This is a genomic window from Pseudophaeobacter sp. C1-32P7 (genome assembly GCF_041008775.1).
Classification (GTDB): Bacteria; Pseudomonadota; Alphaproteobacteria; order Rhodobacterales; family Rhodobacteraceae; genus Phycobacter; species Phycobacter gallaeciensis_A.
Genome location: NZ_JAXGFR010000010.1, coordinates 57,178 through 112,952, shown reverse-complemented (window position 1 = coordinate 112,952; position 55,775 = coordinate 57,178). Strand labels below are relative to the sequence as shown.

The following is a 55,775-nucleotide window of genomic DNA, read 5'->3' as shown; positions in this document are numbered from 1 at the left end:
ACCTCGGCCTCGTCCAGCGCCTTCCGGCTTGCATTCGCCAGCCCAGCCGGTCCATCGTCGCCGAGGCCGACAATGGTCAGCCATTGTTTTACAAGAGGATCAGACATGACGCGCATCCTGCTTCTGGGAGGCACCACCGAAGCCTCGCGCCTTGCCGAGGCACTGGCCGAGGCCGGGATGGATGCGGTGTTCTCCTATGCGGGCCGCACGGCGCGTCCCGTCACCCAGCCGCTGCCACTGCGCGTCGGGGGCTTTGGCGGGGGCGAGGGCTTGGCGGCTTATCTTCAGGCCGAAGGGATCACCCATGTGATCGATGGAACGCACCCCTTTGCCGCGCAGATGAGTGCCAATGCGCTCTATGCCTGTGAACGGGCGAATGTGGCGCTTTGTGCATTGGAGCGCCCCGCATGGCAGGCGCAGTTGAGCGACGACTGGCGCCATGTGGAGAACTTGGCCGAGGCGGTTGAGGCGTTGCCGGAAGTGGGGGCGCGAGTCTTCCTGGCGATCGGCAAACAGAACCTCGCTGCCTTTGCTGGCAAACCCGGAAACCACTATCTGTTGAGGCTGGTGGACCCGCCCGAAGGCCCGATTCCCCTGCCGGACAAGACCGTTGAAATTGCGCGTGGCCCGTTTGATGTGGCGGGGGATCAAGCACTGATGCAGGCCCATGGTATTACCCATATTGTTTCCAAGAACGCTGGTGGTTCTGGTGCCGAAGCCAAGCTGCAGGCGGCGCGCGATTTGGGGCTGCCGGTGATCATGATAGCCCGCCCGAAGGTGCCGCAGCGCCTGACCTTTGGAACCGTGCCTGCGGTCATGGCGTGGTTGTCTGGCCGCCCGGATCACGGTGCCGAACCTTCTGCGTAGCGGGGCGTGTAGACGTGCCGCCCGATGGCCCGCGTGTCGCGGTTGCCAACGATCACCATGGTGCGCATGTCCGCCATTTCCGGCCGTGCGTCCTTCAGCGCGACGGTGGTGATCTCCTGCGTCGGCTTGGTGACGTCCCGGGCAAAGCTGATCAGCGTCTCACCGCCGCAAGCCTCGCGCAGGATTTCCAGTGCGCGGGCGAACTGATGCGGGCGCGACTTGGAACGGGGATTGTAGAACGCCATGGCAAAGCCTGCTTCCCCCGCCGCCCGCAGGCGGGATTCGATCAGCGACCAGGGTTTCAGATTGTCGGAAAGGTTGATCGCCGCGAAATCGTGCCCGAGCGGCGCACCGATCTGGGCGGCGGCAGCTAGCATGGCGGTAATGCCGGGCAAGACACGGATATCAAGCTCCAGCCAGTCATTCGGCCCAGCCTCAAGCGACTCGAACACGGCGGAGGCCATGGCAAAGACACCGGGATCGCCAGAGGACACAACGACAACGCGGCGTCCCGCAGCGGCCATCTCAAGCGCATGGGTGGCGCGATCGACCTCGACCCGGTTATCCGAGGCATGCAGCACCAGCCCGTCGCGCGGCGCGATGCGTTTCACGTAAGGGATATAGCCGACTAAATCTGTTGCAGCGTCGATGGCATCGCGCACCTCTTGGGTCACCAGCGCCTCTTCGCCGGGACCTAGGCCCGCGACGACCAGCCATCCGCTTTCTGTCACTTGCGTCATGGTCGACGTCCCTGTCCATGCACCAGCACGATCGAGAAATAAGGCACCTCGCCAACTACTTCGGTCAGCTTTTGCACGCTCTGTGTCGGCATGGTGCCGCGTTCCACCAGCCAAGCATCGTCGAGCTTGCCCGCCGCCTGCAGCGCGCGGCGCAGTTTGGGCAGGTTGCGGCCGATCTTCATCACCACCAGCGCGTCGGTTCCGCGTGCGCGCTCGGTCAGCTCATCCTCGCTGAGCGTGGCCATGGCGACGGTCAACACGTCATCGCCCCAGGTGATCGGCTGATCGGTGGCAGTCCAGCAGCCGGACATGCCGGTGATGCCGGGGATGATGTCCACCTCGGCGCGGGCCTGAAGGCGGCTGTGCAGATGCATGAAGGAGCCGTAAAGGAAGGGATCGCCTTCGCAGAGGACAACGACGTCGTCGGTCCGGGCGATCTCTTCCAGACGGTCGGCCCATTGATCGTAGAAGTCCGACAGCAGGCGATTGTATTCGGGATCGGAGAAATGGATCTCCGTTGTTACCGGATATTCCATCGCATGTTCCTGCACCGTGTCTGGCAGCAGATGTTCGACGATGGTGCGGGCCTGACCCCTGCGGCCTGCTTTGCGGAAATAGGCGATGTGGCGCGCGCCGGTGATGGCGCGGTGCGACTTAACACTCATCAGGTCCGGATCGCCGGGGCCGAGGCCTGCACAGATAACTTTGCCCATGGTTATTCTTTCCAGCTGGCCAGCGCGTTGACGGCTGCCACGGTGATGGCCGATCCGCCAAGGCGGCCCTTCACGATCATCGAGGGCACGGGAAGGTCCTGCATCAGCGCCTCCTTGGATTCCATGGCGCCCACAAAACCCACCGGGCAGCCGATTATGGCAGCCGGGCGCGGGCAGGCGGGATCCTTCAGCATGTTGAGAAGATGAAACAGCGCGGTCGGGGCATTGCCGATGGCGACCACGGCACCGTCGAGTTTTGGGCGCCACAGCTCCAGCGCGGCAGCAGAGCGGGTGTTGCCCATCTGCTTGGCCATATCGGGCACCTTCGGATCGCGCAGGGTGCAGATCACTTCGTTGTTCGCGGGAAGGCGCGGGCGGGTGATGCCTTCGCTGACCATATATGCATCACAAAGGATCGGCGCCCCCGCCGCCAGCGCCGCGCGGGCGGTTTCGGCCATGCCGGGGGAAAAGCGGATATGCTCCTCGAGCCCCACCATTCCGGCGGCATGGATCATGCGTACGGCGACGCTTTCCTCATCGCGGGTGAAGCGGCCCAGATCGGCCTCGGCCCGGATGGTGGCAAAGCTTTCGGCGTAGATCCTGGCGCCATCGGTTTCATAGGTGTGGAGCATGTCAGCTGCCCTCTGTCAGAAGTTCGGGAGCGGCGCGCAGGGCGCGGGCGCTCAGGCTGTGTTTAATGGGGTGATCGGCGGCAGAGCCGTTGCGGATCAGGGTGAAGGTGTCATTGGCAGTGGCGGTCAGGGTCAGCGGCGCAGTGCCGGGATGGGCGCAGCCCTTGGCGCAGCCGGAGACATGCAGATGGGCGTCTTCCGGCACATGCGGCGCCAGATCGCGGGCCAGATCGCGGGTCGCTGAAAGCGCCTGCAGGCAGCCGGGGCCCCCGGTGCAGGCGCTCACCCGCAGGCGTGGATCCGCTGCGTCCAGGATCAGGCCGGGCAGGGGAGCGATATTGCTGGCACCTTCGATCAACAGCATCCGCCAGGGCGTGAGGCGCAGGGCGCCGTGATCGGCAAGTGATGTGAGCGTGTCCGCTAACATCTGGCCAAATTCCAGCGCAACCAACTGGCCTGCGCCCGTTTGGCCCGGCCTGGCAGCCGAAGAAGCCACGTTGGCGACCAAGCTATAGCCTGATGGAAGTGGTGTGCCTTTGGCTAGGTGCTGCCTCATCCGCCCGCGCCCATCGGGTGCACCACCTGTGTCAAGGAACCATCGGGCGAGGTTCAGGGCCTCGGGGACGGCGGTTTCCCGTGTCACGGACAGGCCAAGCTCGGCGCCATCGGGGCGCAGGATCAGGCCCGATGCATCGCGCTCGATACGGATGTCAGCAGCAGCGTCCCGCAGAACGGGCGCTGTGCCACAGTCCACGGCAAATCCGAATTTCCCCGGCAATGTCAGATCCGTGGCCGCCGTCAGAGCGGAGGCCAAACGCCGTGCAATCACCGCGCGGTCGTCGCCTTCTGTCCAGAAGGGTGTCAGCAACACATTGTGCCGTGCTTCGGCAGCCTCATCTGTATCGAGAAGCCCAAGATCCCTTAGGTCAGAGAGCAGCGCAGCGTGGCTGTCGTCCTTGACACCGCGCATCTGCAGGTTGGCTCGGGCTGACAGGTCAAGAAGGCCATTGCCATGTCGCCGGGACAGTTCAGCAACGCCGCGGGCCTGTTCGGGGCTGAGCCGTCCCATGGGCGCACGGATGCGCACCACCAGCCCGTCGCCCGACATCATAGGGCGCAGGGCACCGGGGCACCATCCGTAGACTTTTGGGGCCGCGCTCATGGTGCGCCCTCCAGTTCAGCGATGATCGAATTGCGCCGGGTGACCCAGAGTTCGGCCTCAGCCAAGGCGCGGAAGCGGTCGCGCAGGGCGGCAAGCGCGTCGGGGTTTTCCCGCTCCAGGAACTCCACCAGATCGTCCCGGCCAAGGGTGGCTTCGAAATAGAGGTCAAACAGGTGTGGCGGCACTGCCTGCGCCAGATGGGCGAAGGCCGCCATGTGATCGAGCGTTGCAGCAATCTCGGCGCCGCCGCGAAAGCCATGGCGCATCATCGAAGTCGCCCAATCCGGGTTGGCGGCGCGGGCGCGGGTGACGCGGGCGATTTCCTCGCTTAGGGAGCGTGCCTGCGGTGTATCAGGGCGGGTGGCGTCCATATGGTATAGTGCGGGCGCTTTTTGCCCGATACGGGCCATGGCGGCGGCAAAGCCTGCCTCATGCGCAGCGTAATCCGATGCGACCAGAAGATCGGTTTCCGGCAGGTCCTGAAGATGCACAAAACTGTCGGCGCCCTTCAGGCGGTCTTCCAGCGCGGTGCGGGCCTCGGCAATCTCGCCCTTGGCGTCGATGGCATGGGAGGAGGCATTGAGCCAGGCTTCCCCCGCCTCCCTGCGGGCCTCGTCCGAGTAATCGTCCAGATGTGCGCCCATGGAGAGGCCGTATTGACCGGGTTTGGGGCCAAAGACCCGCGGGGCTTTTGTCTGGTAAGGGTTGTCATCGGCTGCTTCTTCGCGGCCCGCAAGGGCGGCGGCAGCGGTCTCGAACATCTGGGCAAGGCCGGGAAAGACATCGCGGAACAGGCCCGAGACGCGCAGGGTTACGTCGATGCGGGGACGGTTCAGCATGGAAAGCGGCAGCACCTCGAAGCCCGAGACCCGTTCGGAGCCTTCGTCCCATTTTGGCGCAAGCCCCGCCAGATGTAGCGCCATGGCGAATTCCTCGCCCGCGGTGCGCATGGTGGCCGATCCCCAGAGATCGATCACCAGCCCCCGTGGCCAGTCGCCGTGGTCCTGAAGATGGCGGCGCAGCAGCTCTTCCGCCAGCTTGACCCCCTGCGCATGCGCCGCCCGCGAGGGCACCGCCCGTGGATCGGTGGTAAAGAGGTTGCGCCCGGTGGGGATCACGTCCGTGCGCCCGCGAAAGGGAGAGCCAGAAGGGCCGGGGGCCACCAACCGCCCGGAAAGCGCATCCATCACCCCGGTGATTTCCTGCGGTCCGCACTGGCCGGTGCCAAAGATGTGCAGGCCCTCGCCGTACTGGCTTTCCTTGATGTCGCAGACAAAGGCATCGATGCGGGTGATCGCCTCGGCAGCGGAGCAGTCGGGGGTAAGGCCCAGATCCGCCTCGACACCGGTGCCTTGGGCCTCGGCGCGGATATCTTCGATCAGACGGTCGCGGCGGGCAGGGTCCAGACCATCGGCGGTGGAATATTCGTCCAGAAGGCTTTCCAGCCGCGCCATGCCATCGGGCAGGCTGGTCTGCGCCAGTGGCGGCGGCAGGTGGCCCACGGTCACACCGGCGATGCGGCGCTTGGCCTGTGCGGCCTCGCCCGGATCGTTGACGATGAAGGGATAAATCACCGGCAAGTGGCTGGTCAGGGCCTCGGGCCAGCAGGTGTCAGACAGGGCGACCGCCTTACCGGGTAGCCATTCCAGCGTGCCATGGGCGCCAATGTGAAGGACTGCATCAACCTGTTGCTGGAGCCAGAGGTAGAAGGCCACATAGGCATGGCGCGGGGTGCGGTCGAGATCGTGATAGTCATCGACGCGGGTCGTAACCTCGCCGCGTTCGGGTTGCAGGGCGATGATCGCCTTGCCTGCGATGAGGGCCTTCAATTGAAAGGCACCATCCTGCAGATCCGGGTCATCTTCGGGGGTACCCCAGGCCGCCTTGAGGTCGGTTTGCAAGGGGTCGGGAAGCGTTTTCAGAGCCGCCTTGTAGTCCGCCAGCGGCAAGGCGATGCGCTCCTCTACGAGGCGGGCACCAAGATCGCCTGTCCCCGTGACGCTGTAGCCCTGATCGGCCAGAGCGCCCAGTAGCTGTTCGCAGGAAGCCAGCGCATCAAGGCCCACCGCATGGGCGATGTTGTAGTCGCGCCCCGGGTAGGTGGAAAGCACCAGCGCGAGACGCTTGTCGCGGTTTTCCAGTTGCGCCAGCCGCAGCCAGCCTTCGATCCGGTCCACGGCGGCGCGCACGCGGCCCGGATCGGCGCGGTGGGCAAAGCGCGAATACTGGAGGTCGGGGTCTTTCTTGGAAGGCGCCTTGAAGCTGACCACGCCCGCCATGATACGGCCATCCACCTCGGGCAGGACCACATGCATGGCAAGGTCAGCGGGCGACAGTCCGCGGGTGGCGTCGGCCCAGTCCTTGCGCCGCGCGGTGGAGAGCGCCACCTGAAACACCGGACAGCCAGTCACGCTGAGCGGCGAGGGGCGCCCGTCTGACCCTTGTGCCGAAAAGGCGGTGGCGTTGATGATGCCGGCGGGAGCCAGTCGGAGGAGTTCCTCGGCGAGCCAATCGGCGGCGGCCGGGGCCTTCAGGCTGGCAGCAAAGATGCCATAGGCGGCGTAGCCACGGGCGCGCAGATCCGCGATCAGCGCATCCACCGGGGCGGTATCGGCCGAGGTCAGGTAGGAGCGATAGAAACTGACCAGAACCAGCGGTTTGCCCTCTTGGGGGGGATCCGTGATGACGCCCTGATCCGGGTCATAAAAGCCGTGGTCCGGCATGGTTTTAAGGCCCGGCACGGGACCTGCGTATAGCCCCGCCGCGAGGGCCATCTGCGCAAGGGCCGCCTGCGCTGCAACCGCGCCGCCTGCATCGCAAAGAGCCTGCAAGCGCCGCAGAGTTGAGACGGGCAGGGTGGAAAGTTCATCAAGCCGTGGATCTTCGCGCCCATCGGCGGGCAGGATTGCTAGCGCAATCCCCTTGCGCCGGGCCAGGTCCTGCAGGGTGGCAAGCCCATAGGACCAGTAGCTTTCGCCGCCAATGAGGCGCACCAGAACACCCTTGGCGCCTTCCAGCGTCTGTTCGGCGTAGGTGTCCACCGAGAGGGGATGTTTCAGCGCCACCAGATTGGCGAGGCGGCAGGAGGGCAGCTTGCCCCCGGCGCGGTGCCAGCCCGCAGCAAAGGCGCCTAGATCGCTGTCGGAAAAGGACAGAACGATCAGCTCCGCCGGATCCTGCCCAACATCAAACGGCGTATCGGTTTCTTCAAGCCCGTGGCTTTCGCGGAAGACGACATGCATGGGTCAGCTCCGGACTGCTGAGCTGAGGGACGCGGCCGACCTCGGGGGGCCGTTGTGCGCCCTCCCGGGGGGGAGGTCGGGCGCGTCCCGGCTTGTCAGCCGGGACAGGTCCCAGTGGAGAGCGCAGCATTCCCGCATGAGTGTCAGGCTCCCAGGTCCGCGTGGATGCCCGCGACGTCGATATCGTCATGTTCGGCAATCACCACCAGCTGGGTCTTGCGCGGCTGGGTGCCCCAGGGTTGGTCGTATTGGGCGCGCAGCCGTTCGCCGACGGCCTGAACCAGCATGCGCATCGGTTTCCCTTCCACCGCGACATAGCCTTTGACGCGCAGAATTTTGCGGTTGCGGGCCATGTTGACGATGCGGTCCTGCAGGTCCTGCGGGTCGGAGACTTCGCCCATTTCAACGACGATGCTTTCAAAATCATCATGCTCGTGATCGTGGTGGCCATCGTGATGGCTGGGGCGGGCCTCCAGATCGTTTTCGGCCGCCGCGCCGATCCCCAGCACCACACGCGGATCGATCACGCCTTCGCTCATCGGCAGGATCGGCAGTTGGCGCGGGGCTTCGGCTTCGATCACGGCGCGGGCCTTGGCAAGGCCTTCTTCCCCGGCAAGGTCCGCTTTGGACAGAAGCACGATATCTGCACAAGAGATCTGGTCCTCGAAGACCTCGGACAGCGGGGTTTCATGATCCAGACTGTCGTCCGCCTCGCGCTGGGCCTGCACGGCGTCAAGATCCGGGGCGAATTGCCCTGCGGCGACGGCCTCGGCGTCGGCAAGGGCAATGACCCCGTCTACGGTGATGCGCGAGCGGATCGCGGGCCAGTCAAAGGCTTTCAGCAGCGGTTTCGGCAGCGCCAGCCCGGAGGTTTCAATCAGGATATGTTCGGGCGTTTCCGGCAGCGCCATCAGGGCCTCGATCGTGGGGATGAAATCGTCCGCCACGGTGCAGCAGATGCAGCCGTTCGCCAGCTCCACGATGTTGTTTTCCGGGCAGTTTTCATCGGCGCAGGATTTCAGGATGTCGCCGTCCACGCCCGCGGTGCCGAATTCATTGACCAGCACGGCCAGACGTTTGCCCTGCGGGTTTTGCATCAGATGGCGGATGAGTGTGGTCTTGCCCGCGCCGAGAAAGCCGGTCACCACGGTGACGGGAATTTTGTTGAGATCGCTCATAGGTTACTCCTCGGATGGGCTGTCACCTGGCTGGGGCGCCGGGGGAATGCGGGCGATGGATTGTTTGCGAAAGACCTGCGGACGCGCGCGCCAGGGCACCAGACCGTCGTCGGTCGCGGCATAGGCAGCCGCACCTTGCAGGATCTCCTCTACGTGTTGATCGGGATCCAGATCGCCGTAGATGTAGCTCCAGCGCTCGGTGCCGCCGCTCAGCACCATGGAACAACCGCGCTTGCAGGCGGACAGGCATTCGACGCCGCGCACCGAGACCCCGTCGGGCAGGTCGGCGGCGCGCAGAGCCTGCAGCAACAGGGTGCCGGGCCGGGTGGCTTCGGGATCAACGCCTTCGCGCTTGCAGGTGGTGCAGATGGTCAGGGTGACCTCTGGGCTGCCTTTGGGGGGCTGTTCAGCCGTATCCTTCGCCATTGGCGGGCGTCTCCTTGCGTCCTGTCAGACAGACGGGGAGAGGCCAGAGGGGAGCCGTATGGATGAATCGGCTCTCATCCGGTCGCGGCACACCCCGTCCGCCCGTAGATTAAGTCTGTTGGCAGGTCTCCCGGCTTGCGGATCTCAAGGCCACCGCATTGCTGCGGGGTCTTTGCGGTTCTCCGGCCTTCCCGGTGTTACCCAGTGGCGTGGAGACCTCTCCGGTCACGGTCGCGGGGGCGGCTGTGCTTGGGCCAGATGGCCGTGTCACATTCCCTCTTCGCCTGCATTCGCAGGAACCAACAAAATCCCCTTGCGCTATTGCGGGCTTCCTTGTCAAGACATGGTGCCAAACTGCAGGAGGGCACTTGGTGACCGAAAAGTCTGATAACGGCATTTCCGAGGAAGAAGCGGCACGGCACGCGTCCAAGATGGCAAAAAAGAAAGCGGCGCGTGACCGCATGATGGCCAATAAGGACGGTGAAAAGGGGCTGATCATCGTCCACACCGGCCCCGGCAAGGGCAAGTCCAGCTCGGGATTCGGCATGATCATGCGCTGCATCGCCCACGGCATGCCATCCGCCGTGGTGCAGTTCATCAAGGGCGCCTGGCAGACCGGCGAACGCACCCTGATCGAGGAGCATTTCGGCGATCTGTGCCAGTTCTACGCGATGGGCGAAGGATTCACCTGGGAGACTCAGGACAAGGCCCGCGATATCGCGGCGGCCCGCGCAGGCTGGGAAAAGGCCAAGGAAATGATACTGGATGAGCGCAACACAATGGTTTTGCTCGATGAAATCAATATCGCGCTGCGCTATGAATATCTGGATCTGGATGAGGTTCTGGAGTTCCTGGTCGAGCAGAAACCGCCGATGACTCATGTGGTTCTGACCGGACGCAACGCCAAGGAAGAGCTGATCGAAATCGCGGATCTGGTGACCGAGATGGGCCAGATAAAGCATCCTTTCCGCGCCGGGATCAAGGCGCAGAAAGGGGTGGAGTTCTAAGACGGCCAGACCATCTGCAGAGGTGTCACCGGGCAGGGAATACCGTGCCCGGTGCGTTTGGATTGCCCCGCCGTTACGCGGCAACCTTGTCCTTGATATAGGTATCGACCGCGGCGCGCTCTTCCTCGGTCAGGCGCAGGCCCAGTTTGGTGCGGCGCCACAGGAAATCATCGCCGCTGCGCACCCATTCGTTGGCAATCGCCCAGTCCAACTCCCGCTCGGTGATGGTGGCGCCAAAAGTGTGCCCCAGCGCCTCGGCGGATTTTGCTTCACCCAGGATCAGCCGCGCTTCGGTGCCATAAGCGCGGATCAGGCGTCGCGCCCAATAAGGCGTCAGGAAGGAATAATCCGCTGCAAGATCCGCCTGCAGCTTGGTCACATCTTTGACCGCGAAATTGCCGCCGGGCAGGGGCACACCTGCTGTCCAGTTGCCGCCGACGCCGGGCAGGGCCTCGGAGATCTTGGCAAGCGCGGCCTCGGCCAGTTTGCGGTAGGTGGTGATCTTGCCGCCAAAGATGTTCAGCAGCGGTGCATTGCCCGTGTCCAGTGACAGCACATATTCCCGCGTCGCCGCCGTCGCCGAGCTGGCGCCATCGTCATACAGCGGGCGCACACCGGAGTAGGTCCACAGAATGTCGTCGCGGTGCAGCGGCTTTTTGAAATACTGCGAGGCAAAATCGATCAGGTAGTCCTGTTCCTCGGGGGTGCAGGTGGGGGCCGTCTCCGGGTCGGGATGGTCGGCGTCGGTGGTGCCGATCAGAGTGAAATCCTCCTCATAGGGGATGGCAAAGATGATCCGCCCGTCGGTGCCCTGAAAGAAATAGCAGCGCCCGTGGTCGAAGAGTTTCGGAACCACGATATGGCTGCCGCGTACCAGACGCACGCCTTCGCGGCTGTTCTGGCCCAGTTTCTGGTTCAATACCTCCGCAACCCAGGGACCCGCCGCATTGACCAGCATCCGCGACCGGCGCGTGAACACTTGCCCCGTCAGACTGTCCTTCAGGTGGATGAGCCAGTGATCCTCGGCGCGTTCAGCCGCCAGAACTTTGGTGCGAGTCATGATTTCGGCGCCGCGCGCCTGCGCGTCGCGGGCGTTGAGCACGACAAGCCGGGCATCCTCGATCCAGCAGTCCGAATATTCAAAGGCGGTCTGGAACTTGTCCTTCAGCGGCGCCCCCGCTTCGTCGCGGCTGAGGTCCAGCTTGCGGGTGCCGGGCAGGATGCCGCGCTTGCCCAGCGTGTCATAGAGAAACAGCCCAAGGCGGATCAGCCAGGCCGGGCGGCGCCCTTTCATCCAGGGCATGATCCGCGTCAGCAGGCGGGAGGTCGGCGTTTCACTGTCGAACCGCATCTCCTTGTGAAAAGGCAGCACAAAGCGCATCGGCCAGGAAATATGGGGCATTGCCTTCAGCAAGACCTCGCGCTCGATCAGCGCTTCGCGCACCAGACGGAATTCGAAATATTCCAGATAGCGCAGACCGCCATGAAACAGTTTGGTCGAGGCAGAGGAGGTGGCCGAGGCCAGATCGTTCATTTCTGCAAGGCTGACCGACAAGCCACGGCCTGCCGCATCGCGGGCAATGCCGCAGCCGTTGATGCCGCCGCCGATGATGAACAGGTCGGTGATCTTTTGATCAGTCATTTTCGTTTCTTTCGTTTTGGCTGGCGGTGTCTCCCGCCACGATGATGCGTGTTCCCGCGGCGCGCGCGGCCTCGGCAAAGGCATCGGGCACCGGCGCATCGGTGATCACTACGTCGAGATCCGCCACATCACAGATCCGCACTGGGGCGGAGCGGTCGAATTTGCTGTGATCGCAGACCAGAACGCGGGTACGTGCGTTTTTCAGAATGGCGCGGGCGACGGAGACCTCGCGACCGTCGTGGTCCATGATGGCGCCATCCGCATCGAGGGCGGAGGCGCCGATAATGGCGAAATCGACCTTGTAGCGGGAAATGAATTCCACCGCGTCTTCGCCGACGATGGCGCCGTCGCTTTGCCGGACCGCGCCGCCAACCAGGATCAGCTCACGCGCTTCACCACCCATCATCATATTGATAATGTTTATGTTGTTGGAAATGACTGTCAGGCCGCGATGGCCGGATAGGGCACGGGCCACTTGCTCGGTCGAAGTGCCGATATTGAGCGTGATCGAGCAGTCTTCGGGGATGAGTTCTGCGGCCTCGGCTGCCATCGCCAGTTTCCCCGCCGCGTTCAGCTTGCGCCGGTCCGCGTAGGCGCGGGTGGCGGCTGAGCTGACGCGTACGGCGCCGCCATGCACGCGCGACAGCGCGCCACGCTGCGACAGATCCCGAAGGTCGGTGCGCACGGTCTGCAGCGACACGCCGAACCGCTGCGCCAGATCCTCGACCTCGACGCGATCCTGAGTGTTCAGCAGCTCTATGATTTCGTCCTGACGAGTCGTGGCATCCATGGGCTTTCCTTTCCAAAACCCATCTAGCGATTCATTTTCGCTTTGTCATCGTTTGCTTTCGGAAAAGTTCGTTTTGCGCGGAGAGCAAAAATCCACTTGTCGCGCAGGCTTCATCTCGCCCGCCCCAGCGATATGCGGGACGGGGGGAGTTGTTTCAGACTTCAGAGGAGTGTCAGATGACAGGGATCAGGTGGTTGTCCCAGCGCAGCTCGACCCGGTTCAGGACCGACAGGCGACCCTTGGCGATCTCGACGATCTCACCGCTGCCCGAACTTGCGATGAACCCATCTGTCGATTGGGACAGGCCGCAGACATCGGGCAGATGATGTTCCGTGGTGAGGGCGCCGCTTGTGGTGTCCATGACCTGCACCACGCCGCCGCGGGGCGAGGTGACAGCCACTTGTCGGCCATCAGTGGAAAAGGCAATGGAGCCGCCGTATCCATTGAGGTTGCGCAGGCGCGGGTCATCGGCGGCCATCAGCCGTGGCGCACCGCCGGGCTTGTGCAGCCCGACGATCGGCGCATCTGCACCCAGATCGCCCTGCCACTGCATGGCAAAGGCAACGGTGCCATCCGTCTGCATCGCGAGATGGCGGATCGAGTTCTTGTGCAGCTGGGCGTCCAGCTCGACCTGTTCGGTCACCTGGCCGTCGAAATCCAGATAGCTGAGGTTGGGTCGCATGGTGGGGATGTTCAGCTTGGCGCGGCCACTGTCAGGATGGGTGTCGATGCCGCCATTTGCGACGACCAGCCCCGTACCATCTGCGCGCAGCATCATATCATGCGGGCCGACCCCGCCAGACGCAAAGCTGCCGATGCGGCGGTAGGGGGCGGTGCCATCCCAGACACCAATGATGCCGCGCCCGGCCTCGAAGTGGTTTTCGGTGGTCAGCAGCAGGCTGCCATCGGGTGTGAAGACGCCGTGTCCGTAAAAGTGATGACCTGCCGGAGGCTCCAGCCGGGCCAGTTGCGCGCCGGTGCGGCAGTCGATCACATCGGCAAAGCGGCCGGGGCGGCGGGCAAAGGCCACCGCAATGGGCCGCGTGGGGTGGGCGGTGGCAGCATGGCCGCGGCCGGGCAGGGGGTGGCTGAACAGGAGGGTGCCAAGGTCCGAAAGACCCGCCAGGAAAAAGCTGCCGTCGGCGGCCTTGCCTGCGGACAGATAGGCGGGCGAGCCCAGATCGGCCCAGCTGGCCGCCGGGGCCATCCCCACCGCCAGAAGCCCGGCCAGAAATCCACGTCTTGAGGGCATGTCTTTGGGTCCTTTCTGTTAATCGCCATCCAGGGCGTTGAAACCGGCCTCGACGCCAAGCGCGGGACCAAGATCCTCACCGATGGTTTCGCGCAGTTTCCGGATGTCCTGCTGCACTGCCTCGATCCGCAGCCGCGTGCCCGGCTCTGCAACGCCTGCAAAGGTCGGATCGTCGAGGCGGCTGGCGTGCTCGACCGCAATGTCAAAGGCTGCATCCAGTTCCGCAGCAAGGTCGGCATCTCCGTCGCTGAGGATACGGGCCAGCGGTGCCAGCGCTTCCAGCGCCAGGATCACGTGGTGCTGGGAGCGCCCCGAACGATAGGCTTCGGCGCGTTTCGGGCGCGGCCTGTCGTAGGTGCCCAGCGGCCGTCCCAGCCGCATATCGATCAGGATCTGCAGGCCGGTATCCAGCGCCTTGAACAGTTCCTGTTTGACCTCGGCCTCGGTGCGGTAGCGATCACCGGGGTGGCGCATCTTGTCGGCATAGCTGTCGCGCCAGTCCGTCCAGATCGCATCGGCTGTGGTGGCGATATCCTCTGCAATGGCGCGGGTCAGCTGGCAGCGGTAGTCGGCGCTGCCCAGCTGCTGCATGTCCTTGTCATAAAGCAGGAATTCCAGCGCATAAAAGCCGCGCGCCGCAATCGATACGCTGGTATAGGCCGCCGCATCCTTGGCAATCGGATCCTCGGCAGTGATCAGCGCCCGCAGCGCCTTTGGCGTTTTGCCCCGGCTGTCCGGCCAGAAGGCGAGCGCAAAGGCGCGGTTATCCCTTTCGGTCGGCCCGAACCGCAGGTGGCTGACCGCGACCCAGGCATCAAAGGCTTCGCCGTAGGCCTGCTGCAACTGGACCGATCCGGGGTCGCAGACCTCAGCGGCTGTCGCGCTCAGTTGCTGCGTCTCCTGCGCCAGTGTTTCGAAGCCCGGCAGAATGTGCTGTTCCAGAGCCTCCTCGACCACACCGGCTTGTGCGGTGGCGGGTGTCAGGGTGAGCGGCAGGGCAAGGCTGAGGGCAAGGGCGGGTGCCAGCAGGCGGGACAGTGAGGGGCGTGTCATAGGCTCTCCAGAAAACGGATAAGATTGGCGCGGTCCTCGGGTGACAGGTAGACCACGGTGTTGCGGGCATCTTGCGCCTCGCCGCCATGCCACAGGATCGCCTCTAGCAGGCTGCGGGCGCGACCATCATGCAGGTAGGTGGCGCGCGGCGATACCTGCTGCGTCAGGCCAATCCCCCAGAGCGGCGCGGTGCGCCATTCCCGCCCGGTGGCGCGGGCTTCGGGGCGGTGATCGGCAAGACCTTCGCCCATGTCGTGCAGCAGCAGGTCGCTGTAAGGCCAGATCAGCTGGAAACTGTGCTCGGGGCGACTTTTCAGGCGATGGGTCACGAATTTGGGCCGGTGGCAGGCGGCGCAGCCGCTGTCGTAGAACAGTTCCTTGCCGCGCAGCACTTGCGCATCGTCCAGGTCGCGGCGGGCGGGTACGGCCAGGTTGCGGGCGTAGAAGGTGACCAGATCCATGTTCGGTTGATCGATCTCGGTGCCGCGGGCGTCATCATTTCCGTGCGGGGCTGCGCGGCATTTTGTTTGGCTCGTGGTGCATTCCCCCCAAGGGGCGGGAAACAGCGGCGTGGAAATGCCGATATCGCCGGAAAAGGCGGCAGCGGATTGTTCGTGCACCGTCGGCATGCCCGCCTTGAGGCCAAAGCGGCCCAGCATGATCTGCTGAAACTCTTCGGACCAGACCAGATTGGCCCGACCGGAAATGCCATCTCCGTCGGCGTCGTCCGGATCGGCAGCAGCAAGGATATCGGCGGTGGGGATCGCCTCAAGCAGGCCAAGGCCAATCATCGGCGGCGCCACGCGGGGGGACAGCATGGCGTTGGTGTGCAGCGGGCCGTAGCCCAGATCCTCGGCGCTGTAGATCGGTCTGCGCAGCGAGGCGGTTTCGCCACCGTTCAGATCGACGGTCTCTTCTTCATATCGGATGCCAAGCCGGTATTCCGGGGAAATGCCTGGGGCCGAGAAATCCTGAAGCTGCTGCCCATAGGTGGGGTCGGGGGCCGTGCCGATATAATCCTTGATTGCCTGAACCTGCTCGGGCACCGGACCGGGAACTGAGACGCGCAGAAACATCGCGGCAGAGCGGTAATCCGGCCCCGCAGGCACATGGCCGCGCCCATCCTTCAGATGGCAGCGCTGGCAGGAGCGGGCGTTGTAAAGGGGGCCAAGCCCGTCAGAGGCGCGGGTGGAGGAGGGCGAGAACACCCAGATTTTCTTGAACAGCCCATTGCCCAGTTTGAATTCCAGCTCCTGCTCGAAAGACAGGTTGGCGGAGTGTTGGGAAAAGGCCTCATCGTCGCTGCGGGCGCGTGTTGTCGTCGCGCCAGCAGGATGGGTTTCATAGGCTTCGGGAGCCGAAAAATCCGTGGCAGGGGCCGTCACGGCGCGGATGCGCTGGCTGTCCTCGGTGGTGCGGGGGGTCACATCCAGATGCGGATCGCCAAGGGGCAGGCTGGTTAGATCCAGCGCCTGTCCCGTGCTGGCTGCGACAAGCGCCGCAGCCAATAGAAGGTTACTCTTCAGCCTCTTCCATCTTGGTGGCGTTGAGTTGTGCATAGTTTTCGGCACCGATCCGCTCGTGCAGGTCCAGCTGTGTCTCAAGAAAGTCGATATGGCCCTCTTCATCGGCCATCAAGGCTTCGAACAGCTTCATGGTTACGTAATCGCCTGCGGTGTCGCAGGCTTCGCGGGCTTCCTTGTAGAGCGCGCGGGCGCTGATTTCGGCCGCAAGATCGCATTCCAGCGTTTCCTTGGGGTTCTGGCCAATGCGAAGGGGGTCCAGTTTCTGCAGGTTGGGATGGCCGCCAAGGAACAGGATCCGTTCGATCAACTTGTCCGCGTGCTGCATCTCTTCGATGCTTTCCTCGCGGCTTTTCTTGGCCATGCTGCCCAGCCCCCAGTCTTCCTGCATGCGGAAGTGAAGCCAGTACTGGCTGACAGCGGTCAGTTCATGGCGCAAGGCCTTGTTGAGGTAGTCGATGACGATTGGGTCGCCCTTCATGGCTGTTCTCCTGTCCGAGTGGCTTGCGTAGGTTCTGCAACTGCGCAGGTACACTTACCTTAGCATTGCCGCGCATCGTGTCGAGGAAGAGCGGCATGCATCCGCCACAATCAGCGGCTTTGCCGAGCGCATGGTAGATTTTGCCGGGGGTGATGATCGTCCGGGGATCTGCGGCGCGCATCCAGTCGATGGCGGCGTGAATGTCGTGATCGGTGATCTGTGTGCAGTGGCAGACGATCATGGCCTGGCTCCCTTAGAGGTGGCAAAGGGGATCTCGATTCCTGACATCAGGTATCTGACAAAAATAGTCAGACGGCAAGGGGTAATGCTGACTATTTTTATCGGAGATTATCCATGGCACAGTGTCGCTGGTCCAATGGGGGCAGGTCACGGGCGGCGTATCTGGCTGCGGTTGTCGGCTGGGCCGCCCGGTGATTTTTTGAGTTATTGGAAGACGGCGCCGGGGTTGTCGAGCGAGTCGGAGCCTTCGAATTCGACGTCGGTCAGTTGCAGCGTCGCAACCGCGCGTTCGATCGAACGGGTCTGGTCGATCAGACCGTTCACACCGCCCATCACCAGCGCTTCGCCTGCGGCATTGCCCTGTTCCAGCATCTGGTCATAGGAGAAACCGGCCTCGGCTGCGGTCTTGATCCGGCCAAGCGCCTGCATGGTGTCGGCCAGCTTGCCGCGCAGTTCCGCGTCCAGATCGGCATCGGCTGAGGCAACAAGATCAGACAGTGAGGCGCCGGAGACGAGCTCACCGTTCACCCGCACGTATTCGCCCAGATAGACGTTCTGAATGCCAAGCCCATCGTAATAGTGGCTGTTGTGGGTGTTGTCGGAAAAGCAGTCGTGCTCTTCCTCGGGGTCGTTCAGCATCAGGCCAAGGCGCATCCGCTCACCGGCCTGTTCACCGTAGGAGAGCGATCCCATGCCGGTCAGCATTGCGACGATGCCTGCGCCTTCATCGGCCATCAATTCGGCGCGGGCGGCGCCACCCTCGGCCCATTGTGCGGCCATCCAGTCCAGATCGGAGATCAACAGTTCAGTTGCGGCCTGCAGGTAGGCGCCGCGCCGGTCACAGTTGCCGCCGGTGCAGGTCTCGCCCTTGGCGTAATCGGTCCATGGGCGGTTGCCCGCGCCATGATCGGTGCCATTCAGATCCTGCCCCCAAAGCAGGAATTCGATGGCGTGATAGCCGGTTGCCACGTTGGCCTCGACGCCGTCTGCCTCGTGCAGGGTGTCTTCCAGTAGTGCCGGGGTGATGTCGCTGGTGTCGATGGTCTGGCCTGACAGCTCAAATGCGGGATTCGCGATCACGTTCAGCGCGGCCAGTGCGTTCTCATCTGACGGGCCGCCATAGGAGGCATCCACGTAGTCGATCAGCCCTTCATCTAGCGGCCAGGCGTTCACCTTGCCTTCCCAGTCGTCGACGATGGCATTGCCGAACCGGAAGGCTTCGGATTGCTGGTAAGGCACGCGTGCGGCCAGCCAGGCGGTGCGGGCGGCTTGTAGAGCTTCGGCCGAGGGCTCTGCCACCAGCGCATCAACAGCCGCCTTCAGGCGCTGGGCGGTGGTCAGGCTGTCCTGATAGGTCGCCTGGGCGATATTGGCATAGGTGGTCAGAACGGCGCCTTTTTCGGGGGCCGGTGGTGCGGCCATTGCGGCAGAGCCGCCCATGGCGAGGGCTGTGAGAGCGGTTCCGGTGAGAAACAGCGATTTCATCGAGGGTATCCTTGCTTGGTTGGATCGGAAGATGGAGGGGCGCAGGTCGTGCATAGGCTGTGGCGAGCCTCTGAGGTTATTTTGTGAGGATCAGCTTCCCGGCGCGGGTGATGCGCAGGCTGTAGATCTGGCCGTTCAGCAGAATGCGTGCCTGAATTCCGCCGCGCGTCAGGTCTTCGGCGTGATATGTGGGGAATGCTTCAGTCGTGGCGGTGGTGGCCACGGGTTCAGATGTAATCTGGTTCATGATGAGTGCCCATTTCTGAAATCCGCCCTGTCAAATTCGGCCCGGTCCAGCAGCCATTCCAGGCAGAACCCCGAAAGGCTGCCGGAGCGCGCAAATACTTCGAGCCAGATCTGGGACAGGCTGTCCTGGTCGTCAGGTTCGGATGCGGTGGGCGCGGGGCCAGGAGCGATGTTCGACATGATGACGCAATGTGGTTGTCTCGGTTCGTTCGGGCTGGCCTGACAGATCAGGTTGGCTGGATTGCGTTATACCTGATTTATTTACTCACCTTTGTCAATCCGACTTTTTTACTCGGAAATTTGTGCCGGGCGGCTCGCCTTGGTGTGGATTGTTTCCAAAATCTAGGGGAAACTGCGGTTTTTTTGCGTTCTGTTTCTGCAAAACGTCCGCCAAGGCTGGAACATGGCGCCGCGCGAGCAGAGGCCTGATGCAAGGGGGGGGGCGAGTCGCTGAGGCGAGAGCGGATGCAAAAAAGGCCGCCCAATGGGCGGCCTCTGATGAAATTTGATAGATTGGACGCTGCTTAGTCGCGGGTGCCCGAGAACCGTTCCTGCCAGTCCTCGCGTTGCTCGTCTGCAATCTTCGCAAACAGAACATCCGGCACGGTGAAGCCATGCCCGGCGGGCAGGGCCGAAAGGGCGGCTGCCACATCGCTGGGCCAGCTGTCGTCGCTGGTGTTCAGCGCTTCCATCAGCTTGGCGCTGGCCTGCGGGATGAAGGGTGCGCTGAGCACGGCATAGAAGCGGATCAGGTTGAGGCCCAGACGTACCTGCGCCGCGGCGCGCTCAGGGTCTTCCTTGAACACGGACCAGGGCGCGGCCGATTGCAGGTATTCATTGCCTGCAACCCAGATCGCGCGCAAATCCTGCGATGCGCGGCGTATGAACATTCCGTCCATTGCCGTCTGATAACTTGCAAGGCCTTCTTGGAGTGTTTCGAATAACTCCAGTTCTTGTTCGCCGTATGTGCCGCCTGTGGGGACTTCTTGGCCGAATTTGGAGCGGCAGAACTTGGTGATGCGGCTGACGAAATTGCCCAGAACGTCGGCGAGGTCCTTGTTCACCGATTGCTGGAAGTTCTCCCAGGTGAATTCGGAATCGCTGCTTTCCGGTGCGTGGCTCAGCAGCCACCAGCGCCAGTAGTCGGCGGGCAGGATCTCAAGCGCCTGGTCCATGAAGACGCCGCGCCCCTGGCTGGTAGAGAACTGACCGCCGTCATAGTTGAGGTAGTTGAAAGACTTAATGTAATCGACGGTTTTCCATTGCTCGGAATTTTCAGTCTTTTTGTTGTGCGAGTTGGTGCCAAGTATTGTTGCGGGGAAAGACAGGGTATGGAAGGGCACGTTGTCCTTGCCCATGAACTGGACGTATTTCACATCCTCGGCGCCCTTGTCGGTACGCCACCAGCGCTCCCATTCGGCATCCGCTTTGCCGTTGGCATCGGCCCATTCCTTGGCGCAGGCGATATATTCGATGGGGGCGTCGAACCAGACGTAGAAGACCTTACCTTCCATGCCGGGCCAGTCTTCGTCGCCCTTCTTGACCGGAATGCCCCAGTCGAGATCGCGGGTGATGCCGCGGTCCTGCAAGCCATCACCATCGTCCAGCCACTTAAGTGCGATGGAGGTAGTTAGGGTTGGCCAAGCTTTGCCGAAGTTATTGGCAGGGGTAGTTTTTTCTATGATCCAGTTTCGTAACTCGCCCTTCATCGCGGACTGGCACAGGTACAGGTGCTTGGTCTCGCGTACTTCCAGATCGGTGGAGCCGGAGATGGCCGAGCGTGGATTGATCAGATCGGTGGGATCCAGCTGTTTGGTGCATTCCTCGCATTGGTCACCGCGCGCCTTCTCGAACCCGCAGTTGGGGCAGGTGCCCTCGATATAGCGGTCGGGCAGGAAACGGCCATCGGCGTTGGAATAGACCTGTTTCTCCACCACTTCACGGATCAGCCCGGCCTCGGCCAGCTTGCCCGCGAAATGCTGGGTCAGCGCGTGGTTCTGCGGGCTGGAAGAGCGCCCGAAGTGATCGAAGCTGAGGCAGAACCCCTTGGCGATTTCGGCCTGAACCTCGTGCATCTCGGCGCAGTATTCCGCGACCGGCTTGCCTGCCTTGGCGGCGGCCAGCTCGGCCGGGGTGCCGTGTTCGTCGGTGGCGCAGAGGAACATCACCTCGTTGCCGCGGCCACGCTGATAGCGCGCGTAAAGGTCGGCAGGCAGCTGGCTGCCCACGAGGTTGCCCAGATGTTTGATCCCATTGATGTAAGGGATCGCCGAGGTAATCAGAATGCGTTCCATACCATCCATCCACATGTCGCTTTGCCTGACCCTCTATCGCATGGCGCGGGCGGCGGAAACCCCGCCTGTGCCATTCGCGCGAAATCCAACAGAAGTCGAAACATGTTCAAGGTTTTTCTTGAGTATCAAACGGTCCCCGGCCATCGTACCCTCAGGTTGTACAGGGTGCGGGATTGAAACGGTCAATAACCCTTCCCATATTCATTGTATACTACTGCATACTTTGTGATCCTGAGTTGTGAGGTCCGTTTCTACATGCTGCAATTTCTGCTCGACGGAGCCTTTGCCCCGTTCACATTGGCGCTTGCTCTGCTGACCGGCCTGATGGTGCTGGAATTGGTGGCCTTGCTCTTGGGCGGGAGCCTGATCGGCGCTGACAGTGATGCAGATCTGGATATCGATGCGGGCGATGGCGGCGACTTCGATCTTGATCTGGATGGTGCGGAACTGGGCGGGGTTGAGGGCATTGATGCTGCGGATCTGGACCTGCCAGATGCCGAACTGGATCTGGAACTGGCACCTGATGCACCTGCAGATGCAGGTGTTTCGCCCCCTACAGGCCTGGCATCCTGGCTGGGGCTGGGCCGCATGCCGACGGTGATCTGGCTTGGGGCTATTTTGCTCGGCTTTGGCCTTTCGGGTATGGGCTTGCAGGTGGCGCTGTCCTCGCTCTTTGGGCTGCTTGCCCCGGCTTGGGGCGCAGCCATTCCAGCAGGCGCCTTTGCCTTTTGGTTCGCACGGGTTTTTGGGGCTGCGTTTGCCCGCGTCTTGCCGCAGACCGAAACCGAGGCACTGTCCGAGCGCAATCTGGGCCGCCGCCGCGGTATTGTCACCCAAGGCACCGCCGCCAGGGGGCGCCCGGCTGAGGTGCGAGTCATGGATGGCTATGGCAATGCCCACTACTTGCGCGCCGAACCTCTGAAAGATGGCGATACCATCGCTCAGGGCACCGAGGTTCTGGTGATCCGGGATCGGCGCAGGGGGAGTTACGTGCTTGTTGCCGTCTCCGAATAAGCTTGACGATAAAATTCTAACTTTTGTCCCACAGGGAGGTTTCTCAATGGAGTTTGAGTTTCTGTTGATTGTTGTTGTTACCGTAATTATTTTTCTTGCCCTGTTCGGGCTTGTTATTGGTCGCCTCTACCGGCGCTCTACCCGCGAGATCAGTCTTGTGAAAACAGGGGCTGGCGGCAAAAAGGTGATCATGGATGGTGGCACGATCGTTGTGCCCCTGTTGCATGAGGTCAGCCCGGTCAACATGAAGACCCTGCGCCTTGAGGTGAAGCGCGACGGCGAGGCGGCATTGATCACCCAGGACCGGATGCGCGTCGATGTGGGGGTGGAATTCTACGTCTCGGTCATGGCCACAACAGAAGGGATCGCCCGTGCGGCTCAGACCCTTGGCAGCCGGACCTTCGATGTGGAGCAGCTGCGAGAAATGATCGAGGGTAAGCTGATCGATGGTTTGCGCGCCGTGGCCGCCCAGATGACCATGGACGGGCTGCATGAAAACCGCGCTGACTTCGTTCAGGAGGTGCAGAACGCGGTTTCCGAGGATCTGCTCAAGAACGGTCTGTCGCTGGAATCCGTTTCCTTGACTGCGCTCGACCAAACCCCGTTCGAGGCGCTGGATGAAAACAACGCTTTTAACGCGGTGGGGATGCGCAGGCTGGCCGAGGTGATTGCGACCTCGAAGAAAGAACGCGCCCAGATTGATGCGGAGGCGGATGTCGCCGTGCGCCGCGCCGCGATGGAGGCTGAGCGTCATAAGCTGTTGATCGAACAGGACGAGGAACAGGCCCGGATTGAGCAAAAGCAAAAGGTGGAAACCCTGCGTGTGGCGCAAGAGGCCGAGATTGCCGCCCGCACCGAGGACAGCGTGCGCGAAACCGAACGCGCCCGGATCGCGCGGGAAGAGGCCATTCGCGCCGCCGACATCGAGCGCGAGCGTAAGATCCGTGAGGCCGAAATCTCCAAGGAGCGGGAGTTGGAGGTCGCTGAACAGGAGCGCCAAATCATCATCGCGCAGAAATCCGAAGAGGAAAGCCGCGCCCGGGCCTCGGCGGATCTGGCTCGCGCCGAAGCGACCAAGGCGACCGAAGCGGTGGCAACCGCCCGCCAGGTGGCAGAGGCCGAGCGTCAGAAGCAGATCGTTCTGATCGAAGCCACGCGCGAGGCTGAACGTCAGGCCACCGGCATTCGTCTGGCTGCCCAGGCGGAGAAGGAAGCCGCCGCCGACCGCGCAGAAGCGCGCCGTGAAGAGGCGCAGGCCGAAGCCGATGCACTCAACATCCGCGCCGAGGCCAAGAAGAACGACATGCTGGCCGAGGCGGAAGGTAAGCGCGCCATCGTTGAGGCAGACAATGTCCTGTCTGAGGCTCAGATCCGCTTCAAGGTCGATCTCGCCCGGATCGAAGCGATGCCCTCCATCGTGGCGGAAATGGTCAAACCTGCCGAAAAGATCGACTCGATCAAGATCCATCAGGTCGGGGGCATGGGCGTTGGCGCAGGCGGTGCAGGCTCCGTGGCCGCACAGGCGGGTGGCGGCGACAAGCCCGTCGTCAATCAGGCGCTCGATTCCATTATGGGCATGGCGGTTCAGATGCCTGCCCTGAAGAAGCTGGGCGAAGAACTGGGCCTGTCCATGGAGGATGGGGTGGCCGGGATCACCAGCGGCGCTTTGGGGGTGTCATCTGGACCTGCCAAAGAGACGGTGGAGGCCGAGGCATCGGCGGCAGAAGAAGCGGCTGATGAGGTGGAGACGCCGCTGGCCTAGATCGCCTGGTTGCACACATTGTATGAAAGGGCTGGATTTCTCCGGCCCTTTTTCGTGGGATCTAGCGTTTCTCGCGCGAGCCTTTCATCAACCGTCCGATGGTAAAGGAGGTGCGCGGGGCGTAGACGTAGTTGGTGCGTTCGTCCGGGGTCGGGCGCGAGCGCATGCGCGACAGGCCGAACAGGATCAGCCCAAAATGGCCAACCGCGATAAAGGCAAACAGCGCCTTGGGTCCGTAGCCGCTGATTAGTGCGGAGGATACATAAGGCGCAGCGATGGCGCCGAGCGCGTAAAAGAACATCAGTGCGGCAGAGAGTTCGACCCGCTCGTCTGATGTGGCAAAGTCGTTGGCATGTGCCGATGAGACCGAGAAGACCGGGAAGGCGGTGAAGCCAAACAGCCCTGCCATCATCATGGTGGCCTCGGTGCTTTGACCCGATATGAGGATCGTCAGGCCGCAAGACATAATGGCGGCTGCCGACAACCAGATCAGCACCCAGCGGCGGTCATATTTGTCCGCAAGCCAGCCCACCGGGTATTGCGCGAGCGCGCCGCCCAGCACGAAGGCCGCAAGGAAAAAGGCGACCTGGTTCAGCTCCAACCCAACTTCGGTGCCGTAGATCGGCCCCACCATCCGGAACGAGGCAGCGCCGATCGCGGCGACGATGACGCCGACGACGGCCAAGGGCGAACAGCGCCAGGCCAGCCCGGGCCGCAGGCGCGGCGCGGCTGGGGTTGCGGGCTGGCTGTTGCGGGTCAGGGTCAGCGGCAGCAGCGCGGCGCAGCAGAGCAGGGCCAGAAGGTTGTAGGAGACGTAAGAGGCCGGTGGCAGTACCGCGATCATCATCTGCGCTGCAAGGGAGGCGATCAGGTCGGCCAGCCGGTAGGTGCCCATGGCCCGGCCACGGCTTTCGTTGGTGACCTTGGCGTTCATCCAGGCTTCGATCACCGTGTAACAACCGGCCACCGACAGCCCGGATGCGATGCGCATCGCGGCCCAGGCCAGTGGCGCTTCGGTGAGGGTGTGTCCGATCAGGCCCATCGCCCCGAGGGCGGTGCAGACGGCAAATGCGCGGGAATGGCCCACCGTGCCCATCAGCCGTGGTGCCCACCAGCAGCCGATGAAAAAGCCCAGAAAATGCGCTGACCCCAGTAGACCGATTTCCTGCTTGTCAAAGCCGAGCGTCAGGCCCGAGATCGCATCCAGCGGTCCGACGCCGCCAGCAGAGAGCTGCAACAGAATGACAGAAAGGAACAGGGCGGCAAAGGAAAGGATCAGGCGCATGGTGTTGCCGACTGTGCCAATGCGCGTGGGGATTGCTAGCCCTTTTCGTCAGATCATGTCGTATTCAGCTAACTTTTTTGATTTGCTTCCCGGCTTCTTCCATTGGGGGCGTGCCTCGGCTCTGGCCTTGGTCCTGTCCGGGGGAGGGAGTGGACGTGTCAGGGGCAACAGTTTCAGTCAAAGGGCCGCCCGGAGCCCGTTGTGTCAGCTGCCAGCTGCGCGGGGGCAGGGCGCGGGCGCGCAGCCGGTCCAGCTGCCAGATACGATTGCGGTACTGATGCGCGGGGCGCATGGTCCAGCGGCTTTCGATGCCCTGGGCGCCGCCCGCGCCGGGCGTCAGCAATAGGGCCAGCGGCGCGTTTCCGTCCATCGCCAGAGGCCCGCCCGCCGCAGCTGCCATATGCAGGCGCCGGACCGGGGTGATGGCCGGGGGGGCGGGCAGGTCCGCGATGACAAGCGGGGTGGCGCCGCTACGCAGGGCTTCCTCCATGGTCCAGAGAACATCTTCGGGTCGGGGGGCTGTCACCCAGAGAAACCGGGACGGATCCGCAAAATCCACCATGCCGTCGGGGTTCAGTTCTGCGGCGTCCCGGGGCGGAGAGATCCACAGCACTGGCCCGGCCATCGCCCCGGCCAGCCAAAGCGCGAAACTGTACCGGGCGCTACCACAGGCTTCATGCGCTCGACCGCGCTGCAGGGCGATATCCCCGAGCAGGGTGACGCTGGCCTTTCGCTGTCTTTGGCCAGGGGTGGAAGCAGAGGCTAGTCCGGTAGGCAGCTGTGGAGGGATGGGGTGAATCGACATGGTTGTTAGATTACAATGTTCGCTTTTTGTTCTCAATATTATTTGGCGGGAGTGCAGCAGAAAGGGCAAGGCATGAAGGAGGGGGAGTGGGGTAAAAGGCAAGCGACACGGGAGGGCCGTGTCGCTTTCCTTTTGCCGCTCAGGGCGGGTGATATCCGGCGGTGGGTCAGCTCTCGCGGGGGACGACGGCGCCGCCCTCTTCGGCCCATTTGGTAAATCCGCCTTCCAGATGCATGACCGGGGATAGGCCCATTTCCATCGCCGTGCGTGCGCTCAGCGCCGAACGCCAGGCACTGGCGCAGTAAAACACATAGGTTTTGTCCTGGTTGAAGATGGGCTTGTGATAGGGGCTGTCAGGGTCGATCCAGAATTCAAGCATGCCGCGCGGGCAGGAAAACGCGCCGGGGATCATGCCCGAGCGCTGCAGCTCACGAATATCGCGCAGATCGACAAAGACGTAAGACTCGTCCTGGGCTTTCTCTTTGGCGTCCTCCACGGACATGGTGTCAACCATGGCGTTGGCTTCGGCAAGCAAGGCCTTGATGCCTTTGGTGATGTTCTGTGGCATGGAGACTCTCCCTGATTAGATCCGCCGCAGGCTGTTCTATTTTCACACCCCCGGCAAGACCCTCGGATGCGACAGGCAGCAGGAAAGCGCAGGGAGACATGACGACGCCCCGGCATTCGGAGGTGCCGGGGCGTCCAGAGAAGGGCGCAGGCCTTCTCTTCACTCAGTGCGGGTAGGCCAGCGTTACCATTTAACCGGACACAAGGCGCCGCCGCTTTCCATCCAAGCGTCCAGGCCGCCCTCCAGATGCCGGACCTCGGGAAGGCCCATTTCCAACGCAGCCTTGGCAGCCAAAGCCGACCGCCAGCCATTGTCGCAGTAAAAGACAAACAGCTTTTCTTCGTCAAAGACCTCCTTGTGGTAGGGGCTTTCCTTGTCGATCCAGAATTCCAGCATGCCACGCGGGCAGGAAAACGCGCCGGGGATCACGCCGGTGCGGTAAAGTTCGCGAATGTCGCGCAGATCCACGAATTGGGAGCGTGCCTGGCTTAGGAGCGCCTGGGCTTCATCGAGCGTCACGTGTTTCACTACGCTGTCCGCTTCGGCGATGAGTTCCTTGTAACTTTTCTTCAGTGGAAATGTCATGGGGTGCTCCTTCAATTCGGTTTATGTTTCAGGGTCTTGTTCCGGGTCCTTACGTGATTTTCGTTCGGGTCGGGCGGTACCTGTTCGCGTTAAGAGTGTGCCTTTTTTGGAGGCAGCAGGTAAAGCGACCAACGGCATAGGGTTGCACTCCTTTGGGTCAGGAGTAGTGTCTTTTGAAACGTTTGAGACAGGGATCGCGCGATATGAAAATGAACCCTCTGGGCCGCACCGGAATGACGGTATCCGAGCTGTGCCTTGGCACCATGACCTTTGGCACCCAGACCAGCGAGGCCGACGCACATACTCAGATCGACATGGCGCTGGCGGCGGGCGTGAACTTTGTCGACACCGCCGAAATGTACCCGGTGAACCCGGTCAGCAAGGAAACCGTCGGCCACAGTGAAGCGATCATCGGCAACTGGAATGAAAAGACCGGACGCCGCAGTGATTACATCCTGGCCACCAAACACTCGGGCGAGGGGCTTGCCGTGGTGCGCGACGGAGAGGCGATCTCGTCAAAGACCATCGCGCCGACCATCGAAGGCTCGCTGAAGCGGCTGAAGACCGATTACATTGATCTCTACCAATTCCACTGGCCTAACCGGGGCAGCTACATGTTCCGCAAGAACTGGAGTTATGATCCCTCGGGCCAGAACCGGGAGGAAACCCTCGCCAATATGCTGGATTGCCTGGAGGCGCTGCAGGCGCAGGTGGACAAGGGCAATATTCGCGCCTTTGGTCTTTCCAACGAAAGCGCCTGGGGCACGGCCCAATGGCTGCGCCTGTCCGAGGAAAAGGGCTATCCGCGGGTGGCTTCGATCCAGAACGAATATTCGCTCCTGTGCCGGATGTATGATACGGATCTGGCCGAACTCAGCGTCAACGAAGACGTGGGGCTGATGGCGTTTTCGCCGCTGGGAACCGGACTTCTGACCGGAAAATACCAGGGCGGTGCGGTGCCAGAAGGATCACGCAAGACGCTGAACCCAGAGCTGGGCGGGCGCCACTCGCCGCGGGTCTACGCCGCCGTTGATGCCTATCTGGAGATCGCAAAGCGCCACGGGCTGGATCCGGTACATATGGCGCTGGCCTGGTGCCGCACGCGGCCCTTCATGGCCTCGGCCATCTTCGGGGCGACCACCGTTGCGCAGCTGGAGCATGCCCTGCAATCAGTCGATGTGACGCTGGATGCGCAGGTGCTGGAGGAGATCGACGCGGCCCACCGCGCCCACCCGATGCCTTACTGATCGTTCACTACACGAAACAGAGCGCTCCCGCGCCCGCAGGTGCATCGGCTGATGCCGATACCCCTTGGCGGCCTTGGGCCAGGCTCGGCGCTTCCGCGCCGAGCCTGGCCCAAGGGGAACGGTACATGTTTCATGTGCCGGTGACGCGCGGGAGCGCCCCGCGATCCTTCAGCCCGGTTGTGTGACTAGGTCGGCCCGTTTGCCGCACCCTCAGTGGGTGGTGGGGCGGTGATCCTGCGCGGCGTGGTCCGCGGTGGAATAGGCCGTGGATTGCGTTTCGTTCCGCTCCTGGCGCAGATCCCGGGCCGAGCTGCCATGCGCCAGCCGGAAGGCGCGGGCAAAGCTCGATTGCGAGGTGAACCCCGTGGCCATGGCCACATCCATTAGCGGCAGATCGGTATCGGTCACCAGCCGCCGCGCCTCGGCCAGGCGCAGTTGCAGGTAATGGTCCTGCGGCGTGGTATTAAGGCGCAAGCGGAATTGCTGCTGCAGGCTGCGCGGGCTGGTGCCGAGGCTTTCTGCAATGCGCGCAAGTGGCATTGGATCATCCAACGCCGCCTCCATCAGCGCATTCGCCTTGGCCGTCAGCGCGTTGTGCTTGTGTCCGCCAAGGCGGCTTTGCGGGCGGGCCATGCTGGCAGCCCCGTCATAAAGGAACAGACCAGCGACGCGGGCGGCAAATCCGGCGCCATGACGGGCGCTGATGATATGCAACATCATCTCGATTGCGGGGGTTGCGCCGCCCGAGGTCATCCGTCCGTCGGACACGGTAAAACGGTCGCTGCGGCAATCCACATCCGGGAAACGGGCCGAGAAATTCTCCAGATCCTCCCAATGGGTGGTCGCGGGGTGATCGTTCAGCAGGCCCGCTTCGGCCATCAGCCACGGACCGCCGTCGATGCCCGCAATGGTGGCACCGGTTCCCGCAATGCGGCGCAGCCCGGCCAGCAGGCTGGGGGTGGCGTGGCGCGCCAGCTGGAACCCTGCCACCACAATCATCAGCTCGCATCCTTCGAGCCGGGACAGAGGCGTGGTCGGCACCGTCAGCCCACTGGTCAGCATCGGCGGCTCATCCGTAGCGCTGATATAGTCCCAGTCAAAGGCACAGCGACCGGCCAGCCGGTTGGCCGCGCGCATCGGGTCGACCGCTGCTGCAAAGGACAGCGTGTTGCATTCGTCCAGCACCAGAACCGCGCATTTCAGCGGGCGATGCTCGGGTTGCAGGATGTTTTTCGCGGATTTCATCAAGTTGGATTCGCTTTGCGTAAACTGTTCCCCGGAAGGCTGAGGCACAGTAGAGGTCAACGCAAACAGGAATCTGGGGAGGAGCCTGGGGATAACCCACGGCAAAACCCTGTACATTGAGGGGAAAACGAAAACATGCCTCTGACCATGAACCGCGACGTCTTTATCACCTGTGCCGTGACCGGCTCTGGCGGCAGCCAGGACCGCAGCCCGCACGTGCCGCGCTCGCCCAAACAGATCGCCGACAGCGCCATCGCAGCAGCCAAGGCCGGCGCGGCCGTGGTCCACTGCCACGTGCGCGATCCCGAAACCGGTACCCCGAGCCGCGACTTGGGTCTTTACCGCGAAGTTACCGACCGCATCCGCGACAGCGACACCGATGTGGTGCTGAACCTGACCGCCGGCATGGGCGGCGACATCACCTTTGGCGCCGTGGAAAACCCGCTGCCGGTCAAGGACGCGGGCACAGACATGATCGGCGCCAGCGAACGCATGGCGCATGTGGCCGAATGCCTGCCGGAGATCTGCACGCTCGATTGCGGCACCATGAACTTTGCCGAAGCCGATTACGTGATGACCAACACCCCCGGCATGCTGCGCGCCATGGGGCAGATGATGACCGATCTGGGCGTGAAGCCCGAGATCGAAGCCTTTGACACCGGCCATCAGTGGTTCGCCAAGGAACTGGTGAAAGAGGGCATTTTGGACAGCCCGGCGCTGGTACAGCTGTGCATGGGGGTGCCCTGGGGCGCGCCCAATGACCTAAACACCTTCATGGCGATGGTGAATAACGTGCCGGACGACTGGGACTGGTCGGCGTTTTCGCTGGGGCGTGACCAGATGGCCTATGTCGCGGCCTCGGTTTTGGCGGGCGGCAATGTACGCGTGGGGCTTGAGGATAACCTCTGGCTGGAGAAGGGCGTGTTAGCCGAGAACTGGCAGCTGGTGGAGCGCGCAGGCACCATCATCGAGAACATGGGTGCCCGTGTGATCGGCCCCGAAGAGGTCCGCAAGCAGCTCGGCCTGACCAAACGGGCGCCGGTGGCGAAGTGATCCGCCGGGCTCTGACACCCATGGTCTTTTGCGGCGCGGCGCTGTCTGCTGCCGCAGAGGAGGCACCGCTTTGGGAGGGCTACTGGTCCCCCAATGCGGCCTGGTGCGCCCGGGCCGGGGATGTCGGAGAGCAGACGCCTGACTGGTACGGACGCGAAGGGTTATTCGGCCTGGAATGGAGCTGTGACATCGCGGCGGTCCGCGAGACTGGCGTGGGCAACAGCTGGGCTCTGAAACTGCAATGCCTTGATGCGGGATACGCGTACAGCGATGCGCAGATATTCTTGGTGACGCCGGATGATCGGCTGCAGATCATTGATGAAAACGGGTTCGCGGCCGATCTGGTGCGCTGCGCAGCTCCACAAGACTAAACTGATGGGATGGCGTGCACGGTGCGCCCTGTGAAAGCGCAGGCGTCGCCCGCGCAGAGGCACAGCCAAATGCAAATGGAAATGAGAACATGAAAACAGCAGCAATCATTGGCGGCGGCGTGATCGGCGGGGGCTGGGCCGCGCGGTTCCTATTGAACGGGTGGAACGTGCGGGTCTTTGATCCTGACCCCGAGGCGGAGCGCAAGATCACGGATGTGCTGGATAACGCCCGCCGGTCCTTGCCGGGGCTTGGCAACGTGGCCCTGCCTGCCGAGGGCGCGCTGTCTTTCCATCCCACCATTGCCGAGGCGGTTGCTGGCGCCAGCTGGGTGCAGGAAAGCGTGCCTGAGCGGCTGGACCTGAAGCAGAAGGTCTATGGCGAACTTCAGCAGCATGTGGCGCGGGGCGCGGTGATCGGCTCCTCCACCTCTGGCTACAAGCCGTCGCAATTGCAGGAGGGGTTCGACAATGCGGCGCAGATCGTGGTCGCGCATCCCTTTAACCCGGTCTACTTGATGCCGCTGGTCGAAGTGGTCACCACCGAGGCCAATACGCCCGAGGTCATCGACAAGGCCAAGGCGATCATCGCCGAAATCGGTATGTACCCGCTGCACCTGAAAAAGGAAATCGACGCCCATGTGGCGGACCGCTTCCTGGAGGCGGTCTGGCGCGAAGCGCTATGGCTGGTCAAGGATGGCATCGCCACCACCGAAGAGATCGATAATGCGATCCGCTACGGCTTTGGCATCCGCTGGGCGCAGATGGGCCTGTTCGAGACCTATCGCGTTGCGGGCGGCGAAGCGGGCATGAAGCACTTCCTGGCGCAATTCGGCCCTTGCCTCACCTGGCCCTGGACCAAGTTGATGGATGTGCCGGAATACAACGACGAGCTGGTCGACCTGATCGCCGGTCAGTCCGATGCGCAATCGGGCAAATACTCGATCCGCGAGCTGGAGCGGATCCGCGACGACAACCTTGTCGGCATGATGCGGGCGCTGGGCAACACCAACTGGGGCGCGGGTGCGCTTCAGAACGCCCATGATAAGGCGCGCGAAGGCGCCATGGGGCTGGCCAGCACCATGCAGGATGTCGCCGACCTGTCGCAGCCGGTTCTGACCCTGAACCGCACCGTTCCGTTGGATTGGACAGACTACAATGGTCACATGACCGAAAGCCGCTATCTGGACGCCTTTGCCCAGTCCACCGACCGAATGATGGCAATCATCGGCTGCGATGCCGACTATATCGCCTCGGGCGGCAGTTTCTTTACCGCCGAGACCCACATCCGCCACATCGACGAGGTGCATGCAGGCCATCCCATTCAGGTCAGGACGCGGGTGATCATGGCCGAAGGCAAGAAGATGCACCTGTGGCATGAAATGTACGAAGGTGAACGTCTGCTGGCGACCGGGGAACACATGCTGCTGCATGTGGATCTGAAAACCCGCCGCTCGGCGCCGCCCGCGCCGCATCTGGCAGCGAACCTGACAAAATTCGCCGAGGCGCATGCGGCACTGCCGACCCCCGAGGGGCTGGGTCGCGCCATCGGCGCGCCGCGCTAGGGCGGCGGCGATGCGGGTTCTGATCACCGCCGGGGCATCGGGCATTGGCCGCGCCATGGGCGAGGCTTTTGATGCCGCCGGGGCCGAGGTATGGGTCACCGATCTCGACCCCGCAGCGCTGGAGGCGCTGCCGGATCACTGGCACTGCCACGCGGCGAATGCCGCGTCCGAGCCGGAGATGCGGGCGGTCTTCGACAAGATCGTCGACGCTGGTGGGCTCGATGTGCTCTGCGCCAATGCAGGCATCGCGGGGCCGACCGCGCTGATCGAGGATATCGACCTTGAGGACTGGCGCTCTTGTGTCAGCGTCAATCTCGAAGGCGCTTTTCTTGCCGCCAAACATGCCACGCCGCTGATGAAATCGGCGGGGCGGGGGGCGATCGTGCTGACCTCCTCGACGGCGGGGATCTATGGCTATCCGAACCGGGCGCCCTATTCGGCGGCGAAATGGGCGGTGATTGGCCTGATGAAAACCCTCGCGATGGAACTGGGGCCTTTTGGCATCCGCGCCAATGCGATCTGCCCCGGCGCGGTGGAAGGACCGCGCATGGAGGGGGTGCTGGAGCGGGAAGCGGCGCTGAAGGGCATGAGCCGCGATGCGGTGTATGAGGGATATGCTTCGGGCACCTCGATGCGGTCCTGGGTGACAGCCGCGGATGTGGCCAATATGGCGGTCTTCCTTGGCTCTGACGCGGCGCGGCTGGTGTCGGGGCAGGTGATCGCGGTGGATGGTCATACCGAAAACCCGGACCCGAAGGTCTGAAGGTGGCTCGGCCTGCTGCCGCAGGCCGAGCCTGAAGCTGCGCCTGGGCGCAGCTGTGCCTAATCGCGGATACCGGTTTTCCAGGCCCGCAGCCGTTCGGGCAGCTGACGGGCGGTCAGATCCGCCTCGCGGATCAGTTGGTCGAAATGGTTGGTGAAGGTCTCGATCCGTTCGCGGTCGCGGAATGCCATGTAGTGGCTTCCGGCATAAAACACGCAAAGCAGCGGCCCGAAAATGGTCACAGGCGATGCGAACAGGCGTTTTGCATCAAAGAGATAGATCCGTAGCCGCGGGTAGAGTTGAGTGCAAAGCCGCTCGAAATGATCCAGCTGCTCCAGCCGGATGTCCAGCGGCAGACCTTCGTAGTAGCCACAGGCATTGGCAAAGCTTTCCAACTCGTACAGCGGCATCGCGATTTCATAGTCGGATTGGGCTTGCCGCATCAGGGACAGGCGGTCTTCGGAGGCGCCGATGGCCTGATCGGCAGTGCGGCCCAGGTGCGGCGCATATTCCCATTCCAGCAGGGCGCGGGTTTTCAGCAGATCGGGCAGGGCGGCCGGCACATGGCGGATCTTGTAACCCGCTGCCTCCCGATGCCATTCGAAAATCCTTTCATCCACCAGGGCGCGTGGCGCCTCGGTGACGGACATGCTGGAGGCCAGCAGCTCTGCCGCGCTTTCGGGGCGGTCCGACAGGCTCAGCAGCCAATCCGCCGATACGCCAAGCGCCGAGGCGCAGGACCCCACCACATGCGCATTCGGCAGCCGGGCGCCGTCATCGGTGAGCAGCTGCGAAATGGTGGACCGGTCCACGCCGGTCTGGCGGGCAAGGGCGCTTTGGCTCATCCCGCGTTCACCAAGTGCCCGGTTCAGGCGTTCACGGAATTGCTGGGCACGTACCCGTTTGTCAATTTTGGTATCCATTGGTAATAAATATCACATATGGTGAAGTTTGTTAATTACATTCAGAATGTCGAACATCCGATACCGGGCCTAGTCTGAGCGCAGGAGCAGGACAGGGCGCGGCTGATGGCACCGCCTGCCAGCTCCAGTCAGCACAGTGTAGGAGGTACTATGGAAACGCGCAGACGTTCTGTCGTGAAAGCGGTGATCTGGAATGTGATTGGCCTGACCGTGATGACGGTTGTGGGCATGCTTGCAACCGGATCGGCGACAGTCGGCGGGGCGATGGCCCTGGTGAACACGGGGCTGGGGTTCGTCACCTACCTGATCTATGAGCGGATCTGGGCCGGGATCGCCTGGGGGCGGGCGCATGTCTGAGGTACGCGCACAAATGTCCGAGGCAATCGGCCAGGGTACGGAGGCGCCAATACTGCCCTCTGACCTGATGCCGCGCGGGGTGGAATGGGGCACGCTGGTGCTGATCCTGATCTGCTATACCGCCTGGTTTGCGGTGATTTTTTGGCTCTCGGCCTTCAGCACGGCACTGGCCGTGGTACTGGCGGGCGTGTTGATCGCCTTTCACTCTTCGCTGTGTCACGAGGCCTTGCACGGGCATCCGTTCCGCAACCGGGTCCTGAACGAGGCGCTGATGGCGCTGCCGCTCAATCTGGTGATCCCCTATGGCCGCTTTCGCGACACCCATCTGGCGCATCATCAGGATGAGCGGCTGACCGACCCGTTCGACGATCCCGAAAGCAACTTCATGTGCCCCGATATCTGGCGGGGACTGGCACCGTGGAAACGCGCCGTTCTACGTATGAACAACACCCTGCTGGGGCGGATGCTGCTGGGGCCGCTGATCGGGCAGATCTGTTTCATGGCGGGGGACTGGCAGCTCGTCCGGCAGGGCGACAGGCGGGTGATTGCGGATTGGCTCCTGCACATTGCCGGCAGCGCGCTGGTGGTCTGGCTGGTGCTGCGTGCGCCGATGCCGGTCTGGGCCTATGCCATTGCCGCCTATCTGGGATTGGCACTGCTGAAGATCCGAACCTTTCTGGAACACCGCGCCCATGAAGAGGTCCGTGGCCGCACCGTGGTGATCGAGGATCGCGGGCCGCTGGCGCTGCTGTTCCTCAACAACAACCTGCATATCGTGCACCACATGCACCCGGGCGTGCCCTGGCACGCGCTGCCGCGGCTCTATCATCGGCACCGCGCGCTCTATCAGGCGGCCAACCGTGCCTATGTGTTCCCCTCCTACCGGCAGATTTTTCGCGACTATTTCCTGCGGGCCAAGGATCCGGTGCCGCATCCGCTCTGGCAAAAGGGGAAATAAGCGCTCATAAGCTGATCATGCTGACCTGGATTCCCGTTTCAATCGCCGCCGCGAGCTTTCAGACCGTACGCTTCATGCTGCAAAAGGTTCTGAGCAGTGTCACCCTGTCCCCGGGCGGGGCGACCTTTGCCCGTTTTGCCTATTCGGCGCCGATCATTCTGGCGGCACTGGCGGCTTATCTGATGGCAACGGGGCAGAGCCTGCCGCATCTAGGTCTCATGTTCTGTGTCTTTGCCACCATCGGCGGCACGGCGCAGATCCTCGCCACAGTCTGTGTGGTGGCCCTGTTCAAGCAGCGCAATTTCGCGGTTGGTATCACCTTCAAGAAGACCGAGGTTATCCAGACAGCGATTGTTGGCCTTGTGGTGCTGGGGGACGGGATCAGCCCCTGGGGCTGGGCAGCGATCCTGATCGGGCTCTCGGCTGTTCTCGTCTTGTCGAAAACTCCGGAAGTGAAGGGCGCCTGGTGGCAGCATCTGACCAACAAGGCCTCACTGCTGGGGCTTGGCTCTGGTGTGCTTTTCGCCTTTTCCGCCGTCAGCTATCGCGGGGCATCACTGCAACTGGGCGATCTGGACCCGATCTTTCGTGCCGGTGTTACGCTGGCATCGGTTGTCTCCTTGCAGACGGTGCTGATGCTGATCTGGCTGGCGCTCAAGGAAAAGGGTGAGATCACCCGCGTCTGGCAGGCGCGCCGGGTTGCGGTCTGGGTTGGTCTGACCAGTATGGGCGGTTCGTTCTGCTGGTTCTGGGCCTTCACCTTGCAAAACGCTGCCTACGTCAAGGCGCTGGGACAGATCGAACTGGTGCTGTCGCTGCTGGCCTCGGTCCTGTTCTTCCGGGAGAAAATCACCGTTCGCGAAATCACCGGCATGGGACTGCTGATCCTGTCGATCCTCGCGTTGGTGCTGGCGATCTAACTAACCCCCTGCGTTGGCAAAGGGCCGCTCCGTATTAGGAGCTTTCCGGCATCGGATAGCCCTTCAGCCGCAGGAACAGGCTGGTTTCATCATCGTTGCGGAAATAGGGCACGCTGTCCGGCGGGTTGGTATCGCGGATGCGGCCGGTCACCTCGGCCAGAACCACCTCGGTGATAAAGGGTAGATCAAAGGTGCGCACCTCGCTGAGCGGGATCCACTGCAGATGCGACAGCTCGTCCGAGGCCTGTGAGAAATCATCGAGATCGCCGACAATGGCATCGGCATCGATCAGAAAGAACCGCGCATCAAACCGGCGGGGGCGGCCCGGCGGCGTCAGTGCCCGGAACACGAATTGCAATGCCCGCGCCGAAGGCAGATGGCCGCTTTGCGCAAAGGCCTGCCAATCTTCGGGAATCGGATCGCTCCAGTCCCCCGGCGTACCCAGCAAGAGCCCGGTTTCCTCCCACAGCTCGCGGATCGCGGCAATGGCCAGTGCGTGGTGCAGATCGTGCGGCGCCTGTTCGGACAGGCGGTCGCGGCAGACTGCGGGCAGAGGATCGGCCAGCGGTACGGAACTGTCGGCCAGATCCACCGCGCCGCCGGGAAAGACGAACTTGTTCGGCATGAAGGCAGCCTTGGCGCCACGCTGGCCCATCAGGACCTGCGGGTCATCGGCCATCCGATCACGTACGGCGATCACCGTCGCCGCGTTGCGGATTGCCGTTTTGTCCTGACTTGTTACGCCCTGAACCTCTGCGCTGCTCATCTGCCTCTCCCCTTTGTTTCCAAAGGGTTCAGGTTCTGTCTTCGAACCCGTGCATCCGCCGCGCCCATTGATAGGCGACGACAACCCCCTTCAGTCTGGGGAGAAGATACAGCGACGAAGCCAGACAGCCAATCGAGAAAACTGTGAACGTTACGAGAGGTGCCGGCCGCCAGGCGAAATAAACCACATGCAACAGCGGAGCCATCAGATGGCCCACCACCAGAATGGTCAGATAGGCGGGGCCGTCATCGGCGCGGTGGCCGGACAGATCGAGGCCGCAGTTGCTGCAGCTGTCGTTCACCTTGAGGTAGGAATGCAGCAGTTTGCCTTTGCCGCACTCGGGGCATTTCTGGCGCCAGCCTTTCAGCAGGGCAGGCATCGTCTCGCGTTCGGTATCGGTGTCGGGGGCCATCACGGCTTGGGACTCAGTCATGAAATATCCTGTGTTGCAAACGCATGTTTGCGCGCTTCTTGCCCGAGGGAAAGGGGGGCGCACAAGGTCTGCGGCTGGATGCCGCAAAAATAGCAGGCAAAAGTAAATCACATTTTTGCGACGGAAAGATCGGGCTGCGGCGTTTCTTCTATGCATCGGGCAGCACAGGGCTGCCACCAATCAAAGGGAAGATGACATGAAACATACGCAGTTCATCGCCGCTATCGTTGCAGTTGCCGGCCTGGCCGGAGCTACGGCTGCTCTTGCTCAATCGGGTCCCGGCCATCACGGCCCTAAAGTGTCGTTCGAGGAACTGGATGCCGATGGCAATGGCGCGGTGTCGCCCGAGGAAATGACCGCCCACCGCGCGGCCCGTTTCGCGCAGGTTGATGCGAATGGTGACGGCAAACTGTCGGTCGAGGAAATGCAGGCCGAAGGTGCGCGGCGCGCAGCCCAGCGTGCGGCGCGGATGATGGAACGGTTCGACAGCGATGGCGATGGCGCGCTCAGTCAGGATGAGTTGCCTGATCACTCCAAGCGTGGTGATATGTTCTCTCGGATGGACAAGGACGGCAATGGCGCTGTGTCAAAGGAAGAGTTTGACCAGGCCCGGATGAACCGTGGTGGTATGCATCATGGCGGCAAGGGCGGCAAGAATTGCGGTCAGAAACAGGGCATGGGGCAGAACTGATCCTTCAGGCGTGCTGCAAAGAACGGATACGTCAGCGGGCAGGGCTTCCTTGGAAGGCCTGCCCAAGGTGAGCGCGTCGCCGGATGACGAGGTGCTGCTGGAGCTCTTTGCCCAGGGCGACCAGCGCGCGGCAGCCCTGCTGACCGAGCGGCTTGGCCCCCGTGCATTCGGGGTGGCCATGCGGGTTCTGGGCAACCGGGCCGAAGCAGAGGATGTGACACAGGAGGCGATGATGCGCCTGTGGCGGATCGCTCCGGAGTGGCGGCGCGGAGAGGCGAAGATCTCGACCTGGCTCTACCGGGTGGTGATGAACCTTTGCATCGATCTGAAACGTCGCCAGCGCGGCGGGTATCTGGACCTGGATGCGGTCCCCGACCCGCCAGATCCGGCGCAAAGCGCGCCAGAGGTCATGCAGGACGGGGCCCGCCATGATGCGCTGCAGGCGGCTCTGATGCAATTGCCCGAGCGGCAGCGTCAGGCAGTGATCCTGCGCCATCTGGAAGAGCTGGCAAATCCGGAGATCGCCGGAATTATGGATATTAGCGTTGAGGCGGTCGAAAGTTTGACCGCCCGGGGCAAGAGGGCGCTGGCGGCACTGCTTGCCGGGCGCCGGGAAGAGTTGGGGTATCACGATGGCTGACACCGAAAAAGATATCGACCTGCTGGAGGCGCTGTTCGAAGAGGCGCGGCGGGACCAGCCGACATTGCCGGATGACCTGAGCGCGCGCATTCTTGCGGATGCAGCGGATGTTCAGGCCCGGCAGGCGGCGGCTTTGGCCGTGCCTCCCGCGCAAAACCCGGCCGCGACATTTGTCGAATCCGCAATCGGGATGTGGCGCCAGTTTCGCGCTGCGGTTGGCGGATGGCCGGCCATGGGTGGCATGGCGGCCGCCTGCGCTGTCGGGCTGTGGATCGGACTGGCGCCGCCGTCTTTCCTACCGGACCCGGCCGAGTTCACGCAGCTGTCCGTGGATACGACAGCCCTGCCATACGATAGTTACGACCTGGCCGTGATGCTGGGTGAGGAGACAGAATGAGCACTGACGGACAAACCCCGGCCTCTTCGAATACAGCGCGTCCCGGCTCCTCTGGCGGCGGAGCGGATGAACCCCGGACTGGAATGCGGCTTTGGCTGAAGGTGCTTCTGGCCGTGTCTCTGGCGACCAACCTTGCGGTGGCAGGGCTCGCGATCGGGGCGTTCATGCGCTGGCATGACGGATCGCATCCGGGCAAGCGTCCACCCTCGGTCGGGTCGATGATATTTCGCGATCTGGACCGGGAGACCCGGACAGAACTGCACCGTCGCGCCGAAGGGGATCATGGCAGCTATGGGGCCCGCCGCCGCGCCGAGGGCGAGGCAGTCATCGCGATCTTGCGGGGGGTTCCCTTTGATGCCCGGCAGTTGGCCAGGGTCCTGGAGCAGCAGGCCGACAACCGGCGGGCCTTTCAGATCTCGGTGCAGCAGGCCTGGATCGCCCAGGTGGAGGCCATGACTGCAGATGAACGCGCCCGCTATGCCGAGCGGATGCGGGAGATGCTGCGCCGACATGCGGAATGGCACAAGGCGCATAGGTCCGGGAAACCCTGATATTGCTGCGCAACGTAGGCAGTGCCGGAAACTAATAGCAGCGGTGAGGAGCGCTCAGGCGACTGCTGTGTCGGGCCGTGACAGGGTGACCTGGTTGCGGCCTGAGTTCTTGGCGCCATAGAGCGCCTGATCTGCCTTGGCGATCAGAGAGGTGACATTTGTCATCTCCTTCTCAGAACCATCGCCAATGACCGCGCCGATGCTGATCGTCACCGCGATCGGTTCATCAATTTCTGGCACATCAAAGGGAGTGCTGTTGATCGCGTTGCACAGGGCAACGGCGGCCTCGCTCGCTTCCTGTTCATTGGCGCCGGGCAGGACAATCATGAATTCCTCGCCGCCAACCCGCGCCAGCAGGTCCACCGGGCGCAGGTGGCTTTGCAGCCGGCGGGAGGCTTCGATCAGCACCGCGTCGCCGGCTGGGTGGCCATAGCGATCGTTGATCTGCTTGAAGTGATCGAGATCTGCCAGCATCAGGGCGAATTTATCGCCGCTTTCGGCGGCGCTGCGTGCGGTGCGGTCCAGAAACGGTTTGGCATAGCGGCGGTTGAAGAGCCCGGTCATTGGATCTTCGACAGCGGCGCGCAGCCCGTTGCGGACGCTGTCGCGCAGCAGGTCGTGGCGGTGCTTGTATTGCAGCTGCGTGCCAAGACGCAGCGCCAGTTCCTCGACGTTGAACCCGTTTTGCAGCACATCATGGGCGCCGCGGTCCAATGCTTCGGCCGCGATATGCGCATCGGCTGGGTTGGGCACCGCGATGACCACGGACTGACGGGTGGTGGCCCGGGCCCTCAGATCGGCCAGAAGCCGCAGACCGACGCCCGACGACATTTCGTTCAGCTCGATAATGAAAACATCGGCGACGGGATCGCTCATCAACGGCTGGATGTCACCGATCTGATGGGTGCGGATGTCATGCGGCACGTGGTGGGACAGGCGGTCTTGCCAGTCCCGCGCGGTCTGGATATCCTCGGCTACCAGCGCCACCGTTGCCTTGATGTTGTGGGGGGCGCGACTGCGGTCGGTCAGGGGCAGGACAAAGCCATGCGAGGCATCGCGCTGGAGGTTCAGTTCTTCATTGGCGCTGCGGGTGCGGAGTAGGCTGCGGATCCGGGCCTGCAGGATCACATCGTCCAGCGGCTGCGGCAGAACGTCGTCGATCCCCGCCGAAAGCGCCTCAAGCCGCCGCATGGGGTTATCCGTGCGGCTGACGGCGATCACCGGCACATCCGCCAAGCTGTCGTCGCGGGTCAGTTCCCGTTTCACATCTGCGGCGCTGCCATCGGGCAGGGAGTTGGCGGTCAGAACCAGATCGGGGCGGCAGCCACGGGCAATTTCCAGCACACCGGAGACCTGTGTCGCCAGCACGACATCATAATAGGCGGCAGCAAGCTGCACCTTCATCATGATGCGGTTGGTTGATACACCGTCTATGACCAGAATGGTTCCCTGCACGCGCAATCCTTTCGAGGCATGCGTTTCGATGACTAGAAGTTTTCACCTCTGCTGGTTAATAAACCCTTTCATATTTTCATTAAAATGGCCGCAAAGTGTCAGGAAGGTGCCGACATGCAGTTTTCCGCCGATCAAGCTGAAACCATTGCCTTGCAGGCCCTTGCCTGGCTGTCCGGAAATGACGAATTATTTCCGGTGTTTATGGGCGCAACCGGGGCCAGCCAGGATGATTTGCGCAGCCGCGCCACCGATCCGGAATTTTTGGGCTCGGTGCTCGATTTCTTAACGATGGACGATTCCTGGGTTGTGGAATTCTGTGACAGCCTGGGCCTCAGCTATGAGACGCCAATGCACGCGCGGATGGCGCTTCCGGGTGGTGCGCAGGTTCACTGGACCTGATATGCAGTGCTCTGACCCTATTGTGATCAGGACCTTGTGATGCCGGTAGATGCTTTTCTGTTCGATAAGGACGGAACCCTTTTTGATTTTGCTGCCACCTGGAACAGCTGGGCGGCCAGGGTGCTGAAAAGCCTCGCGCGCGGGGATGTGGCCCTCGCGGGCGTCATGGCCGATACGCTGCGGTTTGATCTGGAGCGGGAGTGTTTCCATCCGGACAGTTTCGTGATCGCCGGCACCAACGGTGAGGTGGCGGCGGCCCTGGCGCCCCATGTGCCGCACATGAGCGAGGCCGAGTTGGAGCGGTTTCTGGCCGAAGGCGCAGCCAATGCGGCGCTAGCCGAGGCCGTGCCGCTTGCCGATTTCCTGGACGGGCTGCTGGCGCGGGGCAAGGTGCTGGGGGTGATGACCAATGATGCCGAAGTGTCGGCGCTGAGCCAGCTTGAGCGGGCAGGGGTTCTGGACCGCTTCACCTTTGTCGCCGGGTTCGACAGCGGCCATGGCGCCAAACCGGATGCCGCGCCGCTTCTGGCCTTCTGCAAGGCCTGTGGCGTCGCCCCAGAACGGACCGCGATGGTTGGCGACAGCTTGCATGACCTGCAGGCGGGGGCGGCGGCGGGCATGCGCCGTCTTGGGGTGCTCACCGGAATGGCCAGCCATCAAGATCTGGCGCCTCACGCCGATGCGGTCTTGCCGGACATTGGCTATATTCCCGAATGGCTCGACCGCGCGGGCCAGCCAGCGGCGCAATAACCTGAGATCCTGACGTGACGTTGCTGTGCGGATCTGTCCGCGCAGCCAAAAATTTGGGCTGAACTGTTCACTTGTGTCCAGAAAATGCCTCCATGCACCCCGGGGAGTGAAAAAACGACAGCGGATGTCGTGAACGGAAAGGTTGCAAGCCTCGTTCTCGGGCCAGTTGAACGGCGCAAGAAAACACAGACGCTTCAACAGGACGGAGGTCATCATGGCACGAGCAACAGCGGGACGCAGGCGCGGCGGCGGCAGAGCAGGCGCGGCGGCCCGGCGCGGAGACGCGGCACTGGCGCAGATGCCCTGGTCGATTCCGGTGAACATTGACCGTCCCATTGAACCGCTTAGCCCGGAAGGCGTTGAAGCCATCCACGATGGCGCCATGCGCATCCTCGAAGAGATCGGTATCGTCTTCCTCAACCCCGAGGCGCTGGAGATTTTCAAAGAAGCAGGCTGCCGTGTAGAAGGCGACCTGGTGCGGATGGACCGCGAGTTCGTGATGGAGATGGTGGGCAAGGCGCCGGACAGCTTTGACATCACCCCGCGCAATCCAGAGCGCAGGATCCCGATTGGCGGCAATCATATCCTGTTCGGTAATGTTTCCTCCCCGCCCAACTACTGGGATATGGAGCTGAACAAGAAAGTCGCGGGCACGCAGGAGCAGTGCCGGAACCTTCTGAAGCTGACGCAGTATTTCAACTGCATCCATTTCGCCGGTGGATATCCGGTGGAGCCCGTGGATATCCATGCCTCTGTGCGCCACCTTGATGTGCTTTATGACAAGCTGACGCTGACCGACAAGGTGATGCACGCTTACTCGCTGGGCAAGGAGCGGGTTGAGGACGTGATGGAAATGGTGCGGATCGCCGGGGGGCTGAGCCATGAAGAGTTCGAGTCCCGCCCGCATATGTACACCAACATCAACTCGACCTCGCCGCTGAAGCATGACTTCCCGATGATCGACGGCTGTCTGCGGTTGGTCCGCAAGGGGCAGGCGGTGGTTGTGACGCCCTTTACCCTGGCCGGGGCGATGGCGCCTGTCACCATGTCGGGTGCAGTGGCGCAATCGCTGGCGGAATCGCTTTGTGCCATTGCGTTGTTCCAATATGTGCGGCCCGGCACCCCCTGTGCGATTGGCACCTTCACGTCAAATGTGGACATGAAATCAGGGGCACCGGCCTTTGGCACGCCGGAATACATGCGCGCCACCCAGATGACCGGCCAGATGGCGCGTTACTATGGTCTGCCGATGCGCTCTTCTGGGGTGTGCGCGGCCAACGTGCCGGATGGGCAGGCCATGTGGGAGACCTCGAATTCCCTCTGGGCGGCGGTTCAGTCGGGCACCAATATGGTCTATCACGCCGCTGGCTGGCTGGAGGGCGGGCTGATCGCCAGCCCGGAAAAGTTCATCATGGATTGCGAGGTGCTGCAGCAGATCCAGCGCTACTTGCAGCCGCAGATCTGCGCCACCGGCCCCGAGGAGATTGCTCTGGATGCCATCCGTGAGGTCGGTAACGACGGGCACTTCTTTGGCCTGAAACACACCCAGGACCGCTATACGGATGCATTCTATCAACCGTTCCTCAGCGACTGGCGCAACTATGAAGCCTGGGAGGCGGCAGGTGCAGTCTGGACGCCGGAGCGGGCGCATAAGATCTATAAGGACATTTTGGCCGATTTCGAGGCACCGCCGATGGACGAAGCGATCCGCGAAGAGCTGGGCGATTTCGTGGCCCGTCGCAAGGCCGAAGGCGGCGCACCCACAGATTTCTAATCAAAATCGGCGACAGGGAGTCATAAGGGAAACGCCAAGCGCGGGGTCAAAATGACCCGTGGCCCTCTGATTCCCTGTCATTTTGTCCAAATGGCCAGAAAGTTTGCATGCGCAGATTTTCTGATTGCTGCTGTCTGCCCGGATTGTGAGCCGCGGGTCTGACGCAGAGCAGGGCGGTCGCAGTTTTGATGACCGCGATAGCTTGTGTTTTCCTTGCAGTGTTCGTGGTTTACGCAGACTCTCTTGGCAGAGTCCCGTGTCGGAATAGTGAAAACCTGGGATGGTTTTCCGGCTGGTTTCCTGAGGTATTTGGCCGAATTTCGTGCGCTTTCAGGGCCGTGTTGGCTAAAACCACCGACGTTAATCTAAGAGAAAATTAGGGAAGCATCTCTAACCTTGCATGTAAATGAGCGTCACTAAAGGACCAGTCTACTATGCCTACGTTTCTATACCGATTGCCGGCCCGTATCTATGCGCTGGCAGGATTGGGGGTTGCTCTTGCCGCCGCTTTGACCTTTGTGCTCCTGACCCGCGCTGTCGACAATGCCTACGAGATGCGGGAAAAAGAACTCGACAGCCTGACCGATGCCATGGTCAGCGTGCTGGCCGGACTGGAGGCGCAGGTTCAAGCAGGTTCCCTGACCCCGGAAGAGGCCCAGGAACGCGGGATCGCCGCGGTTGAGACGCCGCGCTTTGGCACGGCGGGATATTTCTTTGCGCTGAACCGGCAGAACTACATGGTCGCCCATCCGGTCGCCAAGCAGCTGATCGGCAAGGATCAGACCATGTTCGAAGACGTCAATGGCGTCCTTGTGTTTCAGGAATTCCAGAAGATCGCGGATTCGACGGGCCACGGCCCACTCATTTTCCACTTCAACAAGCCTGACTCGGACATCCCTGAGGCAAAGATGGGCTATGTGAAGCTGTTTGAGCCCTGGGGCTGGATCGTTGGCACTGGCGCCTATGTGGCCGATATCGAGGCGGATGTTGCTGCCATGCGCAATTCTGCCCTGATCGCGCTGGTGATCGGACTGGCAGCCATGGGGGTTGCAGCCTTCTTCCTGGCGCGCAGCGTGATCAAGCCGGTTGAACGGATCAAAGACCGTATGCAGTCCATGGCCGAGGGGGACACCAGTGCCGAGATTCCTGGATTGGCGAGCCACAGCGAGATCGGCGATATGGCGCGCACGCTGGACGTGTTCCGTACCTCTCTGATCCGCCAGAAAGAACTGGAAGCAGAACAGAAAGAGCGCGACCAGGCTCAGGCTCAGGTGGTGCAGACTTTGACCAGCCGCCTGTCGGTTCTCGCGAATGGCGATCTGACCGTGCGTATCGACAGCGCCTTCCCGGAGGATTACGAGCAGCTGCGTATTGACTTCAACCGGACGGTCGAAAATCTCAGCGATACCGTGTCGAAAGTGGTGGAATCCGCGTCCAGTATTCGCAACGGCGCGGCTGAGATCAGCCAATCTTCGGATGATCTATCGCATCGCACCGAAAGTCAGGCCGCAACGCTCGAAGAAACTGCTGCTGCGCTGGATGAACTGACCGCATCGGTCAAATCCGCTGCCGACGGTGCACGTAGCGTGGAAAACATCATGGATGAGGCCAAGCAGGAAGCCGAAAACAGCGGCGTCGTGGTGCAAAGCGCGGTTTCGGCGATGACCGAGATCGAGCAATCCTCGACCCATATCGCCCAGATCATCAGTGTCATCGACGACATCGCCTTCCAGACCAACCTGCTCGCGCTGAACGCCGGCGTCGAAGCTGCCCGCGCAGGCGAAGCAGGCCGTGGTTTTGCCGTGGTTGCCTCCGAAGTGCGCGCCCTGGCGCAGCGGTCCTCGGATGCGGCGATGGAGATCAAGACCCTGATCGGCGACAGCTCGAAACAGGTGGAACGTGGCGTGGATCTTGTCGGCAAGGCCGGGGAGGCGCTGCAGAATATTGTGCAACGGGTCAACCACATCTCGAAACTGGTGACCGATATCGCCGAGGGCGCGGCCGAGCAATCGACCGGTCTGGGGGAAATCAACACCGGTGTGGTGCAGCTGGATCAGGTGACCCAGCAGAACGCCGCCATGGTGGAAGAGGCCACCGCTGCGGGGCACATGCTGAACAGCGACGCCACCAAGCTGGCCGAACTGGTCGCACACTTCAAGATCACGGGCGGCAGCAATATCACCGCAATGCCGCAGCCTTCGGCGCCCATCGCACCGACGGCTCATGGCGAAGATGATTGGGATCTGGACGAAATTACTCCGACCCCCGTCGCCGCAACTGATGGAAACGCCGCCATCGACAAGTGGCAGGACTTCTAAGGGATCGCGATCCCTGTCTCTGAGCGGGAGATCCGTGCCTTTATAAACTGGTTTTCCCGCTCACGTGGCGCGCGAGGCTCAGAACAATGACTAAAGAAAACGCCCGGCAGGATCTGCCGGGCGTTCTTGTATTGCTGTGCCTTTGAGCGGGGACGGACGCCCCCGCTGTCCCGGCCCTTAGCCGATGATCGCGTTCAGCGTTGCGCTGGGGCGCATCACGGCTGCTTTTTTTGCCGCATCGGGGTGATAGTAGCCGCCGATGTCCGCCGGGTTGCCCTGGGCAGCAGCGAATTCAGCCAAGATCTGCTCTTCCTTGGAAGCCAGAGCTTCGGCGATCGGCTTGAACTCGGCTGCCAGATCCGCATCCTCGGTCTGCGCGGCCAGGGCTTCGGCCCAGTAGCGTGCGAACCAGTAGTGGCTGTCGCGGTTGTCCGGCTCACCCACTTTGCGCGAAGGCGACTTGTTGTTGTCCAGAATGCCCTGGGTCGCCACTTCGGCTGCGCTGCCCAGGACGCCGGCTTTGGCGTTGCCTTTGGCATCGGCAAGGAAGTTCAGCGACTCGCCCAATGCGCAGAATTCACCCATCGAATCCCAGCGCAGGTGGCTTTCTTCGACCAGCTGCTGCACGTGTTTCGGAGCCGAACCACCGGCGCCGGTTTCGAACAACCCGCCGCCGTTCATAAGCTTCACGATCGACAGCATCTTGGCCGAGGTGCCCAGTTCCAGGATCGGGAACAGGTCGGTCAGGTAGTCGCGCAGCACGTTGCCGGTGATGGCGATGCTGTCCTTGCCCGCAGTGATGGTGTCCAGCGACTGACGGGTCGCTTCGCGCGGCGCCATGATCATGAACTTGTCGGCCACGCCAGCGGCTTCGAGCGCCGGTTTGACGTATTTGATCAGCTCGGCGTCATGGGCGCGGTTTGCGTCCAGCCAGAAGATCGCTTCGGAGCCGGTCAGGCGCTGACGGTCCATCGCCAGTTGGATCCAGTTCTCGATCGGTGCCTTGTTGACGGTGCATGCGCGCCAGATGTCACCGGCCTCCACGTCGTGGCTGTGCAGGGTTTCGCCATTGGCCAGCACGATGCGGATGGTGCCGTCTGCCGGGGCTTCAAAGGTAGTGGGGTGGCTGCCGTATTCTTCGGCTTTCTGCGCCATCAGGCCGACGTTGGCGACGGAACCTGCCTTGGTCACGTCGAGCGCACCGTTTTCTTTGAAGTAGTTGATCGTCTCATCATAGACGGTCGCATAGCAGTTGTCGGGGATCACGCAGTTGGTATCGCCCTTGTTGCCTGCTTCGTCCCAGCCTTTGCCGCCAGCACGGATGACCGCGGGCATGGAGGCGTCGATGATCACATCCGACGGCACGTGCAGGTTGGTGATGCCCTTGTCGCTGTCGACCATGTACATGGAAGGACGGTCGAGCGCTGCGATCTCGGATTTGATCTCAGCCGCGTTGGGCAGCGTCTCGATGGCGGACAGAACGGCGCCCAGACCCGAGTTCGGCGAACCACCGGCAGCCGCGATCGCCGCGCCGTGTTTGTCCCACACCGGCCCGAGCCAGGCCTTGACGGCATGGCCAAAGATGATCGGGTCCGAGACCTTCATCATGGTCGCTTTCATGTGCAGCGAGAACATGGTGCCGTCGGCCTTGGTGTCCTCAATGGCATCGGCCAGGAAAGAGGACAGCGCCTTGGCTGACATGAAGGTTGCGTCGGTCACGGTGCCTTCGCCCAGCGACCAGCCGTCTTTCAGCACGGTGACAGAGCCGTCCTTGGCGACGAACTCGATCTTCGCGTCACCGGCCTGTGCGGCGGTGATGGTGGCGGACTTTTCGTTCGCGTAGAAATCGTTGCCCGGCATCGAGGAGACTTTGGTCTTGCTGTCTGCCGACCATGTGCCCATCGAATGCGGGTTGTTCTGGGCGTAGTTCTTCACCGCCTTAGCCGAACGACGGTCCGAGTTGCCTTCACGCAGGACCGGGTTCACGGCAGAGCCTTTGAGGGTATCGTAACGCGCACGGATCGCCTTTTCGGCGTCACTCTGCGGGTCTTCGGGGTAGTTCGGGATGTCATAGCCCTGCGCCTGCAGTTCGGCGATGGCAGCGGTCAGCTGCGGCACCGAAGCAGAGATGTTCGGCAGCTTGATGACATTGGCGTCGGGGGTTTTGACCAGCTCACCGAGGGCCGCCAGATCGTCGCTCTGGCGCTGCTCTTCGCTCAGACCTTCGGGGAAGGTCGCGATGATGCGGCCGGCCAGCGAGATATCCTTGGTTCCGACAGAGACACCGGCAGCCGAGGCGAACTTGCGGATGATCGGCAGGAAGGACGCCGAGGCCAGCTCGGGCGCTTCGTCTACGATGGTATACAAAATGTCGGGGTTTGAATTTTCTGTCATATTCCACAACCTTTCAGCGATATCGGAAGCTTTGTTGACTTTGGGCGGCGGCGCTTCACCTCCCGGGTTTTGGTGATGTCCCGGGCGCGTTGCCGTACATATCGCCCCCCGTGTAAAACACGCGGCGCCGGGGCGCAATTGCCTGCTTGGATTTTCAAGGGCGCAGTTTGACGCGGGGTCGCGAATTCCCGCGGATATTGGGTTGAAACGCCCGAATGCGAGGCATTTTTCCAGTGTTCGGACGCCGGTCTGCACCAATCGTAGTTTGGAGATTGTCGTTGGCCTGCCTTAGAATCGCGGACCTGGCCGTGCAGGCGGCGGGGCTGCAAAGCCGCGTTGACCCTGTCGGTCGGCTCTGCCACCTATGACAGTGAACACTGCCCCGGTCCGGAGACCTCAATGCCGTCCATTCGTTTCCTGCACACCTCTGATTTGCACTTAGGCAAACGGTTCGGGCGGTTCACAGAGGAAACGCGGATGGCATTGCTGCAGGCGCGGCAGGAGATTTTGGCCCGGCTGGCAAAGCTGGCGCAGGCACATGACGCCACGCATGTGCTGATTGCCGGAGACATGTTCGACACCGAAACACCATCGGATCGGGTGCAGCGGCAGGCCCTTGCGGCCATGGCGGCGGCGCCGAAGCTGCAATGGTGGATCATCCCGGGCAACCACGACAGCGGCGCGGCAGAACCGCTATGGGCGTCGCTGCGCAGCCATTTGCCGAAAAATGTGCATCTCTTGATGACCGCCGAACCGGTGCAGATGGCGCCCGGGGTCACGTTGCTGCCCGCGCCCTGTAGCCATCGGTTTCCGGGGCAGGACCTGACCGCCTGGATGGACGAATGCGACACCGGGGATCAGGCGCTGCGGATCGGGCTGGCCCATGGCGGTGTGCTGGAATTTGGCAGCAGTGCGGCAGGCGGCGGCGACAGCGCCGAGACGATCTCGCCCCAGCGGGCGCAGGCGGCGCGGCTGGATTATCTGGCGCTTGGCGACTGGCATGGCCGGTTCGAGGTTAATCCGCGCACGCAGTACAGCGGCAGCCCCGAACCGGACCGGTTCAAACACGCTGGGCGTGGCCAGTGCCTGCTGGTCGAGCTTGCAGGTGCTGGGCAAGCGCCGCTGGTGCAGCCCATTGAAACCGGTCAGTACCATTGGCAGGAGGTGGCGCTGGACCTGACGCCTGAAACAGATCCAGAGGCGGCGATCACGGGCCTGTTGCCGCCGGAGCGGGCCGACTGGCGGTATCATCTCATGTTGATGCGAGCGTCGGGCTGGGTGACGCCGCCGCAGCGACTGGCGCTGGAACAGGCGGTGGCGCGCTATGCGCCGGAGTTCTGCCACCTGGAGCTGGATCTGTCCGCAGTGGGCACCGAACATCAGGCCGGGGATCTGGATCTTATCGCCCGGGGCGGCGCGCTGCGGGTTGCCGCGCAAGAGTTGATGCAGGCCGCCGAGGATCCGGCCATTGCCGAACAGGACCGCAAGGTGGCCAGCGCAGCGCTCAATCGGCTTTTTGCCTATACGCAGGATGATGGTGACGGGGGAGAGCGCGCATGAAACTCTGCTCCATCCGGCTGGAGAACCTGCGCCGTTTTACCGATCCGGTGGAAATCACCGGTATCGGGCCGGGGCTGAACGTCTTGGCAGCCCCGAACGAACAAGGCAAATCCACTATCTTTGATGCGCTTCACGCGCTGTTTTTCAAGGACGCTAAGGCCTGGGACAAGGAGATCCGCGGGCTGGTGCCGCACGCAGGCGGTGATCCCCGGGTCGAGGTCGAGGTGGACCACGAAGGCGCTCGCTATCGCATCGCCAAGCAGTTCTTCAAGACCTCTGGAAAAGGCGAGGTGCGGATCTGGCGCGAGGGGACGCTGCTGCATCAGGCCGACGCGGCAGAGGCCTGGCTGAAGGCGCTGATCAAACCGCCCAAGGAGGATGGCCCGTCGGGACTGTTGTGGGTGCGGCAGGGGGTGACCTCGTTCGAGGATGCCAAGGAAACGCTGTCTGCGCGGCGGGACCTTTTGTCTTCGGTCGCGGGTGAAGTGGAGATGGTGACCGGCGGCCAGCGCATGGATGCGATCCGGCGGCAGGTGCGCGAGGCGCTGGATCAACTGGTGACCACGCGTGGGGCCCGCAAAGGCGGTGCGCTCGATCTGGCCGAACGCGCCGTTGCCGATCTGGTGCAGCGCCGGGATCAGCTAAGCGCGCAGGTGCAGGAGCTGCGACAGCTTCTGGATCAGCGGCGGGCTCTTCAGGTCGAGCAGGCGGCGCTGAATGACCCGGAGGAACGCGCAGAACTACAGGCGCGGCTTGAGGCGGCAGAGGCTGCGATGGAGGCCGCCAACCGGCATCAGGAGCAGCTGGCGCAGGCCTCCCACGCGGTGCAGCTGGCGGAAACCGTGCTGGAAAACCATCAGCGCAAGATCGCGGAGCTGACCGCGCGGCTGGAGGAGGCGAGCGCGGCGAAGGTAGCCGTGGCCGAGACATCAGAGGCCGCAGCGCGTGCGCACGTCACGTTCGATGCGCAAGAAGAGAAAAAGCGGCATCTGACCGAGGCGGCCACACAGGCCCGCGCGGGCGCGAAAAAGGCGCGGGCCGCTCTGGACGCGGTGCAGCTGGCGATTTCAGTGGCGCAGGCAGAGGGGTTGCGCCGCGATCTCAGCGACCGGCTGAAACAGGCGCGGGCGCAAGCCGAACAGATCGACAGTCTGGCCAAGGCCGCCGCATGCGGACCTGATGAAGCGGTGTTGCGCCGGATCGAGGCTGCGCGCGAGGCGCATAATCTGGCCCGGCGGGCGCAGGAGGCAACCGCGACTGCGGTGACCGTGCACTACCAGGCGGGTCAGGAGGGCGGCATCCACTTGGAAGGCGCCGGAGTTCCGGACGGGAAGCGGTTGCCGCTTCCGGGCGGCGGGCGGCTGGTTGTACCGGGCGTGGCAGAGATCGACATTCACCCCGGTCAGGCTGGTGGCGCCGAGGCGCTGGAACAGGCACAGGCCGCGCTGACGCAGCTCTTGGAGCAGGCCGGTTGCACCAGTGTCGAGGAGGCCCGCACGCAGCACAAGGCACGGCAGGAGGCGCAACAGCAGCGGCAGGAGGCGCAGACCCTGTTGAAGGTACTCGCCCCGGATGGGATCAAGGCGCTGATCGACCAGCTGGAGGAGCTTCCACAGGCACCGGGGGCAGGCGCGCAGGACGAAAGCACGACTCCCTTGCCGGACCGGGCAGAGGCCGAAGCTGCCTTCCGCGCCGCCGAGCAGGAAGCCGAGGCGGCGGAAAACGCGCTAGATGCCATTCGCAGCGCGGCAGCAGACTCCCGTCTGGCGATGGAGAACGCGTCGGCACGCGCAGATGCAGCGGTGCAGCGGCTGGACCGCGCTCTTGCTGTCATCGAGGGGCAGGAACAGGCGGCAGAGGCGCTGCAGCGCCTGTCGGAAGACCTGCCCGCCCTGCAGCAGAACCTGTCACAGGCCAAGGCCACCGAAACCGCCCTGCGCCAGACCGCACCGGACCCGGCGCAGACCCGTGCCATTCTGCAGCGGGCACAATCGGCGCAGGAGGCTGCACGCCAGCGGGCGCAGGAGGTGGCGCGGGATCTGGCGGTGCTGGGAACTCGGATCGCCACCCATGCCAGCGCCGCAGTCGAAGAGGAGCTTGCCGACACCGAGGGGCAATTGGACTGGGCACAGAAGCGTCTTGCGGCGGTTGAATTTGAAGTTGCGGTGCTGCGCCGACTTGATGCGGCGCTGGAACGCGCAAGATCCGAGGCGCAGGAGCACTATGTCGGGCCGGTGATGGCGGAATTGCGCCCCCTGTTGCGGATGCTCTGGCCCGAAGCGGAACTGTCGGTGGATGCCGGTAAGGTGCTGCCCGAAGAATTGCAGCGCGGCGGTGAGACGGCAGCCTTTGACAGCCTGTCGGGCGGCACGCAGGAGCAGATCGCCCTGCTGGTGCGCCTGGCCTTTGCCCGGCTGCTGGCGCGTTCAGGCCATCCGGCGCCGGTCATTCTGGACGATGCGATCGTCTATACCGATGATGCGCGGATCGAGAAGATCTTTGATGCGCTGACCTTGCAGGCGGATGAATTGCAGATCCTAGTGTTTTCCTGCCGCCAGAAAGCCTTTCGCGGGCTCGGGGGCACGCCACTGACGATCCGGCCCGTGGAACCGGGCAGCCAATAGCAACCAGGACCCGCCCAAGGTTCGCTGGGGTTATTCGCGAATTTCCTCGGGGTAAACGCCCCAGATCGTGGTCTTTGGCGTCCAGCCGCTGTAGCCGCCAGCTGAGATTTCGCACCAGTCGATGGTGCATTCTCCCAGGCGCGCAACCACGCCCAGTTCAAAGGCGGCGGTCACAGGCGCTGCCTTGTCCGGTCTGGAATGCACGGTCAGCAGATCTTGCTGCACCAGCGCCATGCGTACACCTGAAATCAGTGTGTAGTGCACCCAGCCGCCGGCGTTGTCATGGTCCCGCACGCGGCGCCAGTGGCCATATTCGGCGGTCACCTCAAGGGGCATGCCGCGCCGTTTGAACACCCAGTCGATCCGGTGGGTCAGCGAGGGGCCGCGCCGGATGTTGGCCTCGGAAGCTTTCATCGAAACGAAGCGGGGCAGGGGTAGATTCGTGACCGGGCCACGCGCGTCCTTGGCCATTGCCCCATGCGCAGCTGCCACAGTCGCGCAAATGGCCACCGCAAGAAGGCGCAATTTCAAAGCCGTCATATTCACCGCCTGCTCGTTCTGTGCCGGTTCCGGCGCCGGTCCTGGGGCTGGCCTGCCGTGTCAGCCCGGTTTCTTGTCCGGTCGCGTCCGCGTGTCCATAGGTCATAGGATCAGATGATCTGGAGGGAAAGACCCGAATGTCGCGTCACTTGGACCGAGGAGGCGGAAGGGTTCTTGTGCCTGCCTGCATCCTGCGCCACGATGCCATGGAGGTGCAGGAACTGAAAAGCCATGGGAGAGCGCAAGTGGTAAGAGAACGTCTGACTGTTGTCGTTACGCGACGGTTGCCGGAACCGGTCGAAACACGGCTGAGCGAGCTGTTCAACGTGCGGCTGCGCAGCGATGACACACCGATGACGCGCAGCGAAATGGCCGAGGCGATGCAAGAGGCCGATGTGCTGGTTCCGACGGTGACCGACACCATCGACGCGGCGCTTCTGGCGCAGGCCGGGCCGCGGCTGAAACTGATTGCGAATTATGGCGCCGGTGTCGATCACATTGACGTGGCCACGGCGCGGCAGCGCGGGATTCTAGTCTCCAATACGCCGGGCGTGCTGACCGATGATACGGCGGATATGACCATGGCGCTGATCATGGCGGTGGTACGCCGGATTCCCGAAGGTCTCGCCCTGATGCAAAAGGGCGAATGGGACGGCTGGGCGCCGACTGCGATGCTGGGTGGGCGGCTGGCGGGCCGTCGCCTGGGGATTCTGGGCATGGGCCGGATCGGTCAGGCCGTTGCCCGCCGGGCCAAGGCATTCGGCATGCAGATCCATTATCACAACCGCCGCCGCCTGCGCCCCGAGATCGAGGAAGAGTTGGAAGCGACCTATTGGGAGAGCCTGGATCAGATGGTCGCGCGGATGGATGTGATCTCGGTCAATTGCCCGTCCACGCCCTCGACCTTTCACCTGATGAACGCCCGGCGGCTGAAGCTGATGAAGCCGGATGCGGTGATCGTCAATACATCGCGCGGCGAGGTAATCGACGAACACGCGCTGACCCGGATGCTGCGCGCCGGAGAAATCGCCGGGGCTGGGCTGGATGTCTATGAACATGGCACCGACATCAACCCGCGCCTGCGCGAGCTGCCCAATGTGGTGTTGCTGCCGCATATGGGGTCGGCCACCATCGAAGGGCGGATCGAGATGGGCGAGAAGGTGCTGCTGAATATTAAGACATTCGAGGATGGCCACCGCCCGCCGGATCAGGTGGTTCCGGCGATGCTGTAACACAGGATTGATCTTTGCGACGCGGGCTATTGGCCCGCGTTTGCATTTTGAGGCAAGGCATTGTTTTGGAGGAGGCGATTATGAAGAAGATCTTTTTGATGTGCCTGTGCATGTCCGCAGGCACGGTGAGCGCGCAGCAGGCTGCAGATGCGGTGGCGCCGGAACCGGCTGCAAAAGGCGGGGCCGAGGCGCTGTCGCCTCAGGTGGCTTCTGCGCTCAAGTTCAAAGACGCCGGTCTGCCCGTCGAGGCGGACAACTGGATGGTGGCTGCAGCCAATCCTCACGCGGTGGAGGCCGGGGCGGCCGTGCTGCGCGCCGGGGGCACTGCGGCGGATGCCATGGTTGCGGTACAGGTGGTTCTGGGACTGGTCGAACCGCAATCCTCGGGGCTGGGCGGTGGTGCCTTTCTGGTCTGGTACGACGCGGAAACCGGCGAGATCACGACGCTGGATGGGCGTGAGACCGCGCCGCTGGCGGCCACACCGCGGCTGTTTCAGGATGACAGCGGCGCGCCGCTGAAATTCTTCGACGCTGTTGTCGGTGGCCGCTCTGTCGGCACCCCCGGCACGCCCGCGTTGCTGGAAGCAGCCCATCGCCGCTGGGGCAAGGCCAACTGGCCGTCGCTGTTCGAGGCCGGAATTTCGCTGGCCGAGGACGGGTTTGCTGTGTCGCCGCGTCTGGCTGGGCTGATCGAACGGGACGCCGAGCGCCTGTCGCGGTTTTCCGCAACCGCCGAGTATTTCCTGCCCGGGGGCATGCCGCTGAAGGCGGGAGACAGGCTGGTCAACCCGGCCTATGCCGAGGTGCTGCGGACCCTCGCAACAGATGGCGCGGATGGGTTCTACACCGGGCCGGTTGCA

General features: G+C 62.8%; 53 protein-coding genes and 1 riboswitch (2 of these 54 only partly in view). Of the genes, 24 read left to right on the top strand and 29 right to left on the bottom strand.

Features of this window, described 5'->3' with window-relative positions; translation table 11 throughout:
* Nucleotides 1-107, bottom strand: partial view of a precorrin-6y C5,15-methyltransferase (decarboxylating) subunit CbiE gene (gene cbiE, locus SM763_RS15320; RefSeq protein WP_368999062.1) — the 5' end (the start) only. The gene continues 1,093 nt to the left of window position 1, outside the view; 107 of the gene's 1,200 nt are visible here — the first part of the coding sequence; its start codon is at nt 105-107; its stop codon lies off the left edge, out of view.
* On the opposite strand from cbiE, the gene SM763_RS15315 reads away from it, so the two are divergent.
* The gene (locus SM763_RS15315; RefSeq protein WP_368999061.1) at nt 106-867 is read left to right on the top strand and encodes a cobalt-precorrin-6A reductase; all 762 of its coding nucleotides are present in this window, start codon (nt 106-108) and stop codon (nt 865-867) included. The two genes, cbiE and SM763_RS15315, sit on opposite strands and share 2 nt — an antisense overlap.
* Here the strand turns inward: SM763_RS15315 and cobJ are convergent.
* From cobJ to SM763_RS15280, 7 genes are all read right to left on the bottom strand, one after another.
* Nucleotides 843-1,607, bottom strand: a complete 765-nt coding sequence (cobJ, locus tag SM763_RS15310) for a precorrin-3B C(17)-methyltransferase (RefSeq protein ID WP_368999060.1) — start codon at nt 1,605-1,607, stop codon at nt 843-845. The two genes, SM763_RS15315 and cobJ, sit on opposite strands and share 25 nt — an antisense overlap.
* Nucleotides 1,604-2,320, bottom strand: coding sequence for a precorrin-2 C(20)-methyltransferase (gene cobI / locus SM763_RS15305; protein WP_368999059.1), 717 nt, complete (start codon nt 2,318-2,320; stop codon nt 1,604-1,606). Before cobI ends, cobJ begins: the two co-directional genes overlap by 4 nt.
* Before the next feature lie 2 nt (nt 2,321-2,322).
* Nucleotides 2,323-2,952, bottom strand: a complete 630-nt coding sequence (locus SM763_RS15300; RefSeq protein ID WP_368999058.1) for a precorrin-8X methylmutase — start codon at nt 2,950-2,952, stop codon at nt 2,323-2,325.
* 1 nt (nt 2,953) lies between these two features.
* On the bottom strand, nt 2,954-4,114 hold the full coding sequence (gene cobG, locus SM763_RS15295; RefSeq protein WP_368999057.1) for a precorrin-3B synthase: 1,161 nt from the start codon (nt 4,112-4,114) through the stop codon (nt 2,954-2,956).
* The gene (gene cobN, locus SM763_RS15290) at nt 4,111-7,356 is read right to left on the bottom strand and encodes a cobaltochelatase subunit CobN (RefSeq protein WP_368999056.1); all 3,246 of its coding nucleotides are present in this window, start codon (nt 7,354-7,356) and stop codon (nt 4,111-4,113) included. The genes cobG and cobN overlap by 4 nt, the downstream gene beginning before the upstream one ends.
* A 143-nt stretch (nt 7,357-7,499) precedes the next feature.
* Nucleotides 7,500-8,534 carry a cobalamin biosynthesis protein CobW gene (gene cobW / locus SM763_RS15285; protein ID WP_368999055.1) on the bottom strand — a complete coding sequence of 345 codons (1,035 nt, stop codon included), beginning with the start codon at nt 8,532-8,534 and terminating at the stop codon, nt 7,500-7,502.
* 3 nt (nt 8,535-8,537) lie between these two features.
* Complete coding sequence (locus tag SM763_RS15280) at nt 8,538-8,960, bottom strand: DUF1636 family protein (RefSeq protein WP_368999054.1); 423 nt, start codon at nt 8,958-8,960, stop codon at nt 8,538-8,540.
* 103 nt (nt 8,961-9,063) lie between these two features.
* Nucleotides 9,064-9,279, bottom strand: a riboswitch (cobalamin riboswitch).
* A 52-nt stretch (nt 9,280-9,331) separates the two neighbouring features.
* On the opposite strand from SM763_RS15280, the gene cobO reads away from it, so the two are divergent.
* Nucleotides 9,332-9,967 (top strand): cob(I)yrinic acid a,c-diamide adenosyltransferase, encoded by a 636-nt coding sequence (cobO, locus tag SM763_RS15275; RefSeq protein ID WP_274829575.1) that lies wholly within the window; start codon nt 9,332-9,334, stop codon nt 9,965-9,967.
* Nucleotides 9,968-10,040: 73 nt separating this feature from the next.
* Here cobO and glpD read toward each other — a convergent pair whose 3' ends face one another.
* From glpD to metG, 10 genes are all read right to left on the bottom strand, one after another.
* Nucleotides 10,041-11,609, bottom strand: coding sequence for a glycerol-3-phosphate dehydrogenase (gene glpD / locus SM763_RS15270; RefSeq protein ID WP_274839952.1), 1,569 nt, complete (start codon nt 11,607-11,609; stop codon nt 10,041-10,043).
* A complete protein-coding gene (locus SM763_RS15265; protein WP_368999053.1) occupies nt 11,602-12,399 on the bottom strand; it encodes a DeoR/GlpR family DNA-binding transcription regulator in 798 nt (265 codons plus the stop codon). The genes glpD and SM763_RS15265 overlap by 8 nt, the downstream gene beginning before the upstream one ends.
* A 172-nt stretch (nt 12,400-12,571) precedes the next feature.
* A complete protein-coding gene (locus SM763_RS15260; protein ID WP_368999052.1) occupies nt 12,572-13,651 on the bottom strand; it encodes a DUF1513 domain-containing protein in 1,080 nt (359 codons plus the stop codon).
* A gap of 18 nt (nt 13,652-13,669) precedes the next feature.
* Complete coding sequence (locus SM763_RS15255; RefSeq protein ID WP_368999051.1) at nt 13,670-14,704, bottom strand: imelysin family protein; 1,035 nt, start codon at nt 14,702-14,704, stop codon at nt 13,670-13,672.
* The gene (locus SM763_RS15250; protein WP_368999050.1) at nt 14,701-16,263 is read right to left on the bottom strand and encodes a di-heme oxidoreductase family protein; all 1,563 of its coding nucleotides are present in this window, start codon (nt 16,261-16,263) and stop codon (nt 14,701-14,703) included. The genes SM763_RS15255 and SM763_RS15250 overlap by 4 nt, the downstream gene beginning before the upstream one ends.
* Complete coding sequence (bfr, locus tag SM763_RS15245) at nt 16,220-16,708, bottom strand: bacterioferritin (RefSeq protein WP_065271139.1); 489 nt, start codon at nt 16,706-16,708, stop codon at nt 16,220-16,222. Before bfr ends, SM763_RS15250 begins: the two co-directional genes overlap by 44 nt.
* Complete coding sequence (locus SM763_RS15240; protein WP_082996010.1) at nt 16,656-16,949, bottom strand: (2Fe-2S)-binding protein; 294 nt, start codon at nt 16,947-16,949, stop codon at nt 16,656-16,658. Before SM763_RS15240 ends, bfr begins: the two co-directional genes overlap by 53 nt.
* A gap of 203 nt (nt 16,950-17,152) precedes the next feature.
* Nucleotides 17,153-18,433, bottom strand: coding sequence for an imelysin family protein (locus SM763_RS15235; RefSeq protein ID WP_368999049.1), 1,281 nt, complete (start codon nt 18,431-18,433; stop codon nt 17,153-17,155).
* 76 nt (nt 18,434-18,509) lie between these two features.
* On the bottom strand, nt 18,510-18,680 hold the full coding sequence (gene hemP / locus SM763_RS15230) for a hemin uptake protein HemP (RefSeq protein WP_065271136.1): 171 nt from the start codon (nt 18,678-18,680) through the stop codon (nt 18,510-18,512).
* A gap of 523 nt (nt 18,681-19,203) precedes the next feature.
* Nucleotides 19,204-20,973, bottom strand: coding sequence for a methionine--tRNA ligase (gene metG, locus SM763_RS15225; protein ID WP_368999048.1), 1,770 nt, complete (start codon nt 20,971-20,973; stop codon nt 19,204-19,206).
* Between the two features lie 255 nt (nt 20,974-21,228).
* On the opposite strand from metG, the gene SM763_RS15220 reads away from it, so the two are divergent.
* The gene (locus tag SM763_RS15220) at nt 21,229-21,987 is read left to right on the top strand and encodes an OB-fold-containig protein (protein WP_368999047.1); all 759 of its coding nucleotides are present in this window, start codon (nt 21,229-21,231) and stop codon (nt 21,985-21,987) included.
* 46 nt (nt 21,988-22,033) lie between these two features.
* Nucleotides 22,034-23,749 carry a flotillin family protein gene (locus SM763_RS15215; protein ID WP_368999046.1) on the top strand — a complete coding sequence of 572 codons (1,716 nt, stop codon included), beginning with the start codon at nt 22,034-22,036 and terminating at the stop codon, nt 23,747-23,749.
* A 61-nt stretch (nt 23,750-23,810) separates the two neighbouring features.
* On the opposite strand, the gene SM763_RS15210 is transcribed toward SM763_RS15215, so the two are convergent.
* From SM763_RS15210 to SM763_RS15195, 4 genes are all read right to left on the bottom strand, one after another.
* Entirely contained in the window at nt 23,811-25,034 is a 1,224-nt protein-coding gene (locus SM763_RS15210) for an MFS transporter (RefSeq protein WP_065273556.1), read from the bottom strand.
* A 64-nt stretch (nt 25,035-25,098) separates the two neighbouring features.
* Nucleotides 25,099-25,839, bottom strand: coding sequence for an ImuA family protein (locus SM763_RS15205; protein WP_368999045.1), 741 nt, complete (start codon nt 25,837-25,839; stop codon nt 25,099-25,101).
* A gap of 166 nt (nt 25,840-26,005) precedes the next feature.
* On the bottom strand, nt 26,006-26,407 hold the full coding sequence (locus SM763_RS15200; protein ID WP_368999044.1) for a rhodanese-like domain-containing protein: 402 nt from the start codon (nt 26,405-26,407) through the stop codon (nt 26,006-26,008).
* Between the two features lie 183 nt (nt 26,408-26,590).
* Entirely contained in the window at nt 26,591-26,992 is a 402-nt protein-coding gene (locus SM763_RS15195; protein WP_065271130.1) for a rhodanese-like domain-containing protein, read from the bottom strand.
* A 203-nt stretch (nt 26,993-27,195) separates the two neighbouring features.
* Between SM763_RS15195 and SM763_RS15190 the strand changes: the two genes are divergently transcribed.
* Nucleotides 27,196-28,239, top strand: coding sequence for an aldo/keto reductase (locus SM763_RS15190; RefSeq protein WP_368948629.1), 1,044 nt, complete (start codon nt 27,196-27,198; stop codon nt 28,237-28,239).
* Between the two features lie 210 nt (nt 28,240-28,449).
* On the opposite strand, the gene SM763_RS15185 is transcribed toward SM763_RS15190, so the two are convergent.
* On the bottom strand, nt 28,450-29,484 hold the full coding sequence (locus SM763_RS15185; RefSeq protein WP_065271128.1) for a GlxA family transcriptional regulator: 1,035 nt from the start codon (nt 29,482-29,484) through the stop codon (nt 28,450-28,452).
* 135 nt (nt 29,485-29,619) lie between these two features.
* On the opposite strand from SM763_RS15185, the gene bcoG reads away from it, so the two are divergent.
* The 4 genes from bcoG to SM763_RS15165 all read left to right on the top strand — a co-directional run bounded on the left by bcoG (nt 29,620) and on the right by SM763_RS15165 (nt 33,233).
* Nucleotides 29,620-30,537 carry a 3-dehydrocarnitine:acetyl-CoA trimethylamine transferase BcoG gene (bcoG, locus tag SM763_RS15180; protein ID WP_368999043.1) on the top strand — a complete coding sequence of 306 codons (918 nt, stop codon included), beginning with the start codon at nt 29,620-29,622 and terminating at the stop codon, nt 30,535-30,537.
* Complete coding sequence (locus SM763_RS15175; RefSeq protein ID WP_368999042.1) at nt 30,534-30,908, top strand: hypothetical protein; 375 nt, start codon at nt 30,534-30,536, stop codon at nt 30,906-30,908. The genes bcoG and SM763_RS15175 overlap by 4 nt, the downstream gene beginning before the upstream one ends.
* 89 nt (nt 30,909-30,997) lie before the next feature.
* Nucleotides 30,998-32,470 (top strand): carnitine 3-dehydrogenase, encoded by a 1,473-nt coding sequence (locus tag SM763_RS15170; RefSeq protein ID WP_368999041.1) that lies wholly within the window; start codon nt 30,998-31,000, stop codon nt 32,468-32,470.
* Between the two features lie 10 nt (nt 32,471-32,480).
* Complete coding sequence (locus SM763_RS15165) at nt 32,481-33,233, top strand: SDR family oxidoreductase (RefSeq protein ID WP_368999040.1); 753 nt, start codon at nt 32,481-32,483, stop codon at nt 33,231-33,233.
* A 59-nt stretch (nt 33,234-33,292) separates the two neighbouring features.
* On the opposite strand, the gene SM763_RS15160 is transcribed toward SM763_RS15165, so the two are convergent.
* A complete protein-coding gene (locus SM763_RS15160) occupies nt 33,293-34,156 on the bottom strand; it encodes a helix-turn-helix domain-containing protein (protein WP_065271123.1) in 864 nt (287 codons plus the stop codon).
* Nucleotides 34,157-34,306: 150 nt separating this feature from the next.
* On the opposite strand from SM763_RS15160, the gene SM763_RS15155 reads away from it, so the two are divergent.
* The 3 genes from SM763_RS15155 (at nt 34,307) to SM763_RS15145 (ending at nt 36,391) form a co-directional block, all read left to right on the top strand.
* Nucleotides 34,307-34,513: a DUF2061 domain-containing protein gene (locus SM763_RS15155; RefSeq protein WP_065271122.1), complete on the top strand. Its 207-nt coding sequence runs from the start codon at nt 34,307-34,309 to the stop codon at nt 34,511-34,513.
* Nucleotides 34,514-34,580: 67 nt separating this feature from the next.
* Entirely contained in the window at nt 34,581-35,471 is an 891-nt protein-coding gene (locus SM763_RS15150) for a fatty acid desaturase (RefSeq protein WP_274832822.1), read from the top strand.
* 17 nt (nt 35,472-35,488) lie between these two features.
* Nucleotides 35,489-36,391, top strand: coding sequence for an EamA family transporter (locus SM763_RS15145; protein ID WP_368999039.1), 903 nt, complete (start codon nt 35,489-35,491; stop codon nt 36,389-36,391).
* Between the two features lie 34 nt (nt 36,392-36,425).
* Here SM763_RS15145 and SM763_RS15140 read toward each other — a convergent pair whose 3' ends face one another.
* On the bottom strand, nt 36,426-37,157 hold the full coding sequence (locus SM763_RS15140; protein ID WP_274866647.1) for an NUDIX hydrolase: 732 nt from the start codon (nt 37,155-37,157) through the stop codon (nt 36,426-36,428).
* A gap of 28 nt (nt 37,158-37,185) precedes the next feature.
* Nucleotides 37,186-37,590 carry a DUF983 domain-containing protein gene (locus SM763_RS15135; RefSeq protein WP_065271119.1) on the bottom strand — a complete coding sequence of 135 codons (405 nt, stop codon included), beginning with the start codon at nt 37,588-37,590 and terminating at the stop codon, nt 37,186-37,188.
* A 196-nt stretch (nt 37,591-37,786) separates the two neighbouring features.
* Here SM763_RS15135 and SM763_RS15130 point away from each other — a divergent pair, with 196 nt between their 5' ends.
* The 4 genes from SM763_RS15130 to SM763_RS15115 all read left to right on the top strand — a co-directional run bounded on the left by SM763_RS15130 (nt 37,787) and on the right by SM763_RS15115 (nt 39,869).
* Entirely contained in the window at nt 37,787-38,281 is a 495-nt protein-coding gene (locus tag SM763_RS15130) for an EF-hand domain-containing protein (protein WP_274832809.1), read from the top strand.
* Nucleotides 38,282-38,348: 67 nt separating this feature from the next.
* Complete coding sequence (locus SM763_RS15125; RefSeq protein WP_490363288.1) at nt 38,349-38,921, top strand: RNA polymerase sigma factor; 573 nt, start codon at nt 38,349-38,351, stop codon at nt 38,919-38,921.
* The gene (locus tag SM763_RS15120; RefSeq protein WP_368999038.1) at nt 38,914-39,318 is read left to right on the top strand and encodes a hypothetical protein; all 405 of its coding nucleotides are present in this window, start codon (nt 38,914-38,916) and stop codon (nt 39,316-39,318) included. Before SM763_RS15125 ends, SM763_RS15120 begins: the two co-directional genes overlap by 8 nt.
* A complete protein-coding gene (locus SM763_RS15115) occupies nt 39,315-39,869 on the top strand; it encodes a periplasmic heavy metal sensor (protein WP_368999037.1) in 555 nt (184 codons plus the stop codon). The genes SM763_RS15120 and SM763_RS15115 overlap by 4 nt, the downstream gene beginning before the upstream one ends.
* A gap of 54 nt (nt 39,870-39,923) precedes the next feature.
* Here SM763_RS15115 and SM763_RS15110 read toward each other — a convergent pair whose 3' ends face one another.
* Entirely contained in the window at nt 39,924-41,324 is a 1,401-nt protein-coding gene (locus SM763_RS15110) for a diguanylate cyclase (protein ID WP_368948622.1), read from the bottom strand.
* 114 nt (nt 41,325-41,438) lie between these two features.
* Between SM763_RS15110 and SM763_RS15105 the strand changes: the two genes are divergently transcribed.
* From SM763_RS15105 to SM763_RS15090, 4 genes are all read left to right on the top strand, one after another.
* Nucleotides 41,439-41,723 (top strand): DUF3572 domain-containing protein, encoded by a 285-nt coding sequence (locus SM763_RS15105; RefSeq protein WP_368999036.1) that lies wholly within the window; start codon nt 41,439-41,441, stop codon nt 41,721-41,723.
* A 39-nt stretch (nt 41,724-41,762) separates the two neighbouring features.
* Nucleotides 41,763-42,473, top strand: coding sequence for an HAD family hydrolase (locus tag SM763_RS15100; protein ID WP_368999035.1), 711 nt, complete (start codon nt 41,763-41,765; stop codon nt 42,471-42,473).
* Nucleotides 42,474-42,687: 214 nt separating this feature from the next.
* Nucleotides 42,688-44,247: a trimethylamine methyltransferase family protein gene (locus SM763_RS15095; protein ID WP_368999034.1), complete on the top strand. Its 1,560-nt coding sequence runs from the start codon at nt 42,688-42,690 to the stop codon at nt 44,245-44,247.
* 434 nt (nt 44,248-44,681) lie between these two features.
* Nucleotides 44,682-46,565: a methyl-accepting chemotaxis protein gene (locus SM763_RS15090; protein WP_368999033.1), complete on the top strand. Its 1,884-nt coding sequence runs from the start codon at nt 44,682-44,684 to the stop codon at nt 46,563-46,565.
* 177 nt (nt 46,566-46,742) lie between these two features.
* Here SM763_RS15090 and SM763_RS15085 read toward each other — a convergent pair whose 3' ends face one another.
* A complete protein-coding gene (locus SM763_RS15085) occupies nt 46,743-48,959 on the bottom strand; it encodes an NADP-dependent isocitrate dehydrogenase (protein WP_368999032.1) in 2,217 nt (738 codons plus the stop codon).
* 399 nt (nt 48,960-49,358) lie between these two features.
* Here SM763_RS15085 and SM763_RS15080 point away from each other — a divergent pair, with 399 nt between their 5' ends.
* Complete coding sequence (locus SM763_RS15080) at nt 49,359-50,519, top strand: metallophosphoesterase family protein (protein WP_368999031.1); 1,161 nt, start codon at nt 49,359-49,361, stop codon at nt 50,517-50,519.
* Nucleotides 50,516-53,143, top strand: coding sequence for an AAA family ATPase (locus SM763_RS15075; protein ID WP_368999030.1), 2,628 nt, complete (start codon nt 50,516-50,518; stop codon nt 53,141-53,143). Before SM763_RS15080 ends, SM763_RS15075 begins: the two co-directional genes overlap by 4 nt.
* Before the next feature lie 30 nt (nt 53,144-53,173).
* On the opposite strand, the gene SM763_RS15070 is transcribed toward SM763_RS15075, so the two are convergent.
* Nucleotides 53,174-53,683, bottom strand: a complete 510-nt coding sequence (locus tag SM763_RS15070; RefSeq protein WP_425537296.1) for an SH3 domain-containing protein — start codon at nt 53,681-53,683, stop codon at nt 53,174-53,176.
* Between the two features lie 245 nt (nt 53,684-53,928).
* On the opposite strand from SM763_RS15070, the gene SM763_RS15065 reads away from it, so the two are divergent.
* Entirely contained in the window at nt 53,929-54,915 is a 987-nt protein-coding gene (locus SM763_RS15065) for a 2-hydroxyacid dehydrogenase (protein ID WP_065273552.1), read from the top strand.
* A gap of 80 nt (nt 54,916-54,995) precedes the next feature.
* On the top strand, nt 54,996-55,775 hold the 5' end (the start) of the coding sequence (ggt, locus tag SM763_RS15060; RefSeq protein ID WP_368999029.1) for a gamma-glutamyltransferase. Its footprint extends 1,011 nt past the window's final position; only the first 780 of its 1,791 coding nucleotides appear in the window; it begins with the start codon at nt 54,996-54,998; its stop codon lies off the right edge, out of view.

Bases quoted from the DNA above. Each gene is read 5' to 3' on its own strand.
- SM763_RS15315 (WP_368999061.1), top strand. From the start codon at position 106: ATGACGCGCATCCTGCTTCTGGGAGGCACCACCGAAGCCTCGCGCCTT.
- cobJ (WP_368999060.1), bottom strand. From the start codon at position 1,607: ATGACGCAAGTGACAGAAAGCGGATGGCTGGTCGTCGCGGGCCTAGGT.
- cobI (WP_368999059.1), bottom strand. From the start codon at position 2,320: ATGGGCAAAGTTATCTGTGCAGGCCTCGGCCCCGGCGATCCGGACCTG.
- SM763_RS15300 (WP_368999058.1), bottom strand. From the start codon at position 2,952: ATGCTCCACACCTATGAAACCGATGGCGCCAGGATCTACGCCGAAAGC.
- cobG (WP_368999057.1), bottom strand. From the start codon at position 4,114: ATGAGCGCGGCCCCAAAAGTCTACGGATGGTGCCCCGGTGCCCTGCGC.
- cobN (WP_368999056.1), bottom strand. From the start codon at position 7,356: ATGCATGTCGTCTTCCGCGAAAGCCACGGGCTTGAAGAAACCGATACG.
- cobW (WP_368999055.1), bottom strand. From the start codon at position 8,534: ATGAGCGATCTCAACAAAATTCCCGTCACCGTGGTGACCGGCTTTCTC.
- SM763_RS15280 (WP_368999054.1), bottom strand. From the start codon at position 8,960: ATGGCGAAGGATACGGCTGAACAGCCCCCCAAAGGCAGCCCAGAGGTC.
- glpD (WP_274839952.1), bottom strand. From the start codon at position 11,609: ATGACTGATCAAAAGATCACCGACCTGTTCATCATCGGCGGCGGCATC.
- SM763_RS15265 (WP_368999053.1), bottom strand. From the start codon at position 12,399: ATGGATGCCACGACTCGTCAGGACGAAATCATAGAGCTGCTGAACACT.
- SM763_RS15260 (WP_368999052.1), bottom strand. From the start codon at position 13,651: ATGCCCTCAAGACGTGGATTTCTGGCCGGGCTTCTGGCGGTGGGGATG.
- SM763_RS15255 (WP_368999051.1), bottom strand. From the start codon at position 14,704: ATGACACGCCCCTCACTGTCCCGCCTGCTGGCACCCGCCCTTGCCCTC.
- SM763_RS15250 (WP_368999050.1), bottom strand. From the start codon at position 16,263: ATGCACAACTCAACGCCACCAAGATGGAAGAGGCTGAAGAGTAACCTT.
- bfr (WP_065271139.1), bottom strand. From the start codon at position 16,708: ATGAAGGGCGACCCAATCGTCATCGACTACCTCAACAAGGCCTTGCGC.
- SM763_RS15240 (WP_082996010.1), bottom strand. From the start codon at position 16,949: ATGATCGTCTGCCACTGCACACAGATCACCGATCACGACATTCACGCC.
- SM763_RS15235 (WP_368999049.1), bottom strand. From the start codon at position 18,433: ATGAAATCGCTGTTTCTCACCGGAACCGCTCTCACAGCCCTCGCCATG.
- hemP (WP_065271136.1), bottom strand. From the start codon at position 18,680: ATGAACCAGATTACATCTGAACCCGTGGCCACCACCGCCACGACTGAA.
- metG (WP_368999048.1), bottom strand. From the start codon at position 20,973: ATGGAACGCATTCTGATTACCTCGGCGATCCCTTACATCAATGGGATC.
- SM763_RS15220 (WP_368999047.1), top strand. From the start codon at position 21,229: ATGCTGCAATTTCTGCTCGACGGAGCCTTTGCCCCGTTCACATTGGCG.
- SM763_RS15215 (WP_368999046.1), top strand. From the start codon at position 22,034: ATGGAGTTTGAGTTTCTGTTGATTGTTGTTGTTACCGTAATTATTTTT.
- SM763_RS15210 (WP_065273556.1), bottom strand. From the start codon at position 25,034: ATGCGCCTGATCCTTTCCTTTGCCGCCCTGTTCCTTTCTGTCATTCTG.
- SM763_RS15205 (WP_368999045.1), bottom strand. From the start codon at position 25,839: ATGTCGATTCACCCCATCCCTCCACAGCTGCCTACCGGACTAGCCTCT.
- SM763_RS15200 (WP_368999044.1), bottom strand. From the start codon at position 26,407: ATGCCACAGAACATCACCAAAGGCATCAAGGCCTTGCTTGCCGAAGCC.
- SM763_RS15195 (WP_065271130.1), bottom strand. From the start codon at position 26,992: ATGACATTTCCACTGAAGAAAAGTTACAAGGAACTCATCGCCGAAGCG.
- SM763_RS15190 (WP_368948629.1), top strand. From the start codon at position 27,196: ATGAAAATGAACCCTCTGGGCCGCACCGGAATGACGGTATCCGAGCTG.
- SM763_RS15185 (WP_065271128.1), bottom strand. From the start codon at position 29,484: ATGAAATCCGCGAAAAACATCCTGCAACCCGAGCATCGCCCGCTGAAA.
- bcoG (WP_368999043.1), top strand. From the start codon at position 29,620: ATGCCTCTGACCATGAACCGCGACGTCTTTATCACCTGTGCCGTGACC.
- SM763_RS15170 (WP_368999041.1), top strand. From the start codon at position 30,998: ATGAAAACAGCAGCAATCATTGGCGGCGGCGTGATCGGCGGGGGCTGG.
- SM763_RS15165 (WP_368999040.1), top strand. From the start codon at position 32,481: ATGCGGGTTCTGATCACCGCCGGGGCATCGGGCATTGGCCGCGCCATG.
- SM763_RS15160 (WP_065271123.1), bottom strand. From the start codon at position 34,156: ATGGATACCAAAATTGACAAACGGGTACGTGCCCAGCAATTCCGTGAA.
- SM763_RS15155 (WP_065271122.1), top strand. From the start codon at position 34,307: ATGGAAACGCGCAGACGTTCTGTCGTGAAAGCGGTGATCTGGAATGTG.
- SM763_RS15150 (WP_274832822.1), top strand. From the start codon at position 34,581: ATGCCGCGCGGGGTGGAATGGGGCACGCTGGTGCTGATCCTGATCTGC.
- SM763_RS15145 (WP_368999039.1), top strand. From the start codon at position 35,489: ATGCTGACCTGGATTCCCGTTTCAATCGCCGCCGCGAGCTTTCAGACC.
- SM763_RS15140 (WP_274866647.1), bottom strand. From the start codon at position 37,157: ATGAGCAGCGCAGAGGTTCAGGGCGTAACAAGTCAGGACAAAACGGCA.
- SM763_RS15135 (WP_065271119.1), bottom strand. From the start codon at position 37,590: ATGACTGAGTCCCAAGCCGTGATGGCCCCCGACACCGATACCGAACGC.
- SM763_RS15130 (WP_274832809.1), top strand. From the start codon at position 37,787: ATGAAACATACGCAGTTCATCGCCGCTATCGTTGCAGTTGCCGGCCTG.
- SM763_RS15120 (WP_368999038.1), top strand. From the start codon at position 38,914: ATGGCTGACACCGAAAAAGATATCGACCTGCTGGAGGCGCTGTTCGAA.
- SM763_RS15115 (WP_368999037.1), top strand. From the start codon at position 39,315: ATGAGCACTGACGGACAAACCCCGGCCTCTTCGAATACAGCGCGTCCC.
- SM763_RS15105 (WP_368999036.1), top strand. From the start codon at position 41,439: ATGCAGTTTTCCGCCGATCAAGCTGAAACCATTGCCTTGCAGGCCCTT.
- SM763_RS15100 (WP_368999035.1), top strand. From the start codon at position 41,763: ATGCCGGTAGATGCTTTTCTGTTCGATAAGGACGGAACCCTTTTTGAT.
- SM763_RS15095 (WP_368999034.1), top strand. From the start codon at position 42,688: ATGGCACGAGCAACAGCGGGACGCAGGCGCGGCGGCGGCAGAGCAGGC.
- SM763_RS15090 (WP_368999033.1), top strand. From the start codon at position 44,682: ATGCCTACGTTTCTATACCGATTGCCGGCCCGTATCTATGCGCTGGCA.
- SM763_RS15085 (WP_368999032.1), bottom strand. From the start codon at position 48,959: ATGACAGAAAATTCAAACCCCGACATTTTGTATACCATCGTAGACGAA.
- SM763_RS15080 (WP_368999031.1), top strand. From the start codon at position 49,359: ATGCCGTCCATTCGTTTCCTGCACACCTCTGATTTGCACTTAGGCAAA.
- SM763_RS15075 (WP_368999030.1), top strand. From the start codon at position 50,516: ATGAAACTCTGCTCCATCCGGCTGGAGAACCTGCGCCGTTTTACCGAT.
- SM763_RS15070 (WP_425537296.1), bottom strand. From the start codon at position 53,683: ATGACGGCTTTGAAATTGCGCCTTCTTGCGGTGGCCATTTGCGCGACT.